Origin of the sequence: Plantactinospora sp. KLBMP9567 (assembly GCF_033446045.1) — a bacterium.
Taxonomy (GTDB): Bacteria; Actinomycetota; Actinomycetes; order Mycobacteriales; family Micromonosporaceae; genus Plantactinospora.
Genome location: NZ_JAWQRR010000062.1, coordinates 1 through 57,671, shown reverse-complemented (window position 1 = coordinate 57,671; position 57,671 = coordinate 1). Strand labels below are relative to the sequence as shown.

The 57,671-nt window shown below is 72.0% G+C and carries 46 protein-coding genes, 1 tRNA gene and 4 pseudogenes; 36 read left to right on the top strand and 15 right to left on the bottom strand.

All coding sequences use genetic code 11. The features are described from left to right. Position 1: 1 nt before the first annotated feature. The 15 genes and pseudogenes from murJ (at position 2) to R6Y94_RS42520 (ending at position 17,728) form a co-directional block, all read left to right on the top strand. On the top strand, positions 2 to 1,741 hold the full coding sequence (gene murJ / locus R6Y94_RS42590; RefSeq protein WP_318402869.1) for a murein biosynthesis integral membrane protein MurJ: 1,740 nt from the start codon (positions 2 to 4) through the stop codon (positions 1,739 to 1,741). Between the two features lie 44 nt (positions 1,742 to 1,785). After that, a pseudogene (locus R6Y94_RS42585) lies at positions 1,786 to 2,952 on the top strand (glycosyltransferase family 4 protein); the annotation flags it as partial. A 98-nt stretch (positions 2,953 to 3,050) separates the two neighbouring features. Beyond that, positions 3,051 to 5,333: a hypothetical protein gene (locus R6Y94_RS42580; protein WP_318402867.1), complete on the top strand. Its 2,283-nt coding sequence runs from the start codon at positions 3,051 to 3,053 to the stop codon at positions 5,331 to 5,333. A 146-nt stretch (positions 5,334 to 5,479) separates the two neighbouring features. After that, positions 5,480 to 7,216, top strand: a pseudogene (locus R6Y94_RS42575) (CTP synthase); the annotation flags it as partial. A gap of 252 nt (positions 7,217 to 7,468) precedes the next feature. Next, the gene (locus R6Y94_RS42570) at positions 7,469 to 8,077 is read left to right on the top strand and encodes an NUDIX hydrolase (RefSeq protein WP_318402865.1); all 609 of its coding nucleotides are present in this window, start codon (positions 7,469 to 7,471) and stop codon (positions 8,075 to 8,077) included. Between the two features lie 219 nt (positions 8,078 to 8,296). Then, entirely contained in the window at positions 8,297 to 9,412 is a 1,116-nt protein-coding gene (gene ald, locus R6Y94_RS42565) for an alanine dehydrogenase (RefSeq protein ID WP_318402863.1), read from the top strand. Beyond that, complete coding sequence (locus R6Y94_RS42560) at positions 9,409 to 9,546, top strand: hypothetical protein (RefSeq protein ID WP_318402861.1); 138 nt, start codon at positions 9,409 to 9,411, stop codon at positions 9,544 to 9,546. Before ald ends, R6Y94_RS42560 begins: the two co-directional genes overlap by 4 nt. Further along, positions 9,543 to 10,535: a site-specific tyrosine recombinase XerD gene (locus R6Y94_RS42555; RefSeq protein WP_318402894.1), complete on the top strand. Its 993-nt coding sequence runs from the start codon at positions 9,543 to 9,545 to the stop codon at positions 10,533 to 10,535. The genes R6Y94_RS42560 and R6Y94_RS42555 overlap by 4 nt, the downstream gene beginning before the upstream one ends. 246 nt (positions 10,536 to 10,781) lie before the next feature. Then, positions 10,782 to 11,711 carry a ParA family protein gene (locus R6Y94_RS42550; RefSeq protein ID WP_278062609.1) on the top strand — a complete coding sequence of 310 codons (930 nt, stop codon included), beginning with the start codon at positions 10,782 to 10,784 and terminating at the stop codon, positions 11,709 to 11,711. A 92-nt stretch (positions 11,712 to 11,803) separates the two neighbouring features. Next, the gene (locus tag R6Y94_RS42545; RefSeq protein WP_318402859.1) at positions 11,804 to 13,102 is read left to right on the top strand and encodes a ScpA family protein; all 1,299 of its coding nucleotides are present in this window, start codon (positions 11,804 to 11,806) and stop codon (positions 13,100 to 13,102) included. Positions 13,103 to 13,350: 248 nt separating this feature from the next. Then, positions 13,351 to 14,214 (top strand): SMC-Scp complex subunit ScpB, encoded by an 864-nt coding sequence (gene scpB, locus R6Y94_RS42540; protein WP_412103006.1) that lies wholly within the window; start codon positions 13,351 to 13,353, stop codon positions 14,212 to 14,214. After that, the gene (locus R6Y94_RS42535; RefSeq protein WP_318402855.1) at positions 14,201 to 14,950 is read left to right on the top strand and encodes a pseudouridine synthase; all 750 of its coding nucleotides are present in this window, start codon (positions 14,201 to 14,203) and stop codon (positions 14,948 to 14,950) included. The genes scpB and R6Y94_RS42535 overlap by 14 nt, the downstream gene beginning before the upstream one ends. A 271-nt stretch (positions 14,951 to 15,221) precedes the next feature. After that, positions 15,222 to 15,905, top strand: a complete 684-nt coding sequence (gene cmk / locus R6Y94_RS42530; RefSeq protein WP_318402853.1) for a (d)CMP kinase — start codon at positions 15,222 to 15,224, stop codon at positions 15,903 to 15,905. A 103-nt stretch (positions 15,906 to 16,008) separates the two neighbouring features. After that, complete coding sequence (gene der / locus R6Y94_RS42525) at positions 16,009 to 17,415, top strand: ribosome biogenesis GTPase Der (protein ID WP_412103004.1); 1,407 nt, start codon at positions 16,009 to 16,011, stop codon at positions 17,413 to 17,415. A gap of 239 nt (positions 17,416 to 17,654) precedes the next feature. After that, a tRNA-Pro gene (locus R6Y94_RS42520) sits at positions 17,655 to 17,728 on the top strand. Between the two features lie 838 nt (positions 17,729 to 18,566). On the opposite strand, the gene R6Y94_RS42515 is transcribed toward R6Y94_RS42520, so the two are convergent. Further along, positions 18,567 to 19,307, bottom strand: coding sequence for a tyrosine-type recombinase/integrase (locus R6Y94_RS42515; RefSeq protein WP_318402851.1), 741 nt, complete (start codon positions 19,305 to 19,307; stop codon positions 18,567 to 18,569). Between the two features lie 167 nt (positions 19,308 to 19,474). Between R6Y94_RS42515 and R6Y94_RS42510 the strand changes: the two genes are divergently transcribed. Next, positions 19,475 to 19,876, top strand: a complete 402-nt coding sequence (locus R6Y94_RS42510) for a hypothetical protein (protein ID WP_318402849.1) — start codon at positions 19,475 to 19,477, stop codon at positions 19,874 to 19,876. Between the two features lie 127 nt (positions 19,877 to 20,003). Here the strand turns inward: R6Y94_RS42510 and R6Y94_RS42505 are convergent. Next, positions 20,004 to 20,721 (bottom strand): annotated as a pseudogene (locus tag R6Y94_RS42505) (IS6 family transposase). A gap of 392 nt (positions 20,722 to 21,113) precedes the next feature. On the opposite strand from R6Y94_RS42505, the gene R6Y94_RS42500 reads away from it, so the two are divergent. After that, positions 21,114 to 23,510 carry a phosphoketolase gene (locus tag R6Y94_RS42500; RefSeq protein ID WP_412103003.1) on the top strand — a complete coding sequence of 799 codons (2,397 nt, stop codon included), beginning with the start codon at positions 21,114 to 21,116 and terminating at the stop codon, positions 23,508 to 23,510. A gap of 113 nt (positions 23,511 to 23,623) precedes the next feature. On the opposite strand, the gene R6Y94_RS42495 is transcribed toward R6Y94_RS42500, so the two are convergent. Beyond that, positions 23,624 to 24,310 (bottom strand): CBS domain-containing protein, encoded by a 687-nt coding sequence (locus R6Y94_RS42495; RefSeq protein ID WP_318402847.1) that lies wholly within the window; start codon positions 24,308 to 24,310, stop codon positions 23,624 to 23,626. Positions 24,311 to 24,501: 191 nt separating this feature from the next. On the opposite strand from R6Y94_RS42495, the gene R6Y94_RS42490 reads away from it, so the two are divergent. The 7 genes from R6Y94_RS42490 to R6Y94_RS42460 all read left to right on the top strand — a co-directional run bounded on the left by R6Y94_RS42490 (position 24,502) and on the right by R6Y94_RS42460 (position 34,140). Then, positions 24,502 to 24,816: a hypothetical protein gene (locus R6Y94_RS42490; protein ID WP_318402845.1), complete on the top strand. Its 315-nt coding sequence runs from the start codon at positions 24,502 to 24,504 to the stop codon at positions 24,814 to 24,816. Between the two features lie 288 nt (positions 24,817 to 25,104). Beyond that, positions 25,105 to 27,339 carry a formate C-acetyltransferase gene (gene pflB, locus R6Y94_RS42485; RefSeq protein ID WP_318402844.1) on the top strand — a complete coding sequence of 745 codons (2,235 nt, stop codon included), beginning with the start codon at positions 25,105 to 25,107 and terminating at the stop codon, positions 27,337 to 27,339. Continuing rightward, positions 27,336 to 28,082, top strand: a complete 747-nt coding sequence (gene pflA / locus R6Y94_RS42480; protein ID WP_318402842.1) for a pyruvate formate-lyase-activating protein — start codon at positions 27,336 to 27,338, stop codon at positions 28,080 to 28,082. The genes pflB and pflA overlap by 4 nt, the downstream gene beginning before the upstream one ends. Positions 28,083 to 28,360: 278 nt before the next feature. After that, positions 28,361 to 29,368, top strand: a complete 1,008-nt coding sequence (locus R6Y94_RS42475) for an Acg family FMN-binding oxidoreductase (protein ID WP_412103005.1) — start codon at positions 28,361 to 28,363, stop codon at positions 29,366 to 29,368. A 4-nt stretch (positions 29,369 to 29,372) separates the two neighbouring features. Beyond that, positions 29,373 to 31,928, top strand: a complete 2,556-nt coding sequence (locus tag R6Y94_RS42470) for a cation-translocating P-type ATPase (protein ID WP_318402838.1) — start codon at positions 29,373 to 29,375, stop codon at positions 31,926 to 31,928. Beyond that, on the top strand, positions 31,910 to 33,097 hold the full coding sequence (locus R6Y94_RS42465; protein ID WP_318402836.1) for a sn-glycerol-3-phosphate ABC transporter ATP-binding protein UgpC: 1,188 nt from the start codon (positions 31,910 to 31,912) through the stop codon (positions 33,095 to 33,097). The genes R6Y94_RS42470 and R6Y94_RS42465 overlap by 19 nt, the downstream gene beginning before the upstream one ends. A 59-nt stretch (positions 33,098 to 33,156) precedes the next feature. Next, positions 33,157 to 34,140, top strand: a complete 984-nt coding sequence (locus tag R6Y94_RS42460; RefSeq protein ID WP_318402834.1) for an Acg family FMN-binding oxidoreductase — start codon at positions 33,157 to 33,159, stop codon at positions 34,138 to 34,140. A 44-nt stretch (positions 34,141 to 34,184) separates the two neighbouring features. On the opposite strand, the gene R6Y94_RS42455 is transcribed toward R6Y94_RS42460, so the two are convergent. The 4 genes from R6Y94_RS42455 to R6Y94_RS42440 all read right to left on the bottom strand — a co-directional run bounded on the left by R6Y94_RS42455 (position 34,185) and on the right by R6Y94_RS42440 (position 36,232). Continuing rightward, positions 34,185 to 34,658 (bottom strand): Crp/Fnr family transcriptional regulator, encoded by a 474-nt coding sequence (locus tag R6Y94_RS42455; RefSeq protein ID WP_318402832.1) that lies wholly within the window; start codon positions 34,656 to 34,658, stop codon positions 34,185 to 34,187. 91 nt (positions 34,659 to 34,749) lie between these two features. Continuing rightward, a complete protein-coding gene (locus R6Y94_RS42450; RefSeq protein WP_318402831.1) occupies positions 34,750 to 34,926 on the bottom strand; it encodes a hypothetical protein in 177 nt (58 codons plus the stop codon). Further along, positions 34,926 to 35,942, bottom strand: coding sequence for a type I glyceraldehyde-3-phosphate dehydrogenase (gene gap / locus R6Y94_RS42445; protein WP_318402829.1), 1,017 nt, complete (start codon positions 35,940 to 35,942; stop codon positions 34,926 to 34,928). The genes R6Y94_RS42450 and gap overlap by 1 nt, the downstream gene beginning before the upstream one ends. Beyond that, complete coding sequence (locus R6Y94_RS42440) at positions 35,939 to 36,232, bottom strand: DUF1876 domain-containing protein (RefSeq protein ID WP_318402890.1); 294 nt, start codon at positions 36,230 to 36,232, stop codon at positions 35,939 to 35,941. The genes gap and R6Y94_RS42440 overlap by 4 nt, the downstream gene beginning before the upstream one ends. A 121-nt stretch (positions 36,233 to 36,353) precedes the next feature. On the opposite strand from R6Y94_RS42440, the gene R6Y94_RS42435 reads away from it, so the two are divergent. Next, entirely contained in the window at positions 36,354 to 36,605 is a 252-nt protein-coding gene (locus tag R6Y94_RS42435; protein ID WP_318402828.1) for a three-helix bundle dimerization domain-containing protein, read from the top strand. On the opposite strand, the gene R6Y94_RS42430 is transcribed toward R6Y94_RS42435, so the two are convergent. Then, the gene (locus R6Y94_RS42430) at positions 36,602 to 37,315 is read right to left on the bottom strand and encodes a CBS domain-containing protein (RefSeq protein WP_318402827.1); all 714 of its coding nucleotides are present in this window, start codon (positions 37,313 to 37,315) and stop codon (positions 36,602 to 36,604) included. The two genes, R6Y94_RS42435 and R6Y94_RS42430, sit on opposite strands and share 4 nt — an antisense overlap. Before the next feature lie 374 nt (positions 37,316 to 37,689). Here R6Y94_RS42430 and R6Y94_RS42425 point away from each other — a divergent pair, with 374 nt between their 5' ends. The 3 genes from R6Y94_RS42425 to R6Y94_RS42415 all read left to right on the top strand — a co-directional run bounded on the left by R6Y94_RS42425 (position 37,690) and on the right by R6Y94_RS42415 (position 39,994). Beyond that, positions 37,690 to 38,565 carry a universal stress protein gene (locus R6Y94_RS42425; RefSeq protein ID WP_318402826.1) on the top strand — a complete coding sequence of 292 codons (876 nt, stop codon included), beginning with the start codon at positions 37,690 to 37,692 and terminating at the stop codon, positions 38,563 to 38,565. A 167-nt stretch (positions 38,566 to 38,732) separates the two neighbouring features. Next, positions 38,733 to 39,002, top strand: a complete 270-nt coding sequence (locus R6Y94_RS42420) for a DUF1876 domain-containing protein (protein ID WP_318402824.1) — start codon at positions 38,733 to 38,735, stop codon at positions 39,000 to 39,002. Between the two features lie 2 nt (positions 39,003 to 39,004). After that, a complete protein-coding gene (locus R6Y94_RS42415; protein WP_318402823.1) occupies positions 39,005 to 39,994 on the top strand; it encodes an Acg family FMN-binding oxidoreductase in 990 nt (329 codons plus the stop codon). Positions 39,995 to 40,032: 38 nt separating this feature from the next. Here the strand turns inward: R6Y94_RS42415 and R6Y94_RS42410 are convergent, their stop codons facing one another. From R6Y94_RS42410 to R6Y94_RS42395, 4 genes are all read right to left on the bottom strand, one after another. Further along, positions 40,033 to 40,287 carry an SHOCT domain-containing protein gene (locus R6Y94_RS42410; RefSeq protein WP_318402821.1) on the bottom strand — a complete coding sequence of 85 codons (255 nt, stop codon included), beginning with the start codon at positions 40,285 to 40,287 and terminating at the stop codon, positions 40,033 to 40,035. A gap of 593 nt (positions 40,288 to 40,880) precedes the next feature. Then, positions 40,881 to 41,921, bottom strand: coding sequence for a zinc-dependent alcohol dehydrogenase family protein (locus R6Y94_RS42405; RefSeq protein ID WP_318402820.1), 1,041 nt, complete (start codon positions 41,919 to 41,921; stop codon positions 40,881 to 40,883). Between the two features lie 715 nt (positions 41,922 to 42,636). Continuing rightward, positions 42,637 to 44,361, bottom strand: a complete 1,725-nt coding sequence (locus R6Y94_RS42400) for an FAD-dependent oxidoreductase (protein ID WP_318402818.1) — start codon at positions 44,359 to 44,361, stop codon at positions 42,637 to 42,639. Positions 44,362 to 44,669: 308 nt separating this feature from the next. Continuing rightward, positions 44,670 to 44,939, bottom strand: coding sequence for a metal-sensitive transcriptional regulator (locus R6Y94_RS42395; RefSeq protein WP_318402817.1), 270 nt, complete (start codon positions 44,937 to 44,939; stop codon positions 44,670 to 44,672). A 334-nt stretch (positions 44,940 to 45,273) separates the two neighbouring features. Between R6Y94_RS42395 and R6Y94_RS42390 the strand changes: the two genes are divergently transcribed. The 5 genes and pseudogenes from R6Y94_RS42390 (at position 45,274) to R6Y94_RS42370 (ending at position 49,723) form a co-directional block, all read left to right on the top strand. Further along, the gene (locus tag R6Y94_RS42390; RefSeq protein ID WP_318402815.1) at positions 45,274 to 45,591 is read left to right on the top strand and encodes a rhodanese-like domain-containing protein; all 318 of its coding nucleotides are present in this window, start codon (positions 45,274 to 45,276) and stop codon (positions 45,589 to 45,591) included. A 28-nt stretch (positions 45,592 to 45,619) separates the two neighbouring features. Continuing rightward, complete coding sequence (locus tag R6Y94_RS42385; RefSeq protein WP_318402813.1) at positions 45,620 to 46,999, top strand: rhodanese-like domain-containing protein; 1,380 nt, start codon at positions 45,620 to 45,622, stop codon at positions 46,997 to 46,999. After that, positions 46,996 to 47,817, top strand: a pseudogene (locus tag R6Y94_RS42380) (sulfite exporter TauE/SafE family protein); the annotation flags it as partial. The gene R6Y94_RS42385 and the pseudogene R6Y94_RS42380, both read left to right, overlap by 4 nt. 63 nt (positions 47,818 to 47,880) lie before the next feature. After that, positions 47,881 to 49,089 carry an FAD/NAD(P)-binding oxidoreductase gene (locus R6Y94_RS42375; protein WP_318402889.1) on the top strand — a complete coding sequence of 403 codons (1,209 nt, stop codon included), beginning with the start codon at positions 47,881 to 47,883 and terminating at the stop codon, positions 49,087 to 49,089. Positions 49,090 to 49,144: 55 nt separating this feature from the next. Further along, positions 49,145 to 49,723 carry a rhodanese-like domain-containing protein gene (locus R6Y94_RS42370; RefSeq protein WP_412103002.1) on the top strand — a complete coding sequence of 193 codons (579 nt, stop codon included), beginning with the start codon at positions 49,145 to 49,147 and terminating at the stop codon, positions 49,721 to 49,723. Between the two features lie 311 nt (positions 49,724 to 50,034). Here R6Y94_RS42370 and R6Y94_RS42365 read toward each other — a convergent pair whose 3' ends face one another. Together R6Y94_RS42365 and R6Y94_RS42360 are read right to left on the bottom strand one after the other, a co-directional pair. Further along, positions 50,035 to 50,952 (bottom strand): magnesium and cobalt transport protein CorA, encoded by a 918-nt coding sequence (locus R6Y94_RS42365; protein ID WP_318402812.1) that lies wholly within the window; start codon positions 50,950 to 50,952, stop codon positions 50,035 to 50,037. A gap of 581 nt (positions 50,953 to 51,533) precedes the next feature. Further along, on the bottom strand, positions 51,534 to 52,187 hold the full coding sequence (locus R6Y94_RS42360; protein ID WP_318402811.1) for a CBS domain-containing protein: 654 nt from the start codon (positions 52,185 to 52,187) through the stop codon (positions 51,534 to 51,536). A 213-nt stretch (positions 52,188 to 52,400) separates the two neighbouring features. Here R6Y94_RS42360 and R6Y94_RS42355 point away from each other — a divergent pair, with 213 nt between their 5' ends. The 3 genes from R6Y94_RS42355 to R6Y94_RS42350 are packed head-to-tail and all read left to right on the top strand — an operon-like array spanning position 52,401 to position 57,429. After that, entirely contained in the window at positions 52,401 to 55,094 is a 2,694-nt protein-coding gene (locus tag R6Y94_RS42355) for a GNAT family N-acetyltransferase (protein WP_318402809.1), read from the top strand. Positions 55,095 to 55,124: 30 nt separating this feature from the next. Further along, entirely contained in the window at positions 55,125 to 55,790 is a 666-nt protein-coding gene (locus R6Y94_RS45510; protein ID WP_412103001.1) for a universal stress protein, read from the top strand. Positions 55,791 to 55,803: 13 nt separating this feature from the next. Continuing rightward, a complete protein-coding gene (locus R6Y94_RS42350) occupies positions 55,804 to 57,429 on the top strand; it encodes a GAF domain-containing protein (RefSeq protein WP_318402885.1) in 1,626 nt (541 codons plus the stop codon). A gap of 34 nt (positions 57,430 to 57,463) precedes the next feature. Here the strand turns inward: R6Y94_RS42350 and R6Y94_RS42345 are convergent. Continuing rightward, positions 57,464 to 57,671: response regulator transcription factor (locus tag R6Y94_RS42345; RefSeq protein ID WP_318402807.1), on the bottom strand; the 208-nt coding region annotated here is incomplete at its 5' end.

The following is a 57,671-nucleotide window of genomic DNA, read 5'->3' as shown; positions in this document are numbered from 1 at the left end:
GGTGGGCAGGCCGGCACCCCTGGTCGGCGCCGGGCGGGTGGCCGGCGCCGCCGCGCTGATCGCCGTACTCACCGTGGCCAGTCGACTGGCCGGGTTCGGGCGTACCGGGGTCTTCACCTGGATGATGGGCGACCGCAGCGACCTCGGCGGCATGTACGTGGTGGCGAACAGCGTCCCGAACATCGTCTTCGAGATCATCGCCGGTGGGGCACTGGCGAGTCTCGTCGTACCGCTGCTGGCCGGTGCGGTCGCCGCCGGTGACCGGGCGGCGGTGTCGGCGACCACCGGAGCGCTGCTCACCTGGACGGTGAGCCTGCTGGTGCCGCTGGCGGTCGCGGTGGCGCTGCTCGCCGAACCGATCGTCGGGCTGATCTCGGACCACCGCAGCACCGCCGAGATCGAGGCCGGTGCGCGGATGCTCCGGGTCTTCGCCCCGCAACTGCCGCTGTACGGGATCGGCATCGTGCTGACCGGGGTGCTCCAGTCGTACCGGCGGTTCGCCTGGCCGGTGATCGCGCCGCTGCTCTCCAGCGTGACCGTGATCGGGGTCTACCTGGCGTTCGCGGCGGTCGAGGGAGTCCGGCCCACCATCGCCGGAGTCGGGCGGGACGGCGAGCTGATCCTCTCCGCCGGCACCACCCTCGGGGTGGTGGTGCTCTCGCTGTCGCTGCTCGTCCCGGTGCGCCGGCTGCACCTGCGACCCCGACTCGGGTACGGGTTCTCCGCCGACGCCCGGGCCCGGCTCGGCGGGCTCGCGCTGGCCGGGGCGGTGACGGTGATCGGCCAGCAGGTGGCCCTGGTGGTCAGCCTGCGCCAGCTCAGCGGCGGACCGACCGGTGCGGAGGTCGTGTTCAACCTCGCCCAGACGGTGTACCTGCTGCCCTGGGCGGTGCTCGCCGTCCCGCTCGCGGTCGCGGCGTACCCGAACCTGGCCGCCGCGCACGCCGCCGGGGACGAGCCGGGATACCGCGCCACGCTGGCCCCGACCGCCCGCCGGGTGCTGCTGTTCAGCTGCCTCGGCACGGCGGCGCTGATCGGCACCGCCGAACCGGTGGCCCGGTTCTTCTGGCCGGGCAGCGGGCCGACCCAGGTGGCCGCCGTCGCCGGGTTCGCACCGGGCCTGCTCGGCTACGGGCTCTTCGCGGTGCTCACCCGGGCCCTGTACGCGCGCGGCGCCGCCCGGCCGGCGGCCACCGCCACCCTGGCCGGCTGGCTCGTCGTGCCGTTCGCCGCCGTGGGGCTCTCCGCCGCCTTCCCGGCTGACTATCGGGTGTTCGCGGTCGCGGTGGCGAACTCGGTCGGCATGCTGGTGCTGGGGGTGCTGCTGGTGGTTGCGGTCCGGCGCAGCGCCGGTCCGGCCGCGTTGACCGGATTCACCAGGTCAGCGCTGGTCGGGCTGCTCGCCGGAGCGGTCGCGGCGGTGGTCGGCGCGGTGTGTGCGCACCGGTTGCCCGGCTTCGGGGGTGGTACCCCGGCGCGAGTCGACGCACTCGTGCAGGGCATGCTGTCCGGAGTCGCCGTGGGCGCGGCATTCGTCGCGGTCGCCTATCCGCTGGACCGGCACGACGTCCGGCCGCTGCTGGCGACCCTGCGCAGACGGCTGCGCGGCGTGCTGGCGCTGGCCCACCGGGGCGGGCCGGCAGCGTCGCGCCGGCGGGACGGGGCGGAGACGGATCGCGGGGACCGGCCGGACGTGGCCGACCCGGGCGAGGACGACGGGAAGGAGCGGGTGTCGCGGTGAGCGAGCTTGGGCCGGCTCGACCGGGGGACCGCGCCGAACCGGACGTGCCGGGACCGACGGCCACCGTCGGGCGTGCCGGCGCGGTGGCCCTGGTGCTCGCCTCCAGCACCGGCGGCGTCGGTCAACACGTCGCCTCGCTCGCCCGAGGGCTGGTCGGGGCCGGAATGGCGGTCACCGTCTGTGGTCCGGCCGCGACCCAGGAACAGTTCGACTTCACCGCCGCCGGCGCTCGGTTCGTACCGGTGGAGATCCCGGCCAGCCCCACCCCGGCCGACGCGCGGGCGGTCACGGCGCTGCGCCGGGCGCTGGCCGGACCGGTCGACGTGGTGCACGCGCACGGTCTGCGCGCCGGACTGGTGGCGGTGCTCGCCCGCCCGGCCGCCCCGGTCGTGGTGACCTGGCACAACGCGGTACTCGCCAGCGGGCTGCGCGGGCGGCTCTCCCGGCTGGCCGAGCAGATCGTCGCCCGGCGGGCCCGGGTCAGCCTCGGCGCCTCCGCCGACCTGGTCGAGCGGGCCGCCGCGCTCGGCGCCCGGGACGCCCGGCTCGCTCCGGTCGCCGCCCCCGCCCTGCCGGCGCCCCGCCGCAGCCGCTCGGCGGTCCGGGCCGAGTTCGGCGTCGCCCCGGAGCAGACGCTGATCCTCTCGGTCGGCCGGCTGCACCCGCAGAAGCGCTACGACGTGCTGGTCGACGCCGCCGCCCGGTGGCGTGACCTGGATCCGCCGCCGGTGGTGGTGATCGCCGGCAGCGGCCCGAGCTATCTGCCGCTGGCCGCGCGGATCTCGGCCGCCCGGGCCCCGGTGACGCTGCTCGGGCACCGGACCGACGTGGCCGACCTGCTGGCCGGAGCCGACCTGGCCGTGGTCACCAGCGACTGGGAGGCGCGGCAGCTCTTCGCGCAGGAGGCGTTGCGGGCCGGCGTACCGCTGGTGGCGACCGCCGTCGGCGGCGTGCCCGAACTGGTCGGCGAGGCGGCCGTACTGATCCCGCCCGGTGACGTGGACGCGGTGGACGAGGCGGTCCGGGCGCTGCTCGGCGATCCCGCCCGCCGGGCCGCACTGGGCGACCTGACCACCGTACGGGCGGCCCAGTGGCCGACCGAGGCGGATACCGTCGCCGCCGTCGCCGCGCTCTACGCCGAACTCGGCGCGTTCCGACCCACCCCCGCCGGGCCGGAGAGCCCGGCGGCGGATCCCGCGGATCAGGGGCCGCCCGGGCCCGGCGCGGCACCGGAGGCCCCCGACCGGACCGGTGGCGGCCGGCCACCCTCCGCCGGGCGGGAGACCGGCTCGTCGGCGGGGCGCGGCTGATGCTGCGCCGGCTGGTGCCCGTGCTGTTGACCGCGGCGGTGGTGGCTCTCGGGGTCGCCGCGCTCGTCGTCCGGCCGGCCACCCGGACACCGGAACAGACCGTCGACTACGTGCTGCTGGCCGGAGTACCGGGGCTGCGCTGGGACGACGTCGATCCGCAGCACACCCCGACGTTGTGGCGGATGGCCGAGCACGGTGCCATCGGCTCGCTGTCGGTGCGGTCGGCCCGGCAGCCGACCTGCCCGGTCGACGGCTGGCAGACCCTCGGCGCGGGTAACTTCGCCGCCTGGGACGGTACGGTCGTCGCCGAGCAGTGCCCGGAGCTGGATCCCACCGTCGAGCGGCCGGACGCGATCAGCGCCAACCTCCCCGACCAGCGGGCGACGGTCACCTACAACCAGGACAGGCTGCGCTGGGGCACCATGCCCGGGGCGCTGGCCGAATCGGTCCGCTGCACCGTCGCGGTCGGCCCGGGCGCCGCGGTCGCCGCGGCCCGGCCGTTCGGGCGGGTCGACCGGTACGCGGCGGAACTGCCGCCCGATCCGGCGGAACTGCTCTCCCGCTGCGTACTCAGCATCGTCGACCTCGGCACCGTCAGCGGTGACGACCCCGCCGTGCGGGCCGCCGCCGCCCGCCGCGCCGACGCCATCCTGGCCCGGGTGCTGGCGGCCCGGCCCGAACGGTCCCTGGTGATGGTTGCCGGGGTCGCCGACACCGACCGGTCGTCCCGGCTGCACGTCGCGGTGGCGGACGGCCCGGGCTGGGGACGCGGCTGGCTGACCTCGCGCAGCACCGGCCGGGACGGCTACCTGCAACTGGTCGATCTGGCGCCCACGGCGCTGGCGGCGCTGGGCCGCCCCGCGCCCGAGCGGCTCTTCATCGGCCAGCCGGCGGTGGTGGTCGACGGCCGTCCGGCCGACCTGCCCACGGCGATCGCGGCGCCCGCTGACGCCGACCGGGAGGCCCGGGCCCAGCAGCAGGTGGCCGAGTGGTTCTTCCTGCTACTGGCCGGGCTCCAGTGCCTGCTGGCGGTCGCCGTACTGCCGCTGTTGCGCCGGGCGCGGCGCGACGCCGGCCCGTCCGGACCCGCCCCGGCGCCCCGGCAGGTGGTCGCGACGATCGAGGTACTGCTCATCGCCGCCGCCCTGGCGATCCCGGCTGCGCTCGTCGCGGACGCCGTTCCCTGGTGGCGGGGCGAGCACGCCGGCGTCTACTTCGGGCTGGTCACCGCGGTGGTGCTCGGCCTGGCCACCGCCGCGGTGCGGCTCGCCCGGGCGTACCAACGCACCCTCTGGCCGCTGGGCAGCGTGGCGGCGCTGGCCGCGCTGGTCGTCGGTGCGGACGTGGTCACCGGGGCGCGACTGCAGCTCAACGGGGTGACCGGATACTCGGCCCTGGAGGGCGGTCGGTACGCCGGCCTCGGCGTCGTCGGGCTCGGGGTCTTCATCGCGGGCAGCCTGCTCTCGGCGGCCTGGCTGGCCCAGCGGGTCCGCCGTAGCTGGCGGCCGGCCGTGATGGTGCTGGTCGGCGTGCTCGGGGTGATCGTGGTGGGTAGCCCCTACCTCGGCGCAGACGCGGTGGGCGCGGTCGCGCTGACCGCCGGGGTGAGCATCGCCGCCGCGATCAGTACCGGCGGTTGGCTCACCCTGGGCCGACTCGCCTGGGCCGCCATCGCCGGTCTGGCCGTGACCATCGGGTTCGTCGTGATGGACCTGCGGCAGCCGCTCGACCAGCGGGGCAGCCTCGGCCGCTTCCTCACCGCCGTCGGCGACGGCACCAGCGGGCTGACCGTGCACCGCTCCGGCGCGGCGAACCTGGCAGCCCTGGCCGGAAGCCCGCTCACCGTCCTTGCGCTGGTCGGTGCGGTGCTGGTGTGGTTCGCCCTGCTCCGTCCGTGGGGCGGGCTCAAGCGGCTGTTCGGGATCTATCCCGCGATGCGGGGCGGAATGGCCGGTATTCCGGTGGCGACGGTGATCGCCGGCCTGCTCGGCGGGTCCGCCCTCAACGTCGCGGGCGCGGCGGCGGCGCTGACGGTGCCGATGGCCGCCCTGGCCGCGTTGCGGGTGCTCGACCACGCCACCGACCGGACCATGCCGGCCACCGGCCCCTGCCCGGACGACACGCCCGGCTCGACCCCGCCGACCGGTGGCACGGATCCGGCACCCGACCGCGAGGTCGGAGCCCGGCAGGTGTCCGTCACGGTGATCAGCGCCGCCGAACGGCCGGAGAGTACGACCGAAACCGGGCCGGCGCAGCCGTCGGCCGAGGTGCCGGCCGGCTGACCGGCACCGGGCCTGCGGCGGAACCGGGTGCCCCCGGCGGACCGGGCGAGGTTGGTGTTACCGTGGAATCCCGTGGATCGCGTGGATCACTTCGTTGATCCGACACCGGTTCGCACGACCGCGACAGACGACCACGGGAGCAGGCCTTGGCCCCTTCAGTACGGACGACCAGGCATATTTTCGTCACCGGTGGGGTTGCCTCCTCACTCGGTAAGGGCCTGACCGCCTCCAGCCTCGGAAACCTCCTCACGGCGCGGGGCCTTCGGGTCGTGATGCAGAAGCTCGACCCCTACCTGAACGTCGACCCCGGCACCATGAACCCGTTCCAGCACGGTGAGGTCTTCGTCACCGACGACGGCGCCGAGACCGACCTCGACGTCGGGCACTACGAGCGGTTCCTCGACCGGGCGCTTTCCGGCAAGGCGAACGTCACCACCGGGCAGATCTACTCCGAGGTGATCGCGAAGGAGCGCCGGGGCGAGTACCTCGGGGACACCGTGCAGGTGATCCCGCACATCACCAACGAGATCAAGGCCCGGATTCTGGCCATGGCCGATCCGGACGAGGACGGCCGTACCCCGGACGTGGTGATCACCGAGGTCGGCGGCACGGTCGGCGACATCGAGTCGCTGCCGTTCCTGGAGGCGATCCGGCAGGTCCGGCACGACCTGGGCCGGGACAACTGCTTCTACCTGCACGTGTCGCTGGTGCCGTACCTGGCGCCGTCGGGGGAGCTGAAAACCAAGCCCACCCAGCACTCGGTCGCCCAACTGCGCAACATCGGTATCCAGCCGGACGCCATCGTCTGCCGCTCGGACCGGGAGATCCCGGACAAGCTCAAGCACAAGCTGTCGCTCTACTGCGACGTCGACCGGGAGGCGGTGATCGCCGCCCCGGACGCGCCGAGCATCTACGACATCCCGAAGGTGCTGCACCGGGAGGGCCTGGACGCGTACGTGGTGCGCCGGCTCGGGCTGTCGTTCCGGGACGTCGACTGGCAGAGCTGGGACGACCTGCTGGAGCGGGTGCACCACCCGCACCACACCGTCCGGGTCGCGCTGGTCGGCAAGTACGTCGACCTGCCCGACGCGTACCTGTCGGTGAGCGAGGCGATCCGGGCCGCCGGGTTCGGCCACCGGGCCCGGGTGGAGTTGCACTGGGTGCCGAGCGACGACTGTGTCACCACCTCCGGCGCGGCGGCCGCGCTGGCCGGTGTCGACGGCATCGTCATCCCCGGCGGGTTCGGGGTACGCGGCATCGAGGGCAAGATCGGCGCCGCCCGGTACGCCCGGGAGAACGCCATCCCCATCCTCGGCCTCTGCCTCGGCCTCCAGTGCATGACCATCGAGGCGGCCCGGCACCTGGCCGGACTGGACGGCGCCAACTCGCTGGAGTTCGACGAGAAGGCCAAACACCCGGTGATCGCCACCATGGCCGACCAGGAGGACATCGTCGCCGGCCGGGGTGACCTGGGCGGCACCATGCGGCTGGGCGCGTACCCAGCGCGGCTGACCGAGGGCTCGGTGGTCGCGCAGGCGTACGGGGACACCGAGGTCAGCGAGCGGCACCGGCACCGGTACGAGGTGAACAACGCCTACCGGGACGCGCTGACCAAGGCGGGTCTGCACATCTCCGGTACCTCCCCGGACGGCCGGCTGGTCGAGTTCGTCGAACTGGACCGGTCGCTGCACCCGTTCTTCGTGGCGACCCAGGCGCATCCGGAGCTGAAGAGCCGGCCGACCCGGCCGCACCCGCTGTTCGCCGCGTTCGTCGGCGCGGTCGTCGCGTACTCGTCGGCGGACCAGCTCCCGGTGGAGCTGGCACCGGCGGCCGGCGCCGGGTCGACCGGCACCGGGGTTTCCGGAGCGGGGGCCGCCGCTACCAGGCTGGCGGGGGAGCGGTCCGAGCTGGCGGACCTCGCCGAGCCGGAGGGGGCCGCCGGACAGAACGGGCAGGTCCGGTCGGCGAAGGCGGGTTCGTCGTCGTGACCGGCGCTCCGGCCGGCGCGGCGGTGCCGGCGTGAACCCGTCGGGCTGTGGCGGTGCCGGCGTGGACCCGTCGGGCTGTGGCGGTGCCGGGGTGGATCCGGCGCGGTGTGGTGCTGGCGTGCGGGGTCGAGGGGTGGCGGTGCGGGCGTGAACGGTCGGGCCGACGGGCACGGCTACGAGGTGCGCGAGCGACGGGAACAGTTCCGGGGCAAGGTCTTCTCGGTGGTCACCGACCAGGTGGCGATGCCGGGCGGCCGGGTGGTGCCCCGGGACTACGTACGGCACGTCGGGGCGGTCGGGGTGCTCGCCCTGGACGAGCGGGGGCGGGCGGTACTGATCCGGCAGTACCGCCACCCGCTGCGCCGGGTGATCTGGGAGCTGCCCGCCGGGCTGACCGACGTCGCGGGTGAGGCACTGTCGGCGGGCGCGCTGCGGGAGCTGGCCGAGGAGGCGGATCTCGTCGCCGGCCGGCTGGACCTGCTGGTGGACGTGCACACCTCACCGGGGTACTCGGACGAGCTGATCCGGATCTTCCTGGCCCGGGAACTCTCCGAGGTGCCGCCCGAGCAGCGGCACGAGCGGCGCGACGAGGAGGCCGGGCTGGAGGTGATCCGGGTCGACCTGGACGAGGCGGTCTCGATGGTCCTGGCGGGCGAGATCACCAACGTGGCCTGTGTCGCCGGGGTGCTGGCGGCGGCCCGCTCCCGGGACCGGGGCTGGGCCGGACTCCGCCCCGCCGACTCGCCGCTGCCCTGACCACCGTCACCGCCATCGCCCGACGGTCCCGGCCGGTTCGCCGGATCGCCGTGGCTGACATACCGTCAAGGTTGCCGGTTACCCGCTGTCACAATGCTGGCTGCCGGAACACCGCCCCGGTCCTAGACTTCCGCGGGCGGGACGGTGGACGCGGTGGCAACGGAGCCGCCGCGCGTCGCGCGGCCGGGGCCGGTAGCCCCGGAGAGAGGTGTCGGAATCGTGAAGGTCGGAATTCCGCGCGAGGTCAAGAACCGCGAGTACCGGGTGGCCATCACCCCGGCCGGGGTGCACGAGTTCGTCCGTGCCGGCCACCAGGTGTACGTGGAGAGCGGCGCCGGAGCCGGGTCGTCCATCACCGACGCCGAGTTCGCGGCCGCCGGGGCCACGATCCTGGGCGACGCCGACGAGGTGTGGGGCGTCGCCGAACTGGTGCTGAAGGTCAAGGAGCCGGTCGCCGAGGAGTACCACCGGATGCGCGAGGGGCAGGTGCTCTTCACCTACCTGCACCTGGCCGCCTCGAAGGCGTGCACCGACGCGCTGCTGGACCGGAGGGTGACCGGGATCGCGTACGAGACCGTCGAGCTGCCCGACCGGTCGCTGCCGCTGCTCGCCCCGATGTCCGAGGTCGCCGGCCGGCTCGCCCCGCAGGTGGGGGCGTACCACCTGATGCGCTCCGGCGGCGGGCGCGGCGTGCTGATGGGCGGCGTCTCCGGGGTGTACGCCGCGAAGACCGTGGTGATCGGCGCCGGGGTGTCCGGCCGGAACGCCGCCGCGATCGCGCTCGGCCTGCAGGCCGAGGTGCTGCTGCTGGACCGGGCGGTCAACCAGCTCCGCCAGGCCGACGCCATCTACCGGGGCCACCTGCAGACGGTGGCGTCGAACACCTACGAGATCGAGCGGGCCGTCCTCGACGCCGACCTGGTGATCGGCGCGGTGCTGGTGCCGGGTGCCAAGGCGCCGACGCTGATCAGCAACGAGCTGGTCTCCCGGATGAAGTCCGGCAGCGTACTGGTGGACATCTCGATCGACCAGGGCGGCTGCTTCGAGGACTCCCGGCCGACCACCCACGACGACCCGGTCTACCCGGTGCACCAGTCGCTGTTCTACTGCGTGGCGAACATGCCCGGTGCCGTCCCGCACACCAGCACGTACGCGCTGACCAACGTCACCCTGCCGTACGCCCTCGAACTGGCCAACCACGGCTGGCGGGAGGCGCTGCGCCGCGACCCGGCGCTCGCGCTCGGGCTGAACACCCACGCCGGGCAGGTCACCTACGGCCCGGTCGCCGAGGCGCACGGGATGGCCACCCTGCCGCTGGCGGACGTCCTCGGATGAGCCGCCCGGGACCGGCGCTGGGGCTCGGTGGTGCTGCGGCGCTGGGGCTCGGTGGTGCTGCGGCGCTGGGGCTCGGTGGTGCCGCGGCACCGGGGGTGGGTGCCGCCGCGCGGGACGGCCGGGGGCCGGCCTGACCGCGCCGCCGCAGCCGGCCGGTGACGGGCCCGAACCGTCGCCGGCACTGCGCCGTGCCGTGCGCGGCTACCTCGACCACCTCACCGTCGAGCGCGGGCTGTCGGCGAACACGCTCAGCTCGTACCGCCGGGATCTGGAACGGTATCTGGCGACACTGGCCGCCGGCGGCGTCGAGGAGCTGGCGGCGGTCGGGCCGGCCGAGATCGCCGCGCACGTGGCCCGGCTGCGGGCCGGGGCGGACGGCCACCCGCCGCTGGCGGCGGCGTCCGCGGCCCGGGCCGCCAGCGCGGTCCGTGGCCTGCACCGGTTCGCGGTCCGGGAGGGCCTGGTCGGCCAGGACGCGAGTCGGGACGTACGCCCGCCGGTCCCGCCCCGGCGGCTGCCCCGGGCGCTGGACGTCACCGAGGTGGTCACGTTGCTGGAGACCGCCGGAGCGGTCGACGCGACCGGGCCCCGCGCCGCGCTGTCGCTGCGGGACCGGGCCCTGTTGGAATTCCTGTACGGCACCGGCGCGCGGATCTCCGAGGCGGTCGGCGCGGCGATCGACGACCTCGACCTGACCGACGGCTCGGTGCTGTTGCACGGCAAGGGCGGCCGGAGCCGGCTGGTACCGGTCGGCGGATACGCCGCCGAGGCGGTGCGGGCCTATCTGGTCCGGGCCCGGCCGACGCTGGCCGCCGCCGGACGGGGTGTGCCGACGGTCTTCCTCAACGCCCGGGGTGGCCCGCTGTCGCGGCAGAGCGCCTGGACCATTCTGCGCCGCGCCGCCGTCCGGGCCGGACTGCCGGTGGACGGGCCGCGCGCGGTCTCCCCGCACACGCTGCGGCACTCGTACGCCACCCACCTGCTCGACGGCGGCGCCGACGTCCGGGTGGTGCAGGAACTGCTCGGGCACGCCTCGGTGACCACCACCCAGGTGTACACGTTGGTCACCGTGGACCGGCTCCGTGAGGTGTACGCCACCGCGCATCCCCGGGCACGCGGCTGACCCGGGCGATCCCGGCCGCCCCGCCGGCGGGGTACTGTCGGGCGGCGGGTGCGATCCCGGTCGGGTCGTGGCAGTCGGCGGCCGGTTCGACACGCCGAGACGGTGCCCACTACGGTGCTGCGACGTGGCGTAGAGTCGGGATCTGGCGCGGCCTCGTGAGGCGGCAATCGAGGTTCGCGGCGGCGCCGCACAGGACACCGTTCGGCTCCGACGCCGGGCAGTCGTCGGGAGGGGGCGTACGAGGACATGGCTGGAAACGCTGACCGTGCCGAGGCGTGGACCTCAAGCCTGCGCGAGCAGCAGTCCGCCCTGGATCTCGGTGCCGAGTTGGGTCCGGCCGACCCGGCCGCGTACACGATCCGCAAGCCGATCCCCGAGCCGATGCCGACCGACCAGCACGGGCCGGCCCGGATCATCGCGATGGCCAACCAGAAGGGCGGGGTGGGCAAGACCACCACGACCATCAACCTCGGCGCCGCACTGGCCGAATACGGCCGCCGCGTGCTGCTGGTCGACTTCGACCCGCAGGGGGCGCTCTCGGTCGGCCTGGGCGTCAACCCGCACAACCTAGACCTGTCGGTCTACAACCTGCTCATGCAGGACGACGTCACCGCCGAGGACGTGCTGATCAAGACGGACGTCGCCGGGCTGCACCTGTTGCCGGCCAACATCGACCTCTCGGCCGCCGAGATCCAGCTCGTCAACGAGGTCGCCCGGGAGATGGCACTGGCCCGGGTGCTGAAGTCGATCCGCAAGGAATACGACTACGTCCTGATCGACTGCCAGCCGTCGCTGGGCCTGCTCGCCATCAACGCCCTCACCGTGGCCGACGGCGTGCTCATCCCGCTGGAGTGCGAGTTCTTCAGCCTCCGTGGCGTGGCCCTGCTGCTGGACACCATCGACAAGGTCCGCGAACGGCTCAACTTCGACCTGGAGCTGGAGGGCATCCTCGCCACCATGTACGACAGCCGCACCACGCACTGTCGTCAGGTGCTCCAGCGGGTGGTGGAGGCGTTCGGTGACAAGGTCTACCAGACCGTGATCACCAAGACGGTCAAGTTCCCCGAGTCCACGGTCGCGGGTGCGCCGATCACCACGCTGGATCCGGCCTCCTCCGGAGCCCGCAACTACCGCCAGCTCGCCCGAGAGGTGATCGCCGCGCAGGCCGAGCGGTAGTCAGGCGGGCGGTTCCGGCCGACGTCGGCCGGCGGTCTCGCGTTTCGTCTGTCCGGGCCCGGGTCGGTGCCCGCCGTGTCGAGGATCATCGGGTGAGTGACGGTACCGGAGCGACGCTGATGGCTGACGGTCCGGAACCGGTGGACTACGGTCGTCGGGTGAGTTCCCCGCCCACCTCCCCGGCCGCGCCGGACCCGCGGCCGCCCGCGTCGGATCCACCGTTGCCCTCGCCCGACTCGCTGCCGGCCGGGACGGTCGATGCCGACGAGCCGCCGGTCGCCGCCGACCGGGACGCGCTCACGGCCACCGGTCAGGACGCGGTCCCGGTGGACCCGACCGCCGATCCGGCGCACGCCGAGGCCGAGGCGGCGGGGGGCTTCACCGTACGGCTGGCGAACTTCACCGGTCCCTTCGACCTGCTGCTCCAGCTCATCGGCAAGCACAAGCTCGATGTGACCGAGGTCGCGCTGCACCGGGTCACCGACGAGTTCATCGCGTACATCCGGGCGATGGGGGACGACTGGGACCTGGACGAGGCGAGCGAGTTCCTCGTCGTCGCCGCGACCCTGCTCGACCTCAAGGCCGCCCGGCTGCTGCCGGCCGCCCAGGTGGAGGACGAGGAGGACCTGGCCCTGCTGGAGGCCCGGGACCTGCTCTTCGCCCGGCTGTTGCAGTACAAGGCGTTCAAGGAGGCATCCGGGCACATCGCCGAGCTGGAGGCGGTCGGCTCCCGGCGCTACCCCCGCGCCGTCGCCCTGGAACCGCGGTACGCCGAGGCGCTGCCGGACCTGGTGCTCGGGATCGGGGCGGACCGGCTCGCCGCGCTTGCGGTCAAGGCGATGACTCCGAAGAAGGCGCCGGTGGTCTCCATCGACCACGTGCACATGGTCCGGGTGAGTGTCCGGGAACACGCCGCGCTGTTGCGCGACCGGCTCCGCCGGGCCGGCATAGCCACTTTCCGGGTACTCTGCGCGGATTGCGAATCCACCCTTGAGGTGGTCGCCCGGTTCCTGGCCCTGCTGGAACTCTACCGGGAGGGGCTGGTCGGGTTCGCCCAGGTGGAGGCGCTCGGTGAGCTGACCGTACGGTGGACCGGTCCCGAGGACGGCGGCGCCGAACTCGACATCGACGAGTACGCGGGTGCGCCGGCACCACCGGAGCCATCGGCCGGCGGTGCCGAACCGGCGGTACCGGCGGAGAGTGGCACCGGACCGGTCGGGACCGAGCCGGACGGGGCGGCGACCGGACCGGACCTGACGGCCACCGGTCCGGATCTGACTGAGTCGGCCGGGACTGAGTCGGCCGGGACTGAGTCGGCCGGGACTGAGTCGGCCGGGACCGAGTCGGACGGGACGGCGACCGGGGACGAGACGCAGGAGGAAACACGGTGACCAGCGAAAGACGGCCCGACTCGCTGGCCGAGCAGGCGGCGGCCTGGGTGCCACCGTGGGAACGGCCGGCCGGGAGCGCGTCGCCGCAGCCCCCCGCCGAGACCTCCGACTCTCCGGTTGAGGGCGAGGCTGAAAATTCCTCCGGCGAATCGCGGGACCGCTCGGTCGAGGCCATCGGCTCCCGGATCGAGGCCATCGGCTCCGCTGTCGAAGGCCCGGGCGCGCGCGGCGAGGCGCCGGGTGCGCCGGTGGCAGAGCAGGATGTGCCGGTCGAGGGCTCGGACTCGGTTGCGGAGCGTCAGCAGTTCCCAGCCCGGGAGGTTGTCGACGAGCCGACCGGCGTGGCGGGTCTTGCCGATGGGCCGACCGGCGTGGCGCACCCTGCCGACGAGGACGTAGCGGTAGTGGAGCAGGCCGGGCAGAGGCCCGGCGGCGAGAAACGCGGTGCCGAGCCGGACGAGGCGGTGGGCGTACCCGAGGATGCCGGTCCGGACGCGGCCGGCGAGCCGGCGGCGGCGCCGGTGCCGGGCGGAGCCGGCCGGCGGGCCACGGCGCTGGCGCTGATCGACGACGACGAGCTGCGCGGCGCCTTGGAGGCCATCCTGCTGGTGGTGGACGAGCCGGTCACGGAGATCCTGCTGGCGCAGGTGCTGGAGCAGCCGACCGAGCGGATCTCGGCCATGCTGCAGCGGTTGTCCGCCGGTTACACGGCGGCTGGGCACGGCTTCGAGCTGCGCCGGGCCGCGGGTGGCTGGCGGCTCTACACCCGGCCGGAATACGCGACCTACGTCGAGCGGTTCGTGCTGGACGGGCAGTCCGTCCGGTTGACCCAGGCGGCCCTGGAGACCCTCGCCGTGGTCGCCTACAAGCAGCCGGTGACCCGGTCGCGGATCTCGGCCATCCGGGGTGTCAACTGTGACGGGGTGATCCGTACCCTGGTCACTCGCGGTCTGGTGGAGGAGTGCGGCACCGAGCCGGAGAGCGGAGCGTTCCTGTACCGGACCACGACGCTGTTCCTGGAGAAACTCGGGCTGGACACCGTCGCCCAGTTGCCCCCGCTGGCCCCGTTCCTGCCCGACGACGTGGAAGAGATAGCCGATGCCCCGCGATGACAATTCCGATGCCCCCGGTGTGGAGCGCCTGCAGAAGGTGCTTGCCGCGGCCGGCGTCGGCTCCCGGCGTGCCTGCGAGGACCTGATCTTCCGGCGCCGGGTCACCGTCGACGGGCGGGTCGCGCAGCTCGGCGACAAGGTCGACCCCGCCACCGCCGTCATCTACGTCGACGGTGAGCGGCTCGTCACCGACACCCGGCTGGTCTATCTGGCCATGAACAAGCCGCGCGGCGTGGTGTCGACGATGGCGGACGAGAAGGGTCGCACCGCGCTGGCGGACTTCCTCGGCCGGGTGGAGGAACGGGTCTACCACGTCGGTCGACTCGACGCCGACAGCGAGGGACTGCTGCTGCTGACCAACGACGGCACGCTGGCGCACCGGCTGATGCACCCGTCGTACGGGGTGCAGAAGACCTATCTGTGCGAGGTGGCGGGGCCGCTGTCCCGCAGTGCCGGCCGGCGGTTGAAGGCCGGCGTCGAGCTGTCCGACGGGGTGGCCCGGGTGGACGAGTTCCGCCTGGTGGACACGTTGGGACGTACCGCCCAGGTGGAGCTGACCCTGCACGAAGGCCGCAAGCACATCGTCCGGCGGCTGCTCGAGGAGGTCGGGCACCCGGTGTCCCGGCTGGTGCGTACCGCCATCGGTCCGATCCGGCTCGGGGACCTGCGGCCCGGGCGTACCCGCCGGTTGACCAATGCCGAGGTCGCCGCGCTCTTCAAAGCGGTCGGTGACTGACACCGGCCGGTCGGTGACTGACACCGGCCGGGCCTGACCTCGGCCGGACGCGGTTGCCCGGCGGCCGGCGGCGACGGGTGTTTGGGGCGGCCGCCGGCCGGACCCGCCGGAGGTGACCGTGTGCTGGGCCGCTGCCTCCGGTGTCGGGCGCGGGCCCGTCCGGCGGACGGGGCATGATGGACAGCGAACGCGGCGGCGCCGCCACGGCCGGCTGCCCGCGGAACTCGGCAGTGCCGGGCGTATCGCCCAGGGGATCGGTGGAGGAGGAACGGTGGCGGAAAAGGTACGGACCGGGCGATGTGTGGTTGCCGTGGACGGCCCGTCCGGTTCGGGGAAGTCCACCGTCTCCCGCCGGCTGGCCGGCGCGCTCGGCGCCCGTTACCTCGACACCGGGGCGATGTACCGGGCCGTCACCTGGGCGGTGTTGCGCTCCGGGGTCGACCCGCAGGACGCCGAGGCGGTGGCCAAGGTGGCGGGGGAGACCGACCTGAAGATCGGGGTGGACCCGGAGGCGCCGAGCGTGACCGCCGACGGCATCGCCGTCGACCGGGAGATCCGGGGCCCGGAGGTGACGACCGCGGTCTCTGCGGTGTCGGCCGTGCCCGCGGTACGGGAACTGCTCGTGAGGCAGCAGCGTGAAATGATCGACGCGGCCGGCCGGATCGTGGTCGAGGGTCGGGACATCGGCTCGGTGGTGGCGCCCGGCGCCGACCTCAAGGTCTACCTCACCGCCTCGGCCGAGGCACGGGCGCTGCGGCGCAGCGCGGAGAACGCCGCCGACCCGACCGCCACTGCCGCTGACCTGGCCCGGCGGGACCGGCTCGACTCCACCCGGGCCGCGGACCCACTGCGGCAGGCCCCGGACGCGGTGGTGCTGGACACCACCGCACTGGGCGTCGACGAGGTGGTCGCCCGGCTGCGTGACCTGCTCACCGAGCGGCGGCCAGGCCAGTGAGGCAGTGGATCGGCAGGATCGGTGCGGTAGTGGACGACCGGGGTAGCACCCGGTGCGGCGATGCCGTCGGGGTCTTCCCCGGCGGTGCAGTTGAGGAGGCGGCGTGAACGCGGGGGACGGTTGGGTCGAGCTGCGGGAGCCGGATGTCGTCGACGAGGCCGAGCCGACCGGTCCGGTGCCGGTGGTGGCGGTGGTCGGGCGACCCAACGTCGGCAAGTCGACGCTGGTGAACCGAATTATCGGCCGCCGGCAGGCGGTGGTGGAGGACACCCCGGGGGTGACCCGGGACCGGGTCCCGTACGACGCGCAGTGGTCGGGGCGGCAGTTCACGGTGGTCGACACCGGCGGCTGGGAGCCGGACGCGAGGGACCGGGCCGCCGCCATCGCCGGGCAGGCTGAGAACGCCGTCGCCACCGCCGACGTGGTGCTGTTCGTGGTCGACGCCACGGTCGGAGCCACCGATGTCGACGAGGCCGCCGTACGCATGCTCCGGCGCAGCGCCAAGCCCGTGCTGCTGGTCGCCAACAAGGCCGACAACACGGCCGTGGAGATCGAGGCGACCTCGCTGTGGTCGCTCGGGCTGGGCGAGCCACGGCCGGTCTCCGCGCTGCACGGTCGGGGCTCCGGCGATCTGCTCGACGCGATCCTCGAGGCGCTGCCCGACGCGCCGCCGGTCACCGAGGCGGGCCCGCGCGGGCCGCGCCGGGTGGCCCTGGTCGGCCGACCCAACGTCGGCAAGTCCAGCCTGCTCAACCGGCTCGCCAAGGAGGAGCGGGCGGTGGTCGACTCGGTCGCCGGCACCACCGTCGACCCGGTCGACAGCCTGGTCGAGATCGGCGGGGAGGTCTGGCAGCTGGTGGACACCGCCGGGCTGCGTAAGCGGGTCGGCAAGGCCAGCGGCACGGAGTACTACGCGAGCCTGCGTACCGCGGCGGCGATCGAGGCGGCCGAGGTGGCGGTGGTGCTGCTCGACGCCAGCGAGCCGATCAGCGAGCAGGACCAGCGGATCCTCACCACGGTCACCGAGACCGGCCGGGCCCTGGTGATTGCCTTCAACAAGTGGGACCTGGTCGACGCGGACCGCCGCTACTACCTGGACAAGGAGATCGAGCGCGAGCTGCGTCGAATTCCCTGGGCGATCCGGATCAACGTCTCGGCGAAGACCGGACGGGCGGTGGACAAGCTCGCCCCGGCGCTGCGTACCGCGCTGGCCAGTTGGGAGACCCGGGTCCCGACCGGGCAGCTCAACCAGTGGCTGACCGCGCTGGTGCAGGCGACGCCGCACCCGGTGCGGGGCGGCCGGGCGCCGCGGGTGCTCTTTGCCACCCAGGCCGGTACCTGCCCTCCCCGGTTCGTGCTCTTCACCACCGGCCCGCTGGACGCCGGCTACCAGCGGTTCGTCGAACGCAAGCTCCGCGAGGAGTTCGGCTTCGAGGGCAGCCCGGTGGAGGTGTCGGTACGCCCCCGCAAGAAGATCGGTGCCGGTGGGCGGGGCAAGCCGCACGGCTGAGCCTCGCCGCAGGTCCGTCGTCTCGCGAGGTCCATCCCGTCGCGCCGCTCCGCCAGCGGACCGCCCGCGACGATCACACTCTGTGGCTCCTGGTAATGACCTATCTTCCTAGGACGCGGTAGGGGTTGTGGTGGGGAGTGAAGGGACGACCTCGGCGACGGAGGGCGGCAGGCCGTTGCGCGTACGAAACGGTGCTGCGCTACGCTGTACCGGCTGTCGCACGGTGCGCCGGGCGGGAGCGGGACGTGGCGCAGTTTGGTAGCGCACTTGACTGGGGGTCAAGGGGTCGTCGGTTCGAATCCGGCCGTCCCGACAGCGAGAGGGTTTCCGCAGGTCAGGGACTTGAGGGAGCCCTCTTCTCATTGCTCGGCATGAATGCCCGGGACGGCCTCGCGGCGCAACACGGCGACTTCATGCCGTAGCACCAGCAACTCCGCTTGACGGCATCGCTTCGCACGAGGGCGCGGGAGCCAGCCGAACATCCGAACCACGATCAGGTACGGCAACGGACGTCACGAACCGGTCGTGCCGCAGTCAGACGAAACCTGAGCTCATAGCCCATGCGTCTAGTTTCGGCCGTGTACACGACCTCGGCGCAATCAAGGGTCCTGGGATCGGGCTCGGTGGCGGCGTGCCGCCGCCGAGCGTTCAGCCAGTTGCAGCATGTACGCGGTGCGTGCGTGTTTGGCCATGGCGGCGCGGACTTCGTCGGGCAGCGCGCCGTCGGGGTCGACCTGGCGCTCGAACCGCTTGAGGAATGCTCTGGTGCCGGGGGAGGTGCGGGCCGTGCGGTCGCTGGTGTTGGCCCAGGAGGCATGTGCGGCGATGCGGCCCGGCGGCGGCGCTGCAGCGGGGTGATGCCCGTCTCTGCTCCACGCCCGCCTGTCTGCGGCTTCCCTTCGTGGTCAGACACGTTCACCGATTCGCATCCGGGCTTGTATCTGCTGGGCCCGCTCGGCGGCAGCGCTGGCGCCGTAGTGGCGTGGCATGTCCTCGGACGTCCAGCCGAGCACCAGCATCAAATCACCGGTGTCTCCCCCCGGCCAGCTTCCATTCGTGTGCGTAGGTGTGCCGCCAGCGGTGGGCGTGCACGCCATCGACCCCGGCGCGCAGACCCCGCCGTTTGAGCATGAGCTTGATGCCGTTGGCGGTCAGCGGCTGCGTGCCGCGTACCGCCAGCCACAGGTCGGATAGCCCGAAGCCCTTGTGGCCGCCGCGGGCGCGCAGGTAGGGGCTGACCGCCCGAGCGGTCTTGGGCGCGAGCCGAACCCGGCGGTCCTTGTGGCACCCTTGCCGTGGTAGCGCACCGTATCCAGTGACAGGTCGACATCGTCGATGTGCACGTTCGCCACCTCGGACAACCGGGCTCCGGTGTTGGCCAGCAGCCGGATGATCGCCTCGTCGCGGACGTGGACGAAGTCCTTGCCTTTGCACGTGTCGAGCAGCTTCTTGGTGTCCTCGTCCCGAATGATCGGGATGAGGCGCTTCGGCGTCTTGGGTTGCCGCACCCGCAGCATTGGCGACTGGTCGATCTCCTCCTCGTCGACCGTGAGCCACTTGAAGAACTGCTGCAGGGCCTTGTGTTTGTTCAGCGCCGTGGCCGGCGACCGGGTTGTGATCATCCACGCTTGAAAGGCCTCGACGTGCCGTCGAGTCACGGCTGTCGGCGTGCCTGCCGCCTCCCGTTGACCGTCGTCGACGAGGTACCGGCCCAGTTGCGCAACGGCGAGGAGGTAGTTGTAGCGCGTCGTCCCGTGACCAGGCATGTCGTACACCACTCCCATGGACGCAACCGGACCGGCGGCGGGCGGGCGGCCCGAAGCGCCCCGCACGCGCCGAGCCGGGCAGAGTCCGACCCGATCAGCGCCGAACGCGGCACCCTCGCCCGTCATACCCGGTCAAGGTGTGCCGTGGCAGAAGCTGGCTCGAAACAATCCTTGTCGGACGCATCAGCGGGTCGTCGTCGAGCATCTTGTAGGGAAAGCGGCCCGATTCCTCGGTTCGCGAATCTTTCTGACCTACTCGCTGTACCGGTCGACAAAGAGCCAGGGAGGCACTTATGACCAAGCGATCACTCCTCCGGAACCGAGCTACGATCTGCGGGGTCGTCACCGCACTCGCCACGTCGCTCGTACTGCTCGGCGCCACTTCGGCACGAGCCGACGGCGGTGCCGGTGAGAGCCGACGAGCGCCGGCTCCGGCGGCGGCCGATGCCTGCACAGTCACGAACATCTCCACCAACATCCTTTACGTCCACAACCAGCCAAGCACCAGCAGCGCGGCGTGGGGCTACCTCTGGCCCGGACCGGGTAGCGGTTCGTCGGCGCCCTGCTACGGCGGCTTCTTCCAGGGCGCCGTAGGCACCCCGCACACCCTCTGCGGTGGTGGCGACTTCTACGCCGCGATCTACTTCTTCGGCGTACTGGGCTGGGTCCCGTACAGCTGCGTCAGCGTCAGCTGACCGATGCTCTCGCACGCCCGGTGTGCCCGCCGCTGGTGGGCACACCGGCACGTTCCAGGAAGGCAGAAAGACGGGGCTGTTGCGTTCGCGGTTTGACGGGCGAGGTCAGCCGCGTTGGCAGCTCAGGTCAGATCGCCTGGGCCAGCTCGGTGAATGCTGAGGCGACCCGGCCTGAGGGTGGGGTGTCGGTGGCGAACTCGTAGTGTCCTCGGCGGAGGTTCTGGACGAAGGCATGTCCGGCCATGATCACTTGGGCTGTCCGGTCGGTGCGGAGTCCGCGCATCGGTTTCAGTCGGTGCTTGAGGCGGCTGTGGTCGGCTTCGATCGGGTTGTTGGCGTACCGCTCGACGTGATGCCACGCCGACGGCACCAGTTCATCAAGTACCCGGGGTAGACGGGGCGGCGTCGGTGACCACCTCGGTCGGTGTGACCTTCAGCGTGGCCAGCGCCCTGCGGAAGAACCGTCGGGCCGTGGCGGCGTCCCGACGCTGCGATACGAGCACGTCGATGACCTGCCCGTGCTGATCGACGGCCCGGTAGACGTAGCGCCAGATCCCGTTGACTTTGACGTAGGTCTCGTCGACGAACCACCGGTCGCCCGGTGCGTGACGACAGAACAGGGCGGCGTCGGCCAGTAGCGGGGTGAACCTTTGCACCCATCGGTAGACGGTGACGTGATCAACCTCGACCCCGCGTTCGGCCAGGAGTTCCTCGACGTCACGGTACGAGAGGTTGAACCGGAGGTACCAGCGGATCGCGAGAACGATCACTTCGGGCGGTAACCGGAACCCGGCGAACGCTGAGGACGGCGGAGACCGGGACCGGGAAGGGGCAGCCGACCTCATCAGCGCAGCTGATCACATCAGTAGCCGACCTGCCTCTCGCCCAACGCAACAGACCCTGCGCCGCTATCTCCAGCTGGCCCCCGGCGCCCGCCCGCACATTCCGGTCGAGCGGGAGGCACCGCTGGGAGAGTTCGAGCGGGTGGTGGCAGGTTTCCCGGTCTTCCGCATCACGCCCGACCCGACCGGCCGGTAGCCGACCCGGCCGCACGTCGGACACCACCGGGCCGGGTCCGATAGGAATCGGCCCGGATGGTTGGCGAGGGCGAACACGCCGCCGCGCGGGCCTCGGTTCGTCCGGCCCGGACCAACGGGACCATAGCCCCTGTCTGGCAGCCGAGGCCCCGACCAGGCTGGGAGGCACGTTCCCTCCCTACCTGCGAGAGGCCGCACTCATGGAGACGACCCTGGAGACGACGACGGCGCCGCTGAGCGAGGCGGAGCTGGCGCGACTGGACGCGTACTGGCGGGCGGCGAACTACCTCACCGTCGGCCAGATTTACCTGCTGGACAACCCGCTGCTGCGCGAACCCCTGCGGCGCGAGCACATCAAGCCGCGCCTGCTCGGGCACTGGGGCACCAGTCCCGGCCTCAGCCTGCTCTACGCCCACCTGAACCGGGTGATCGTGGCCCGTGACCTGGACGCCATCTACATCACCGGTCCCGGACACGGCGGCCCCGCGATCGTGGCGAACACCTGGCTGGAGGGCACCTACAGCGAGCTGTACCCGTCGGTGTCCCGCGACGAGGCCGGGATGGCCCAGCTGTTCCGTCAGTTCTCCTTCCCCGGCGGCATCCCCAGCCACGTCGCCCCGGAGGTGCCCGGCTCGATCCACGAGGGCGGCGAACTCGGGTACTCGCTCATGCACGCCTACGGCGCCGCGTTCGACAATCCCGACCTCCTCGTCGCCTGCGTGATCGGCGACGGTGAGGCCGAGACCGGCCCCCTGGCCGCGAGCTGGCTGTCGAACGTCTTCCTCAACCCCGCCAGGGACGGCGCGGTCCTACCGATCCTGCACCTGAACGGCTACAAGATCGCCAACCCGACCGTGCTCGACCGGATCCCCCGGGACGACCTGGAAGCGCTGATGCGCGGCTACGGCTACCAGCCCCACGTGGTGGAGGGCGACGACCCGACCACGGTCCACCAGCTCCTGGCCGCGACGCTGGACCGGGCACTGGACGACATCTCGGCGATCCAGCGGCACGCCCGCACCACCGGCGAGGTGACCCGACCGCGCTGGCCGATGGTCGTCCTGCGTACCCCGAAGGGCTGGACCGGGCCCGCGACCGTCGACGGGCAGCAGGTCGAGGGGACCTTCCGGGCCCACCAGGTGCCGATCTCGCAGGTCCGGGACAACCCGGAGCACCTGCGGCAACTGGAGGAGTGGCTGCGCTCGTACCGGCCGGAGGAGCTCTTCGACGCCACCGGCACCCCGGTCCCGGACCTGGTCGCCCTGCCGCCGACCGGCGAGCGGCGGATGGGCGCCAACCCGCACGCCAACGGCGGCGTTCTCCTGCGTGACCTGGTGCTGCCGGACTTCCGTAGCTACGCGGTACCCGTCGACCGGCCGGGCGGGTCGACGGCGGAGGCCGCCCGGGTGCTCGGCGGCTGGATCCGCGACGTGATCCGGGCGAACCCGGACCGGTTCCGGCTGTTCGGCCCGGACGAGGTTGCCTCCAACCGGCTGGGTGCCGCGTTCGAGGTCACCGACCGGGCGTTCCTCGGCGCACCGCGTGACGGCGACGACCACCTCGCCCCGGACGGACGGGTGCTGGAGGTTCTGTCGGAGCACCTGTGCCAGGGGTGGTTGGAGGGCTACCTGCTCACCGGCCGGCACGGCCTGTTCACCAGCTACGAGGCGTTCATCCACGTCGTGGACGCGATGGTCAACCAGCACGCGAAGTGGCTCAAGGTGACCCGTCACATCCCGTGGCGGCGGCCGGTCGCCTCGCTGAACTACCTGCTCTCCTCGCACGTGTGGCGGCAGGACCACAACGGCTTCTCCCACCAGGATCCCGGGTTCATCGACCACATCGTCAACAAGAAGGCCGAGGTCGTCCGGGTCTACCTGCCACCGGACGCGAACACCCTGCTCTCCACGATGAACCACTGCCTGCGCAGCCGGCACTACATCAACGTGGTCGTGGCGGGCAAGCAGGCGGCGCCGAACTGGCTCTCGATGGACGAGGCGGCGCTGCACTGCCGGCGGGGCCTCGGCATCTGGGACTGGGCCAGCAACGACGGCGGGCAGCAGCCCGACGTCGTACTGGCCTGCGCCGGCGACGTACCGACGCTGGAGACTCTCGCCGCCGCCGACCTGCTCCACAGGCACCTGCCCGATCTCAAGGTGCGGGTGGTCAACGTCGTCGACCTGATGCGGCTACAGCCGGAGAGCGAGCACCCGCACGGCATGTCGGACCACCAGTTCGACACCGTCTTCACCACCGACCGGCCGGTCATCTTCGCCTACCACGGGTACCCGTGGCTGATCCACCGGTTGACGTACCGGCGGACAAACCATTGCAACCTGCACGTACGCGGATACAAGGAGGAGGGCACCACGACCACGCCGTTCGACATGGTGATGCTCAACGACCTCGACCGCTACCACCTGGTCATCGACGTGATCGACCGCGTTCCGGGCCTGGGTGCCCGGGCCGCCCACCTGCGCCAAGCGATGGTCGACGCCCGGCAGCGCTGCCGTGACCACACCCGCCGGCACGGCGAGGACGCCCCGGAGATCACCGAGTGGCGCTGGACCGATCCCGGTACGGTCTCGACTCCCTGACCTTGGAGGGGGGTGTGTCACCCGGCCCGGACGATCGTGCGATCGTCCGGGCCGGCGCGGTTCGGTTGGCGGCATCGAGGGCCGGCGGCGGCAGCCGGGGCGGCGCCGGCCGGTCAAGCGCCGCCGGGTGCGGCATGCGTCAGGACCGTGTCGTCGGCGTCGAACGTCAGGTGGTCCTCGACGGCGACCACCCCTGCCACGGCCAGGCTCAGTCGCGCGGCGGAGACCGCGGTGCTGCGCCGGTCCAGCGTGCCGGTGAGGGTGACGACGCCGTCGCGCACCTCGACTCGGACGGTGCCGTCCCGGATCGCCAAAATCCGGTGCAGCACGCCGTTGGTCACATCGCGGCCGATGTCCGCGTCCGGGCGTAGATGTACCTTGAGCAGGTCGCCGCGGGTGACGACGCCGACCGCCCGGCCGAGGTCGTTGACGACGACCAGCCGCTTGACGTGCCTGGCGTTCATCCGCCGGGCGGCAGTCAGGATCAGGGCGCTCGGCCTGATGGTGATCGCCGGCACGGTCATCAGGTCCTTCGCCTCCACCGCCGTGGCCTTCGTCCACGCGGCACGCCGCCGCCGGCTCCCAAAGATCTGCCGAGTCCCGGGATGCCCCTCGGTCTCGATCTTGTACAGCAGGTCCGTTTCGGAGACCACGCCGAGCACCAGTCCGGCGGCGTCGACCACGGGCACCGCGCTGATCCGCAGTTCGCTCAGAATGTCGACAATCTGCCGGTACGACGTCTCTGCGCTCACCGTGGCGACGTCCCTGGTCATGACGTCGGCCACTGTCCACAGCCTCATCGTCGCCTCGCCTTCGATGGCCTCTCTGTTGCCTTGACGATATGGCGGGCGCCACCTGGGCGTTCAGGGTCGTTCTGCCGGGCCGGCCGGGACCAACTGCCCTCCCGGTCAGGTCTGGCAGCCCTGGGCCGCCCCGGCCGGTCCGGCGAGGGTAGCGGTACAGATGATCTTCCATTCGAGGAGGACTTGCGATGACCCGACCGATCGCCCCACCGCAACCACAGGTGTACGTGCACGGCGCGATCCGACCCGGCCAGGTCGCGTACGCCCGCCGGAAGGTCACCGCGGCGTTGCGGCACGCGCCGCGGCCGGTGCTCTTCGTCCGGATGAGCCTGAACCGATCCGCCGCCCGTGGCGTCGACCGGCCGTACGGCGTCGCCATCCACGCCAGCCTGTCGGGCGTGGACCTGCACGCGGCCGCCGACGCGGCCACCCTCACCGAAGCGGTCGAACTGGCGCGACGGCGACTGGAGACCCAACTCCAACGGGCGAACCGGTGGGGTTGATTCCGGACCGAGCCGGGAGGCAACGTGCGCCTGCCGGGCACCACCCGGTCGTGCCGGCACCGGAGACCGAAGCATCCAGGGCGGCCGATCGGGTCACCGGTCCTGCCCCGACGGGACCTGTGGCCCTGCTCGGCCAGCCGGCGAAGACGGAGGCTGGAACTGGTCGGAACGACGAAGGACGGCGATGGCACAGCAGTGCAACAGACACCGTCGCCGCAGTGCAACAGACACCGTCGCCGCGCCGGCCCGCGCGGCCTGACGCCGCAGCCGAAGCGCTTGGAGGAACTGATGACCACGCTCGACGCCTGGCGCGGATTCGTAGGCGATGACTGGCGGCACCGGATCGACGTGGCCGCCTTCATCCGGCAGAACTACACCCCGTACGAGGGCGACGACGCCTTCCTGGTCGGCCCCACGCCACGGACCACCGCGCTGTGGGACGGGCTCGGGCCGCTCTTCGCCGAAGAGCGCCGCCGCGGCGTGTACGACGTCGACGCCCGCACCCCGTCCGCCATCACCTCGCACGGCCCGGGCTACCTCGACCGGGAGCGGGAACTGATCGTCGGGTTGCAGACCGACGCGCCGCTACGCCGGGCGATCATGCCGGCCGGCGGGACCCGGATGGTCCAGACCGCGCTGGAGGCGTACGGCTACACCCTCGACCCGCAGGTCCGGGAGACGTTCACCCGGCACCGCAAAACACACAACGACGGCGTTTTCGACGCGTACCCGGACGCCGTCCGCAGGGCCCGCCGCTCGCACGTCATCACCGGGCTGCCCGACTCGTACGGCCGGGGCCGGATCATCGGCGACTACCGGCGGATTCCGCTCTACGGCGTCGACCAGCTCATCGCCAGCCGGCTCGCCGACCGGGTCCGCCTGGATGCGTTCCGCTCCTCGGCTGAGGTCATCCGGGACCGCGAGGAACTGGCCGAGCAGGTCCGGGCGCTGGACGAGCTGAAGCAGATGGCGGCCGGTTACGGGTACGACATCTCCGGCCCGGCCAGCACGGGCCGGGAGGCGATCCAGTGGCTGTACTTCGGCTACCTGGCCGCGACCAAGGAGCAGAACGGCGCGGCGATGTCACTCGGCCGCACCGCCACGTTCCTCGACGTCTACCTCCAGCGGGACATCGCCGAAGGACGGCTCACCGAACAGCAGGCGCAGGAACTCGCCGACGACCTGGTGATCAAACTACGGCTCATCCGCTTCCTCCGCACACCCGAATACGACCAGCTCTTCTCCGGCGACCCCACCTGGGTCACCGAGGCGCTCGGCGGAATGGGCCGGGACGGGCGGACCCTGGTCACCCGGACCGCGTTCCGGTTTCTCCAGACCCTCTACAACCTCGGCCCGGCACCGGAACCCAACCTCACCGTGCTGTGGTCACCGGCGCTGCCCGACGGGTTCAAGCGGTTCTGCGCCCAGGTCTCGCTGGACACCAGCGCGGTGCAGTACGAGAACGACGAACTGCTTCGTTCCGGGTTCGGCGACGACACCGCGATCGCCTGCTGCGTCTCCGCCATGCGGGTCGGCAAGGACATGCAGTACTTCGGCGCCCGCGCCAACCTGGCCAAGGCGCTGCTGTACGCCATCAACGGCGGCCGGGACGAGATCAGCGGAGCGCAGGTGGCCCCGCCGACGGCGCCGGTCGGCGGCGAGATCCTCGACTACGACGAGGTGGTGGCGGCGTTCGAGAAGATCCTGGACTGGCTCGTCGCCACCTACGTCGACGCGCTCAACGTCATCCACTACATGCACGACAGGTACGCCTACGAGCGACTGGAGATGGCGCTGCACGACTATCCGGTGCACCGGTTCCTCGCCACCGGCATCGCCGGGCTCTCCGTCGCGGTCGACAGCCTCTCGGCGATCAAGTACGCCCGGGTGAAGGTGCTGCGCGACGAGACCGGACTGGCCGTCGACTACGCCGTCGACGGAGACTTCCCGTGCTACGGCAACCACGACGACCGGGTCGACGCCATCGCCGTCTGGCTGGTCGAGGCGTTCATGGAGCGGTTGCGTCGGCAGCCGACGTACCGCAACGCCGAGGCGACCCTGTCGGTGCTGACCATCACCTCCAACGTGGTCTACGGCAAGCACACCGGCAACACCCCGGACGGGCGGCGTGCGGGTGAGCCGTTCGCGCCCGGCGCCAATCCCGGCAACGGGCGGGACCGGCACGGCCTGGTCGCCTCCGCGCTGTCGGTGGCGAAGCTGCCGTACGCCAGCGCCCGGGACGGGATCTCGCTGACCAGCACCATCACCCCGGGCGGGCTTGGCCGCACCCGGGAGGAGCAGGTCACGAACCTGATCGGGGTGCTGGACGGGTACGCCGACGCCGGCGGCTACCACATGAACGTCAACGTGCTCGACCGGGCCACGCTCGAAGACGCCATGGCCCACCCCGAGCGCTACCCGCAGTTGACCATCCGGGTCTCCGGCTACGCGGTCAACTTCGTCCGGCTCACCCCGGAACAGCAGCGTGACGTCATCTCCCGCACCTTCCACGGATCGCTGTGAACACCACCGCCCGCGCGATCGCCGGGGCCGTCCACTCCTGGGATGTCTCGACCGGAGTCGACGGCCCCGGCACCAGGTTCGTGGTGTTCCTGGCCGGCTGCCCACTGCGCTGCCTCTACTGCCAGAACCCGGACACCTGGCGGATCCGGCCGGGGCAGCGCATCGGCCTCGACGAACTCTGGACTTTGGTGTCGCGCTTCACGCGGTTCATCCGGGTCGCCGGCGGTGGCCTCACCGTCAGCGGCGGCGAGCCGCTGCTCCAGCCGGCCTTCACCGAGGCGCTGCTGATCCGGGCCCGGCAGGCGGGCCTGCACACCGCGCTGGACACCTCCGGCGTGCTCGGCGACCGGGCCACCGACGCGCTGCTGGACGCGACCAGCCTGGTGCTGCTGGACATCAAGTCCGGCGAGCCGCAGACGTACCGCAGGGTGACCGGCGGCGAGTTGGACCGGACCCTGCGGTTCGCCCGCCGGCTCGCCATCCGTGGCAATCGGATGTGGATCCGTTTCGTGCTGGTGCCCGGCCTCACCGACGCGCCGGCCAACGTCGACGCGGTGGCTCGGCACGCCGCCACACTCTCCACGGTGGAGCGGGTCGAGGTACTGCCGTTCCACCGCCTCGGCGCGGCCAAGTACGCGGCCCTGGGGCTGCGGTTCCCGCTCGCGCAGACTCCTCCGCCGTCGCCGGAGCTGCTGGCGCGGGTACGCGACCAGTTCCGCGCACACGGCCTGACCACCCTCTGACCACACGTCTCCGAGCCCGCGACCGGCTGGGCACAACCGGCGGGCAGACGGTCCGAAGGTCCCGGGCCGGATGGCAGTCAGGCCCTGGACCGACCATCGGCACGGCGGCACGGTCGAGACACGGGGCTCACACCGAAGCCTCGGTGTCACGGGATGGTGCCGAGGTCGGTGGGAGCGGAGCGCGACGGGAGGGCACCATGCACGTAGTCGGCCGGAAAAGGCGGCGCCCGACGAACGACGACTGGGCTGCGGATCCGCAGGGGACGCCGCACGGACCGCTGCGCGCGTGCCTGACAGCCGCCGTCGCGGCGCCGTCGGTGCACAACACCCAGCCATGGCGGTTCCGGATCCGCGGCAACACCGTCGATGTCCTCGCGGATCGGCGGCGACGATTGCCGGTGCTCGACCCGCGGAACCGGGAGCTGCTGATCAGCCTCGGCGCCGCGGTGTTCAACCTACGGGTGGCGATGCTCGCCCGGGGTCGCGTGCCGGTGCTGCGCCTGCTGCCCGACGCCGGCGAACCGGATCTCGCCGCCCAGGTCACGGTCGGGCCGTCGACCCGCCCACCGGAGACGGCGCTGATGCTGGCCGAGGCGATCCCCCGCCGGCACAGCAACCGGCAGCCGATGCGCGACCTGCGCGTCCCCGCTGAAGCGCTCACCGACCTGTCTGCCGCCGCCGAGGCCGAGGGGGCACGGGTGGTCGTCACCGACCCACTCGCCCGCGACGCTGTCCTCGACCTGGTCCGCATCGCTGAGCAGCGACGCCGGCACGACCCGGCGTACCGGCGGGAGTTGGGCGAGTGGACCGGGCCCCGCCCGAGGCGCCGCGACGGTGTACCTCCGGAGGCGTTCGGGCCGCGCGACGCGCTGGAGGCGATGCCGATCCGCGACTTCAGCGTCGTACGACCCGCGCGGCGGTGCGGCCCCGCCCCGTTCGAGCGGGCGCCGACGATCGCCGTCCTCTACACCCGGAGTGACACTCCCTACGAGTGGCTGCGCTGCGGACAGGCGCTGGAGCGGGCCCTGCTGACGAGCACCGTACGCGGCCTGGCGTCGACGATCATGACGCAGCCGGTGGAGGTACCCGACCTGCGGGCGCTGCTGGAGGATCCCGCCGACGGGTACCACGCCCAGGCCGTCCTGCGGTTCGGCTACGGGCCGCCCGGCGCGGCATCCGCCCGGCGGCCCCTGACGGACGTACTCGTCCGCACCGGGACGGGTCCAAGGTCCCGGACCGACCGGGAGGCCGGCCCTGCCGCGCCTGCGGACCGGCCGGCACGCTGAGGACATGGCTTCCAGCACGGCACCCGCGGTGGCGCGGGGACTGACGACGCAGGCCGCGGCGGCCCGGCTTCGCGCCGAGGGGCCCAACACGGTGGCGGCACCGGCCCGCCGGCACCTGGCGACCCGGATCGCGCACCAACTCGGTGACCCGCTCGTCGCGCTGCTGATCGCGGCCGCCGTGGTGACCACGGCCCTGGGAGACCATCCGGACACCGTCGTCATCGCCCTGGTCGTCGTCGTCAACACGGCGATCGGGGTGTTCCAGGAGGTCAGGGCGGACCGGGCGATCGCCGCCCTGGACCGGATGGCCGCGCCGACCGCACGGGTGGAACGGGACGGCCGGCACCTGGTGATCCCCGCTGCCGAGCTGGTCCGGGACGACCTGGTGCACCTGGAGCCGGGCGACGTCGTCCCGGCCGATCTCCGGCTACGGGAGGCGTACCGCCTGCAACTCGAAGAGGCCGCGCTGACCGGCGAGTCCGTACCGGTCACCCGGCAAGCCGACGCGGAGGCGTACGCCGGCACCGTCGTGGTCACCGGGCGCGCCACCGGCACAGTCGTGCGTACCGGTCCGGCCAGCGCGCTCGGCCGGATCGCCGCCCTCGTCGCGACGACCCGGCCCGCGCCCACGCCGCTGCAACGTCGGCTCGCCCGGCTCGGCCGCGTCCTGGGGCTGGCCGCGGTGGTGCTGTCGGCCGCGGTCTTCGCCGTCGGCGTGGCCGGCGGGCGGTCCGTGGTGGAGATGGCCGTCACCGCGGTCAGCCTGGTCGTCGCCGCGGTGCCCGAGTCGCTGCCCGCCGTGGTCACCCTCGCGCTGGCGCTCGGCGCGCGCCGGATGGCCGCCATCCGGGCGATCCCGCGCCGGCTGCACGCGGTGGAAACACTCGGCTCGGTCACCGTCGTCGCCTCGGACAAGACCGGGACCCTCACCGAGGGACGGATGACCGTGCAGCGGGCGCTGACCGCCGACGGCACCGGATACCGGGTACGCGGTACCGGGTACGACCCGGGCGGCGAGCTGCGCGACGACGTGGGCGAACCGGCGAAGCCCGGTCCGGCCCTGCGCGACCTGGCCCGGGCAGTCCTGCTGTGCAACGACGCCGCGCTCGCGGCGCCGACCGAAGACCACCCGAGGTGGACGCCGATCGGGGATCCGCTGGAGGCCGCGCTGGTCGCCTTCGCGCAGCGGTGCGGCCTGGAGCCGGCGGCCGAGCGCGCGGCCTGGCCGCGCCTCGCGGAGCTGCCGTTCGAGCAGGAAACCCGGCGGATGGTGACCGTGCACCGCCGGCCCGGCGGCGGGTTCCTGGTGGTGTGCAAGGGGGCACCGGAGTCAGTACTGGCCGCACCGCTGGTCGACGGCGTCACGTCGGAGATGCTGGCCGGTGCGCACCGGGTCGCGGCCGACGGGCTGCGCGTGCTCGCGGTCGCGACCGGGATCCTCGACACGGCACCGGACCCGGCGCGGGTGACGGGCCTGCGGCCGGTCGGCCTGGTCGCCGTCGGCGACCCGGTCCGGTCGTCGGCGCCGGAGATCGCCGCCGCCTTCGCCCAGGCGGGTATCCGGCTCGTGCTGATCACCGGCGACCACCCGGCCACGGCCGCCGCGATCGGCGGCCAGCTCGGCATCTGGCGTGGCGGTGACGGCGTCGTGCGGGGCGACGACGGCGGGCTCACCCGGCACGGCGTCGACGGCCAACGGATCTTCGCCCGGATCCAGCCGGAGCAGAAGCTGGACATCATCGCGGCCCTGCAGGCCGGCGGGCACGTGGTGGCGATGACCGGTGACGGGGTCAACGACGCACCGGCGCTGCGCCGGGCCGACATCGGGGTGGCGATGGGCGGCGGCACCGAGGTCGCCCGGCAGGCCGCCGACCTGGTACTCGTCGACGACAACCTCGGCACGGTCGGCGCGGCGGTCGCCGAGGGCCGCCGCGTCTACGACAACATCCGCCGCTTCCTGCGGTACGCGCTCGCCGGCGGCGTCGCCGAGATCCTCGTGATGCTGACCGGACCGTTCCTGGGGCTCGCCGTACCGCTGCTGCCGGCCCAGATCCTCTGGATCAACCTGCTCACCCACGGCGTACCCGGGGTGGCGCTCGGCGCCGAACCGGCCGAGCCGGGCATCATGCGCCGCCCGCCCCGGTCGCCGCAGGAGTCGGTACTCGGTGCCGGGCTGCTGCGCGGGGTGCTGCTGGCCGGCGCGCTGCTGGCCGCCGTCGTGCTCGGCGCCGGCGTGGCCGCGCACGCGCTGGACCGGCCGTGGCAGTCGATCGTCTTCGTCGTGCTGGGCCTGGGCCAGCTCGGGATCGCACTGGCGGTGCGGGCACCACGCCGGCCCGGCGGTCCGGGCAACCGAGCCCTCGTCGCGGCGGTGGCACTGTCGGCGCTGTTGCAGCTCGCCGGGGTGCTGCTGCCGCCGCTGCGCGAGTTGCTCGGCACCGGGGCGCTGTCCGCTACCGACCTGGTGGCCTGCGCCGTGGTGGCGACCGTGCCGGGTCTGGCGATCCGGCTCACCGCCACCGGAGGAAAGGGGAAGGACAGATGGCTGAAGTGGCGATGAGCGACGTGACGAAGGTCTTTCCCGGCGGCACCGTCGTCGTCGACCAGGTGAGCCTGACCGTCGGCGACGGCGAGTTCATCGTCCTGGTCGGGCCGTCCGGCTGCGGCAAGTCCACACTGCTGCGGATGATCGCCGGCCTGGAGGACGCCACCTCCGGCACGATCGAGATCGGCGGCCGGGTGGTCAACGACGTGCCGCCGAAGAACCGTGACATCGCGATGGTGTTCCAGAACTACGCGCTCTACCCGCACATGACCGTGGCCCAGAACCTCGGCTTCAGCCTGCGACTGCGGGGCGTCCACAAGCCCGACATCGCGGACCAGATGGGCGAGACGGCCCGGGTGCTCGGGCTCACCACCCTGCTGGACCGCAAGCCCGCCGCGCTCTCCGGCGGCCAGCGGCAGCGGGTCGCGATGGGCCGCGCGATCATCCGCCACCCACAGGTGTTCCTGATGGACGAGCCGCTGTCCAATCTGGACGCGAAGCTGCGGGTCGCGATGCGCGGTGAGCTGAACCGGCTGCACCAGCGGTACGGCACCACCACGATCTACGTCACGCACGACCAGGTCGAGGCGATGACCCTGGGCAACCGGATCGCCGTGCTGGATCGTGGCCGACTCCAGCAGGTGGGCGCACCGGACGAGCTGTACGCGGCGCCGCGCAACGTCTTCGTGGCCGGCTTCATCGGATCGCCCGCGATGAACCTGGCGACCTGCCGGGTCGAGGCGACCGCCGAAGGGTTGGCGCTGGTGTTCGGCGAGCAGCGCTGGCCGGTACCCGACAGCCAGCTCGCGCGGCGCCCCGCACTGCGCTCGTACGCCGGCCGCGAGATCGTCCTCGGGCTGCGACCGGGCGACATCGGGCTGGCCCGGGGCCAGGGTGACGCTCCCCGGCTGCGCGTCTCGGCGGTGACCGTCGAGTCGCTCGGCGGCGAGAAGAACCTGCTCTTCGTCCCGCCGTCCGGCGAGCGCCGGGCGGAGTCCCCGACAGGCGAGGACGACGGTGTGCCCGCGCTGTGGACCGCCCGGCTGCCCGCCCTCGCCTCGGTACGCGCCGGCGACGAGGCCGACCTGGCGGTCGACCTCACCCAGGCGCACTTCTTCGACCCGGCCAGCACCGAGGCGCTCGCCGTCACCGGCCAGGAGTCCCTTCTGATCACCGCGACGTGAGCGGTCCCCGGGCAGCGGTGTCCGCGGCGGTGGAGGATGGGGGCAGGAGGGAGAAACAAATGACCGATGCTGAACGTCCGGCCGGGGCGGTCCTCGCCGAGGCTGCGGACGCGGCCGGGTACGCGCCGTCCGTGCACAACACCCAGCCCTGGCGCTGGCGGGTCACCGCCGACGCGCTGGACCTGTACGCGGTGCGGGACCGTCAACTCCGCGCCGCCGACGCGGAGGGGCGGCTGCTGACCGTGAGCTGCGGCGCCGCCCTGCACCATGCCGTGGTCGCGGTGGCCGCGCAGGGACGGTCAGCCGTGGTGACTCCGCTGCCCGACCCGGCCGATCCGGACCACCTGGCCCGGATCGGGCTGGCCGGTCACACCGGCGTGACCCCGGAGGCGATGCGCCGGTTCCAGGCGGTACGGCTGCGGCACACCGACCGCCGGCCGGTCAGCGACACCCCGGCCAGCCCGGAGGCGATCGCCGCCATCGGCCAGGCGGTGGCGGCCGAGGGCATCCAACTGCACATCCTCACCCCCGACCAGGTCCTCGAACTGGCCGCCGCCGCGTCGCACGCCGACCAGGTAGAGGCCGAGGACGAGGAACAGCGCGCCGAGCTGGCGTACTGGCGCGGCGGCGACCGGCCGGCGGGGACCGGCATCCCGGACGAGGTGGTCCCCGGCCAGGCACCGCAGACCACCGTTCCGGGCCGGGACTTCGTACGGGCCGGGACGCTCACCGTCGGCCCGGGACACGACCGTGCCGCCAGCTACGCGATCCTGTACGGCCCGGGCGACGAGCCGGCCGACTGGCTCCGTGCCGGCGCGGCACTGTCGGCCGGTTGGCTGACCGCGACCGAACTCGGTGTCACGGTGTTGCCGTTCAGTTCCGTCATCGAGCTGCCCAGTACCCGGCAGGCGCTGCGGAGCGTGATCAGTAACCTCGGTTACCCGTACCTGGTGGTGCGGCTGGGCACCGCCGACCCGGAGACCGCCGGCCCGCCGCACACCCCCCGGCTGCCCGCCGCGCAGACGATCGAGGTCGCCGGCTGACGGCCGGCACCGGCAGGGCCGGGCGGGTCCGGGGTGCGGACGACCTACGAGGCGCGGTGCTCCGGGTAGCCGTACAGGTCGAGCAGGCGGGTGCGGGTGGCTTGGAGCCGGTCCAGCATGACGGCCATGAACCGGCGGTTCAGCTCGTACCCGAGTGCGGTGTCGTCCGCCATCAGGTACCGCACGCCGGAGGCGTCGAACTCGACGGCCCGAACCGGCTCGACCGCCACCGCCCCGAACTGCCACCGGTGTGGCGGGAACAGCCAGGACCAGCCCAGCACCTCACCAGCGCCGACAGTGTCGATGACCACGTCGCCCCGGCCCGGCGTCGGCAGGTCCAGCGCCACCCGCCCGGAACGCAGCAGCCAGAAGCGCATCGCCGGCCGCCCCGCCGCGAACAGCCGGCAACCGCGGTTGCGGTAGACCGGGTGCGCATAGGCGGTCAGCCGGTCGAGCCATTCCGGGGACAGACCGTCGACGAACGGCTGCCCGACCAGCAGATCACGGGTGCTTGGCATGACTTTCCCCAATCGCCGTACGACGCCGTCGGGCTCGGTACGCCGACCGAGCCCGACTGTTCCTGGCAAGCCCGCCCCGAGCGGCCGGCCTCTACTTCTTGTCCGGCCCGACCGTGATCGGGATGGTCCTGCCGGCGGTCTCGGGCACGCTGACGAGCACCTTGATCGTCAGGATCCCGTCGGTGTACTCGGCGGTGATGGTGTCCTCTCCATCACACCGCTGGGCCGGGCCGCCCGACAGGGACCAACGGCCCGGCCCGGGCGCCATCAGGCCCGCCGGGCGATCAGCGCGGTGAGGTCGATGAGCCGGTTGAGGTAGCCCCACTCGTTGTCGTACCAGCCGAAGACCTTGACCAGCGTCCCGCCGGCCTGGGTGAGCGCGGCGTCGAAGACGCAGGAGGCCGGGTCGCCGACGATGTCGCGGGACACCAGCGGCCGGTCCGCGTAGCGCAGCACTCCGTGCAGCGGGCCGGCGGCGGCCGCGGCGAACGCGTCGTTGATCTCCGCCACCGAGGCGGGGGTGGCGAGTTCGCAGGTCAGGTCGCAGATCGAGCCGTCCTCCACCGGCACCCGCAGCGCGACGCCGTCCAGCCGCCCGGCGACGCCCGGCAGCACCAGGCCGATCGCCTTCGCAGCCCCGGTGCTGGTGGGGATGATGTTGACGGCGGCCGACCGGGCCCGCCGCAGGTCCTTGTGCGGGGTGTCCAGCACCGCCTGGTCGTTCGTGTACGCGTGCACGGTCGTCAGGTAGCCGCGGGACAGCCCGAAGGTGTCGTGCAGGATCTTGACCATCGGCGCCGCGCAGTTGGTGGTGCAGGACGCGGCGGAGATGACCTGCTGCGCCGGGTGGTAGGTCGACTCGTTGACGCCGACCACGATCGTCGCGTCCACCCCCTTGCCCGGTGCGGAGATCAGCACCCGCCGCGCGCCGGCCTTGAGGTGGTTCGCCGCCGCGTCCCGGGTACGCAGCCTGCCGGTCGCCTCGATGACGAGGTCGACGCCGAGCCGGGCCCAGGGCAGCCGCTCCGGCTCCCGTTCCTGGAACGTCGCGATCCGCCGGCCGTCGACGACGATATCCGTACCGTTGACGTTGACGTTGACGTCGGCGTCGAGCGGGCCGAACGTCGAGTCGTACGCCAGCAGGTGGGCCAGGGCCGCCGGCTCCCACAGGTCGTTGATGCCGACCACCTCGAAGCCGTCGTCGAAGAGGCGCCGGTCCAGCAGTCCGCGCAGGTAGTTGCGGCCGATCCGGCCGAACCCGTTGATCGCGATCCGGTAGTTCATCTCGTGCCTCCCGCATCTCCGTAGGGCCGCTGTGTGCCCTTCCGCGTGATCCGCTCGATGTCGCCGGCCGCCTCCAGCAGGCCGTGGGCGAGGTCGGCGAGCGCCCGCGAGACGGCGAGTTCGTCGCCGATCTGCGGCACCCGCGGGTCCGCCGGGTTGCGCCGCGCCGCGCCACAGCCGACCAGCCCGATCCGGTCCGGCATCTGGAGCCGGGCCTCCGCGCGAGTGCACCGCTCGTCGTTACGCTCGTCGATAACGATGTCGACAGTCCACTGCTTCGCCCGAGCCATCGTGATCACCTCCGCACCTCCAGCCTGGTCGGACCCGCGCACGCCTCCCAGGGGCGAAGGTCCTGCGGAGGCGTTGCACTCGGCCCTGTCCGGCCCTCCTTTGGCAAAGCAGCCTGAGGGTGTGACGCCCGCCGGAGGGGTGGCACGGCGCCACCGGCACCGGGGGCACCGGGTGGTCTCCGTACCACCGCACCACGCTGGCACGTACGGCCCGGAGCGGGTTGCCGAGGCCGTCGCCGCGGCGTACGCGCGGTTCGCCGACGCGAGAGTGCGCAGCTACCTACCGCTGCTGGTGGAACGCATCGTCCATGAGGAACTCGGCCCGTCCCGTGCCGCCCGGGCCGTATCGACGGGCGGCACGGAAGGTTCCTAGGCCGAAGGTCCGGTGGCGCTGAACGGGTGCGACCGGTCCCACCGGGACCGGGCCAGCTCGGCGTCGTCCAGGTCGTACGTGAGGTGGTCCTGCACCGCGACCACGCCCGGCACGGACCCGACCAGTCGCACCGTCAGCTCCGCCAGGGAACGCCGATCGAGGTGTCCGCTCAGCGCGACGAGGCCGCCTTCGACCTCGACGTGCACCTCGGACGGATCCAGCCACAGCGTCCGCCGCAGCACCTCGTCGACGATGTCGCGCCGCACCTCCTCGTCGGGGCGCAGATGCACCTTCAGCACGTCGGCGCGGGAGACGATCCCGACCAGGCTGCCGTCGTCCGCCACGACCGGAAGCCGCTTGACACCCTTCTCTGCCATCAACCGCGCGGCCGCGTGCAGCCCGGTGCCCGGCCCGGTGGTCATCACCGGCGCGCTCATCAACTCCCGCGCCGTCCTGCCCTCGCTCTTCTCCCGCGGCGACCGCCGCCGGTGGGGGAAGAAGCGACGCTGGCCGGCGGTACCGGCGAATTCCACCTTGAAGAGCAGGTCGGCCTCGGAAACCACGCCCACGACCTTCCCCGTCGTGTCGACCACAGGAACCGCACTGATCCCGCGTTCGGCGAGGACGTCGACGATGGTGCGGTAGCTGGCGTCCTCGGGCACCGCCACGACGTCGTCGGTCATGACGTCCCGAACCGTCCATCTCCTCATGGCTTTCTCCTTCCAGAGCACGCCCACCGGAAGTCTCCGGGGTCGCCCACCGTGGCGGATTCTTCCCTTCCATGGCACGCCGTCCGGCCGTAGGTCGGACAGGGCCGAACGGCCCGGCCGATGGTGGCGGCCGGCCCTGTAACTCCCCGCCGCGCCGGAATTGCCGGCCCGCCGAGCCGCTTGAAGGAAGGCGACAAGGCCCTGTCCCCGGCGTCGCGGCGTGCGCTTGGCTGCCGGTCCGGCCCCGTACCCGTGCTCGCCGTCCGGTCCGCCGCTGCGGGTAGAAGGTCACCTGCCGCGCTGACCATCGGCCCTACGCCGGATACCCCGTACGCCGTTACGTTGCGTTATAGGGAGTCCGGTTGGAGGAAGTCATGAACGCACACCCCATCGTCATCGGATACGACGCATCCGATGGCGCGAAAGCCGCCCTCCGGTGGGCGCTGGACGAGGCAGCCCGCGCCGGCACACAGATCACGCTCCTCTTCGCGTTCGAATGGCCGGCCGTGCCCAGCACGGTCGCCCCGGTCGCGACGAGCCGGCCGGATCAGGGCGCCCGGGAGGACGCGCAGAAGATGCTCGACGCCGCGATCCTCGAAGCCTTCCAGACCCACCCGCGGGTGCTGGTCACCGGCACCGTCGCAGACGGCTCGGCGGCGATCCTGCTGCGGGAGCGCTCACGCGAGGCACGCCTGCTGGTGCTGGGCAGCCGTGGCCACGGCGGCTTCACCGGCCTGCTCGTCGGCTCCACCACCGTCGCCGTCTCGGCGCACGCGCACTGCCCGGTGGTCGTCGTACGGGGCGAGCAGGAGCGGCCGGAAGGCCCCGTCGTCGTCGGTGTGGACGGCTCCGCGTGTGCGCTGCTCGCCGTCGAGTACGCCTTCGCGCAGGCGTCGGCCCGCGGCACCGTCCTTCGGGTGGTTCGGGCCTGGACGCCGATCGCTTCGCGTCGGCAGCTGCCGGGTTACAGCCCGGAGGAGCAGGCCGGCGCCGAGCGGGTCGAGGTCGACGAGTTGCTGGCCGACGGGCGGAGCCGATATCCACAGGTCGAGGTGGGCATCGACATTGTCGCCGGCCCGCCCGGCCGCGTGATGGTCGACGCGAGCCGGGAGGCCCAACTGGTGGTCGTGGGCTCCCGTGGTCATGGCGGCTTCGGTGGGCTGCTGCTCGGCTCGGTCAGCCAGCAACTGCTGCACCACGCGCACTGCCCGGTCGCCGTGGTCCGGGAACTTCCGTCGGCCGCCGACTGATCACACCCGGCGCGGCCGACATCCGAGCGGCACATCACGGCGCTGCCGTGCCGACCTCGACAGGTGCCGCCGGCATCCGGTGCCGACCGGATCCCGGCGGCGACGGCCGAGACGACGACGGCACGGACACGGCCGGACAATCCTGCGAGCAGGTCAAGGAGCCGAACATGACCGCCATGAAGCGTTGGAATGTGGAGATCCTCATCGGTGAGGTCGACGACCGGACGTACGCGGAGGCGCAGCTCTACGACGAGATCCGGGACGACCTGGTCGGCACCGGCCAGGCGCGGCCGCGCCCCGACGAGCCGCACAGTCGCGAGATCGGGGACGAGATCGCGGTGGCTCGCGCGCTGTCGGACCTGGGACACCGACTGCTGGTCACCGCCTCCGGTGACCTGGAGGAGGCCATCCACCGGCCCGTCAGTCTGGACCACTGATCATGGCCGCCCAGGCCCGGTCGATTCCCCGGCTGTCGCCGCACACGGTGGCGAACTGTCTGCACGCCGCCGTCGCCGCGCCGTCCGTGCACAACACCCAACCCTGGCTCTTCCGGGTCCGCGGACGGCAGGTCGAGGTGTGGGTGGACCGGGATCGCCAGCTCCCCGCTCTGGACCCGTCCGGCCGACAAATGTTCATCAGCGTCGGCGCCGCGATCTTCAATCTCCGGATCGCGATGTGCGTCAACGGCCGGATCCCGGTCCTGCGCCTGCTGCCGGACGCGACGCGCCCGGAACTCGCCGCCCTGGTCCAGGCCGGCCCTCTCACGGCACCGGGTCCGGCGGCCACCGTGCTGGCGGCGGCGATCGCCCGCCGGCACACCAACCGGCGCCCGTACCGCGCCGAGGCGGTCCCGTGGCCGGTGCTGGACGAACTCTCCGGCGCCGCGGCTGCGGAAGGCGCCCGGCTGACCGTTGCCGAACCCATCCCGCGGGACGCGATCCTCGCCCTCACCCGGACCGCTGACGAGATCCTCCGACAGGACGCCGGGTACCTCACCGAACTCGCGGCCTGGACCGGAGGCGACCCCGGGCGCCAGGACGGAATCCCGGCGTACGCGTATCCCCCGGACGATGCCGCCGGGCGCCTGCCGCTGCGCCGTTTCGGCCCGGCCCGGGAGGCCGCCAGGTTCGAGCGTCGCCCCACGATCGTCCGGCTGACGACCCGGGGCGACGCCCCGTACGACTGGCTGCGGGCCGGGCAGGCGCTGCAGCGGGTACTGCTCACCGCGACCGTGCGGCAGTTGGCCGCTTCCCCGGTCAACCAGGCGCTGGAGGTGCCCGAGCTGCGCGCACTCGTCGGTGGTGGTCACGGGCACGCCCAGATGATCCTGCGCATCGGATACGGCGACCCGGTTCCGGCGACGCCCCGCCGCACGGTGTCCGAGATCCTCCACCCGGACACCGCATCGGCTGAGTCTGGAGCCGCGTAAGTGTGAGCCGGGGCGGCCGGCACTGTCGGCGGCAGGGGTCAGTGGCCGCCGAGCGTTCCGAGCCGCCGCTGGTACTCCTCGTCGTCGATCTCACCCCGTGCGTAACGCTCGGCGAGCAGCCGCCGGGCCGTGAAGGTCGCCAGATGGGGCCGGCTCCCACCTGCCGGCTCGGCGCGGTACAGCCACCGGTACAGCAGGACGCCGGCACCGGCCAGCACTACCCAGAAGAGCAGCATGTTGAGCACCATGGCGGCGTATCCCCAGCCGCCCGTCCCGTGCCCGTACCAGTACATTGTCGATCACTTCCCTCGCAAGGTTTTCGGCGATGCCGCCCGCCCAGGCGTCAACCGCCGCCCAGTCCCGAAAGTCACCGCGTGGGGCCCGCACCACGGCGGCGACGGCCCGCTCGGCGAAGCCGAGCCGGTGTCGGTCCAGCCTCCCCGCGAACACGACGTGCTCGCGGGCGCCGGTCGCGGTGACGAGCACGGCCGCGTCGCCCGGGTCCTCGTACGGCTTGGCCCGCTCGGGGCCGCCTCCACGCCAGGTAACGGCCGGGGCGGCGTGAGGCCTGCCGTGGAGGCGTTCGGGGCGCCCGGCGACGGGCCGCGATCTCCCGGCGGAGGCGCGTGACGAGCGGAGGTTTCCGGGTCAGGGGCCGCCATCGGACGAAGTTCCGGGCTGGTCTGCGGGACGGTCATCTGGGCCTCCGGAGTTGTCGGCCTGTCATCCACCAGCCTGCGCCACACCGGATCGCGTCCCCAGAGCCGCCCGGCCTACCACGGCAGGTCCAACGACGTCCGTCGGGCGGGCCGTTGGACATGCCCGGGGGTACACGCCATCAGCCGGCCGCCAGCGGCCGGCTGATGGTGAACGGGTCAGCGCGGGATCAGGCGTGGGACAGGACGACCTTCAGCGCGCCGGTCTCGGCCGGTCTGGTGAAGGCGTCGTACGCGGCCATGAAGTCGTCGAGCGCGAACCGGTGCGTGATCATGTGCCCCACGTCGAGCTGGCCCGCGCTCAGCATCGTGAGCAGGTCCGGCGTCGAGTAGGTGTCCACCAGCCCCGTCGTGATCGTGACGTTCCTGCTCCACAACTCCTCCAGGTGCAACACGGCCGACTTGCCGTGCACGCCGATGTTCGCCACCCGGCCGCCGGGGCGTACCAGCGTGGTGCACGTCTCGAACGCCTGCGGCGTGCCGACCGCCTCCATCACCACGTCGGCGCCGAGCCCGCCGGTGAGTGCGTGGACGGTCTCCCGTGGGTCCTCACCGGCGTTGACGGTGACGTCGGCGCCGAACTGCTTGGCCGCCTGCAACCGGCTCTCGGCCTTGTCGACCGCGACGATGTGCGCCGGGGAGTACAGCCGGGCGGTCAGGATCGCGGCGAGTCCGATCGGTCCGGCCCCGACCACCACGACGGTGTCGCCCGGCCGGACCTGACCGTTGAGCACACCCACCTCGTACGACGTCGGCAGGATGTCGGCCAGCATGACCGCGGCCTCGTCGCCGACCTCCGCCGGCAGCCGGTACGTGGACAGGTCGGCGAAGGGCAGCCGGGCGTACTGCGCCTGCACGCCATCGACGTGGTGGCCGAGGATCCACCCGCCGCCGCCCAGGCACTGCCCGTACCGTCCTGAGCGGCAGTAGCGGCACACACCGCAGGCCGAGATGCAGGACGCCAGGACGCGGTCACCCCGGCTCAGGCCCGTGACGCCGGCGCCTATGTCGACGACGGTGCCGACGGCCTCGTGCCCGAGGATCCGTCCGGGCTGGACCTCGGGCACGTCGCCGGCCAGGATGTGCAGATCTGTGCCGCAGATCGTCACGGTGTCCACCTCGATGATCGCGTCCCGTGGGTCCGCGATGGTGGGGTCGGGGACATCCTTCCAGGACTTGCGGCCCGGCCCGTCGTACACCAGTGCTCTCATCGGTGCCTCCATTTCTCCTGCCCTCAACCTGCTCCCTGGCCGGGCTTACCCGGCAGGGCCGGCCGCCTCTGGAGGTGGGACTAACGTCCTGCCCTATTCGAGTGGAGGTTGGGGACTGTTGCCTGCCACAGCCCGTCGCGGCGCTCATCGATGGAGGTGGAGGGCGCTGCACAGCCGCGATATCGGGTAGCCGGGTGATCCAACCGGGTTCGGGGATGTTCGGATGTTCGGCTGTCGGGCGGATCTCAGGCGCGGTCCGGGTCAGCGGCGGGCGGGGGAGCGGGGCCGCCAACCTGCCGGAGACGTCGCCTCGGAGAGGCGTGGGGGACGTTGGGTCACGTCTGTCGACACCGCTCCGGGTGGTAATGGTCCTGCAAGGTATGGCCAGGCACGCTAATGCAGCGCTGGCCTGGCAGGGATGCGCATACCGGGCAAACATGGAATTCCGGTCCCTCGGGGCACGGATGTCCCAGTTCGCAGACCGCCTGGCTGATCTCGTGGGCGGCTAGGTGCAGGCTGTCATCGGCGTGTACGGCTGCGCGCTCATGAATCCGCACGAGCGCGCTCCGCAAGCGCTGGAGTCCGTCCTGCTCGGCCACGGCTCCATTCTCCTGGACCTTCCGCCCACTGGTCCCGATTCCAACGAACTGACTGCCTGCGCTGCTCGCCACGGTGGCTCTGTCGCCTACGGTAGCAACGTGAGCGGCGCCCGGCGTCATTCCGACACTGCCGGTGCCATTCGCGTCGATTGTGCGGTCGACGCCGCGTTGCCGCGCCTCGACCTCGTTGGCCGCGATGCTGATGATGGTGCGCGGGTGCAGCTTGCTGAGCCGGCTAGCCAAGTGAGGTAACCACCGTCGAGGTTGGCTATCCGGTTCGGGTCGCCGATGAGGGCGGCTGCGGTGTGGGCGCGCTGGCCTACCTGGCAGTACACCACCAGGTCGCCGGCGGGCAGTTCGTCGAGACGGTTACGCAACTCGTCGAGCGGGACGTTGATCGAACCGGGGATGTGACCGGCATGGTGTTCGGCGGGAGTGCGTACATCGATCAGTGTGGTGCCGGCGTGGAGCAGGTTGTCCAGTTGATGCCACTGCACGCTGCGTTCGCTGCCGTTGCGTCGGTTGTCGGCGATGTAGCCGAGCATGTTGACGGGATCCTTGGCCGCGCCGTAGGGCGGAGCGTAGGCCAGTTCCAGGTCGGCAAGGTCGTCGGCGGTCAGGCCGGCGTGGGCGGCGGTGGCGATCACGTCGATGCGTTTGTCGACCCCGGAGCCGCCGACGGCCTGGGCTCCCAGGATCGCCCCGTTCCCCGGGTCGTACAGCAGTTTGAGTGCCATGGGTTCGGCCTCGGGGTAGTAGCCGGCGTGCGAGGTGGGGTGGGTGTGGATCGCGCGGTAGTCCCGGCCGGCGACGGTCAGCCGTTTCTCGTTCCAGCCCGTGACTGCGACGGTGAGGTCGAAGATCCGTACGATCGCGGTGCCGAGCCGCCCGTCGAGGCGGACTCGGCGGCCGACGATCGCATCGGCGACCAGCCGCCCCTGCCGATTGGCGGTGTTGGCCAGCGGGATCAGCGCGGACCCGTCGTCGACGCGGTCCGGTTTCTCCGTCACGTCGCCGACGGCATAGATAGCCGGGGCGCTGGTACGCATCGAGGCGTCCACCACGATCCCCCCACGTGAGCCGATGGCCAGCCCGGCGGCACGGGCCAGGCCGACCTCGGGGCGTACGCCAATGGCCAACAGGACCAGTTCGGCGTCGATCAGCCGCCCGTCGGTCAGTTCGACCGCGTCGGACAGCACCCTGGCCAGCCCGGTCCCCAGGCACAGGGTCACCCCGTGCGCACGCAGCTGTGCGTGGACGCCTGCGGCCATCTCCGGATCGAGTGAGGCGAGAACCTGCCGGTCGAGTTCGATGACGGTGACCGCCAAACCTCGGCGGGTCAGGTTCTCGGCGACTTCCAGCCCGATGAACCCGCCACCGATCACCGCTGCGGTACGTGGGCGCCGCCCACGCATTGCCGCGATGACGCGGTCGGCGTCGGTGACGGTGCGCAGCGGCATGGCCCGTTCGATGCCGGGCAGGTCTGGGACGATCGGTGCCGCACCGGGGCTGAGCACGAGGGTGTCCCAGGATTCGTCGTACTCGGTGGCCCTGTCGAGATCTCGGACCCGCACGGTGCGCCGCTCCCGGTCTATCGACAGCACCTCGGTGCGTATCCGCACGTCAAGGCCGAACCGCTGGCGTAGCCCCTCGGGGGTCTGCAGCAGCAGGTCCTTCCGATCGGTGATGACACCGCCGAGGTGGTACGGCAGGCCGCAGTTGGCGTAGGAGACGTGCTCGCCCCGCTCGAACACAACGACATCGGCGTCCGTGTCCAGCCGCCGCAGCCTGGTCGCCGCCGACATCCCGCCCGCAACACCGCCCACGATGATGGTCTTCATCGGTCCCGACCTCCCCTCGTCCGGTCATATCACCAGTAACGAAGGTACCCCCTGGGGTATGTGCCCAACCGGGCCGTTGGTCACCCTGAGAACGGCCCGCGGCCCGTCACCGATCGCGTCGGATGTGGCTCGGACGCCGTGGATCGTCGGCGACACGACCGGTCACGACTGATCCCGCAGTGGCGCGGCGGCGGTGACCGAGCACGACGGTCGACGGCCGACTCTGGATAGATTCGGCCGCCCTGGTGGCGGTGTCACAACCGCACAGTCGGGAGGAGGTCCGCTTTCGGTCGGACGGACCGGCGGGCTCACGCCAGGGACAGGAACAGCTTCTCAAGCTTGGCGACATCGACGGTCTGCTGGTCGCCCTCGTTCTGGGCGGTCACGCACTGGCGCAGCCCGGTGGCGATGATCTTGAACCCGGCGCGGTCCAACGCGCGGGACACCGCCGCGAGTTGGGTGACGACCTCGGTGCAGTCGCGACCCGACTCGAGCATCGCGATCACGCCGCGGATCTGCCCCTCGGCTCGGCGCAGCCGCTTGATCACGTCACCGAGCGCGTCACTGTCGATCTGCATGTGTCTCTCCCACTATTTCCGCACTGACCTCAGCATACCCCGGCGGGTATCTGTACCGAACGAATCGGCAGCTCGGTTTCCGGAGGAGACGGTGATCCAGGGTCTCCGGCCGAGGCAGTTACGACGGGACGAACGCCAGCGGGGCATGGAGCGTTCGCTCTGGAGTAATGCCGCTCCGAGTACTGATACTCCCATACGCCCGGGGGTATGCATCCGAGTCTGGCCATCCGTGGCCCATGTCACCGCATCGGGGCTTGACGGCGTCGCCACTCTTGGCGCTACCGTCGATCCCACATACCCCGGGGGGTATGTGGGCAGTGGGAAGGGGACGTTCATGCGCGAGGTCGACCTGGCCACCTTCGCCGTCGGTCACAGTGACGGCGCCATGGTCATCGACGTCCGGGAGCCCTTCGAGTACCTGGGCGGCCACGTGTCCGATGCCGAACTGATCCCGATGGGTCAGCTGGCCGCGCGGGTCGCTGACCTGCCACGCGGCGTCCCGGTGTACCTGATCTGCGCCAGCGGCAACCGGAGCCTCGCCGCCGGCTACCTCACCGGGGCGGGTGTGGACGCCTGGTCCGTGGCCGGTGGCACCGACGCCTGGCGGCGCGCCGGGCACCCCACGGTCCGTGGCACCCACGCCATCGCCTGAACCCGACCCTCGACCGCAAGGAGTTCTCGTGTTCCGCATCCTGCCGATCGACACCCCGACCCTCGGAGACCGCAGCTACCTCGTCCACGACGGCACCGTCGCACTCGTCGTGGACCCACAGCGCGACATTGACCGGGTCCTCGACCTGGCCGCCACCGAAGGTGTGCGCATCACTCACGTCTTCGAGACCCACATCCACAACGACTATGTGACCGGCGGCTACGCACTGGCCCAGACCACCGGCGCGGCCTACCACGTCAACGCCGACGATCCGGTGACCTTCGACCGGGTGGCGGTCCACGACGGCGACGTCATCGCCGTCGGCGACGCCATGCGGGTACGGGTGCTCGCCACTCCCGGGCACACTTTCACCCACCTGGCCTACGCCCTCGATGTCGACGGGAGGCAGGTCGCCGCGTTCACCGGCGGGTCCCTGCTGTACGGCTCCGTCGGCCGGCCGGATCTGCTCGGCCCGGCACACACCGACGCACTGGTGCACCACCAGTACCAGTCGGCCCACCGCCTAGCCGGCGAACTCCCGGACGACGCCGGAATCTACCCCACGCACGGGTTCGGCAGCTTCTGCTCGGCCACCCAGTCCGAGGCCGTCGCCTCCACCATCGCCGCCGAGAAGCGCAGCAACCCCGCTCTGACCAAGCCGGAGCAAACCTTCGTCGATGACCTGCTGGCCGGCCTGGACGCCTGGCCGGCCTACTACGCGCACATGGCGCCGGCCAACAGTGCCGGACCCGGCGCGCCGGACCTGAGCGTGCCGCAGCGAGCCGACGCCGAGCAGTTGCGCAAGCGCCTCGCCAACGGCGAATGGGTGGTCGACCTGCGCAACAGGGTAGCGTTCGCCGCCGGTCACGTCGCCGGAACGCTGAACGTCGGCCTGGACGGCAGCTTCGCCACCTACCTCGGCTGGCTGATTCCCCAGGGCACCGCGCTGACGCTGCTCGGCGAGACCGTCGAGCAGGTCGCCGAGGCGCAGCGGGAGCTGGTGCGAATCGGTATCGACCGGCCAGCCGCGCACGCCACCGGCAGCCCGGCGGACTGGGCCGGCAGCGCCGCCCTGGAAGTTTTCCCCCGGGCCACCTTCGCCGACCTCGCCCAGGTACGCCACCACCGGGCGGTCGTCGTGCTGGACACCCGTCGCGACCTCGAGGCTGCCGCGGCCCGCATCGACGGTGCCGTGCACATTCCTTTGCACGAGTTACCGCGCCGCGTCGACGAGGTGCCCGACGGCGAGGTGTGGGTGCACTGCGCCGGCGGCTACCGCGCCTCGATCGCCGCCTCGATCCTGGCCGCCGCAGGCCGCCGGGTGGTCGCTGTCGACGACGAGTTCGGCAAGGCCCGCGAGTCGGGGCTGTCGGTGTACATCGACAGGTCCCCGCAGGCGGGCTCATGACCGCCGTTCTGGTCCTGACCGTGCTCCTTGCGGTCGGCATTGGCGCCAGCCTCGGTCTGCTCGGCGGCGGCGGCTCCATTCTGGCCGTGCCGTTGCTGGTCTATGTCGCCGGCCTGCCGGCCAAGGAGGCGATCGCGACGTCGTTGCTCGTCGTCGGTGTCACCAGCGCGGTCGGTGTCCTGCCACATGCACGGGGCGGCAGGATACGCTGGCGCACCGGCCTGCTCTTCGGGCTGGCCGGTATGACCGGCGCCTACGCCGGTGGCCGGCTTGGGGAGTTCATCCCCGGCGGCGTCCTACTCACCAGCTTCGCGTTGATGATGCTGGCCACCGCAGCCGCGATGATCAAGGGCCGGCAGGGTCTCGCCGGCCGACCTGCTCCGCACGAGCTGCCCGTGCCGCGCGTCATCGCCGACGGGGTGGTCGTCGGCCTGGTCACCGGCCTGGTCGGCGCCGGCGGCGGCTTTCTCGTCGTGCCGGCCCTCGCCCTGCTCGGCGGCCTGCCGATGCCGGTCGCGGTCGGTACCTCGCTGCTGGTCATCGCGATGAAGTCCTTCGCCGGCCTGGCCGGCTACCTGTCCACCGTGCACGTTCACTGGGGACTCGCCATCACGGTCACCGCGGCCGCTGTGGCCGGCAGCCTGATCGGCGGCCGGCTCGCCGGTCGGGTCCGCGAGGACGTGCTGCGCAAGTCTTTCGGCTGGTTCGTGGTTGTCATGGGCGTCTTCGTCCTCGCCCAGCAACTGCCCACCCGATGGTGGAGCAGCCCCCTGCTGTGGATCGCCACCGCGGCGCTGGTCCTCGCCGCCGCCGCGCTCTGGTCCCGGTCGACCGCGGACGACAGAGTTGCCCAGCGCTCGACCACTGCCGCACCCGCGCCGATGCCGGCCCCGCTCCGGTCACATCACGAGGTGGTCATCGTCGGAGGCGGTACCGCCGGCATCAGCGTCGCCGCGCGTCTGCGCCGCGCGGGCGTGTCCGACGTGGCGGTGGTGGAGCCGTCGCAGAGGCATTTTTATCAACCGCTGTGGACACTCGTCGGTGGCGGCCGCGCCGACGCCGCACAAACGGTGCGCCCGCAGGCCAGGGTCATGCCCAAGGGTGTCACCTGGGTAGCCGAGCGGGTCACCGCCGTCGACCCGGACGCCCGCACCGTCGTCCTCGGCAACGGCCGGACCCTCACCTACGACTTCCTGGTCATGGCCCCCGGCCTGCAACTGAACCCGGACGCGATCCCGGGGCTGGCCGAGACGCTTGGCCGCGACGAGGCCTCCACCAACTACCACTTCGACCTGGCCCCCAGGACCTGGCATAACATCCGGCAGACCCGGGGCGGGACGGCTCTGTTCACCATGCCGCCAGGCCCGATCAAGTGTGCCGGTGCTCCGCAGAAGATCGCCTACCTAGCCGCCGACTGGTGGCGCCGCCAGGACGTCCTGCACGACATACGGGTGATCCTGGTACTGCCCACCGCGGCCTTTTTCAGCCAGCCGCAGTGGGGTGAGGTGCTGCGGGGCATCGCCGCCGGGTACGGCATCGAGGTCCGCCACAACACCCACCTGGTCGATGTCGACGGCCCCGCGCACCGGGCGACACTGCTCGACACCAAGAGCGGTGCCAAGGAAGAGATCCACTATGCGATGCTGCACGCCGTACCGCCGCAGAGCGCTCCCGACTGGGTCGCCGCATCACCCCTGGCCGACCCGGACAGCCCCTTCGGCTACCTGCAAGTCGACCAGTACACCCTGCGAAACCCGCGCTGGCCCAACATCTTCGCCCTCGGCGACGTGGCCAACCTGCCCACCTCCAAGACCGCCGCCGCGATCCGAAGGCAGGCACCGATCGTCGCCGCGAACCTGCTCGCCGCCCGCCGCGGCGAACCTCCGCCAGCCCGCTACGACGGCTACACCTCCTGTCCGCTGACCACCGCCCGCAACCGGATGCTGCTGGCCGAGTTCGACTACGACCTCACGCCACAGCCCAGCTTCCCGCTCATCGACACCATGCGACCCCGATACGACATGTGGCTACTCAAGCGCTACGGCCTGCCAGCGCTGTACTGGCACGCAATGCTGCACGGCCGCGCCTGATCTCCACAGCCCGTCCACCGCACATCCCACCTCTTGCGAAGGAGCACGACTTCCCGTGACCGACGCCGCCGCACACCCGACCCGACTCGACCCTGCCGTCCTGCGCGACTGGCTCGCCACCGACGACACCGTCCGCGTCCTCGACGTACGCAGCCCCGCCGAGTTCGAGGCGGTCCACATCCCCGGCGCCTACAACGTTCCACTGCACCTGATGCGCGAACACCGCCAGGAGCTCCACGCCCACCTCGAGCAGGTCGTCCTCGTCTGCCGCTCGGGCATGCGCGCCGCCCAGGCGGAGCAACTACTCGCCGAAGTCGGCATACCGAACGTGCACATCCTCGACGGCGGCATCCTCGCCTGGCAGGCCGCCGGCGCACCGGTCAGGCGCGGCCGGGCCCGCTGGGACATCGAACGGCAGGTCCGGCTGGTCGCCGGCACGCTCGTGCTGCTCGGCGTCCTCACCAGCCTGATCCTGCCTGGCGCGCAATGGTTGGCCGCCGCCATCGGCGCCGGCCTCATCGTCGCGGCCCTGACCAACACCTGCGCCATGGGCGCCGTACTGACGAAGTTGCCCTTCAACCGAAGCGCCAACTGTGACATCGACAAGGTCATCGGCCAACTCGCCGCCCGCTAGGTCCTGTCTCGCCGGTGATGGCCGTCCGGGACGGCGCGTAGCCAGTCGACGGCCTCGACCAGGTCAAGTGTCGAGGCTGTTGCGCGGACGCGGTGATCAGCATTGGTGTACGACGTGCCGGGCCAGAGGCCCTGGGAGGATGTCTCCGACCTCACGATCGCGGACCCGCGAGACGCGCTTCCATCGGTGCCTCCTTCTCTCCTGCCCCAACCCGCACCCTGGCCGGGCATACCCGGCAGGGCCGGCCCCGCAACCGGAAGTGGGACCAACGTCCCGCCCTGGCCGGGCGGAGGGCCCGGGGCCGATGCCCGCTACAGCCAGCCGCGACGTTTGAAGGTGAGGTGGAGAACGCCGGACAACAGCACCATCAGCAGCAGCGACATCGGGTAGCCGGTGATCCACTCCAGTTCGGGCATGTGTCGGAAGTTCATTCCGTAGACGGTGCCGACGAGCGTCGGTGCGAAGAGAATGGCCGCCCACGAGGAGATCCGCTTGATCTGCTCGTTCTGGGCGTAGCTGGCCTCGGTGAGCCGTTCCATCTTCTCGTTCTGCTCCTGGGAAACCAGGCTGGCGTTCACGGCCAGGATCCCGGCGAGCAGCTCGCGGAACCCGTCCACCCGCTCGGCCACCACGGTGACATGGTCCGCCACGTCCCGCAGATACCGCTGCAGTTCCTCGCCGACGCCGTACTTGTCGAACCCGGCCATCAGCGCCCCGACCATGTCCAACAGCGGGTGGGCGGCGCGCTGGAACTCGATGACCTCGCGAGACAGCTCGTAGATCCGCCGGGACACGTACGGGTCACCGAGGAACACCTGGGTCTCTATCTCATCGATGTCGTTCTGAAGGCCGGCGACCACGGGCGCGTAACCGTCCACAACGCTGTCCAGGACCGCGTACAACACGGCCTCGGGGCCGTGCGCGAGCAGCCGGGGATCCGCCTCCAGCCGCTGGCGCACCGCCGCCAGCTCCGGAGCCCGACCGTGCCGTACGGTAAGGAAGAAGCCGGGCCCGGCGAACATGTGGATCTCCCCGAACTCCACGCGCTCCGGCTCGTCGACGTAGCGCGCCGCCCGGAGCACGGCGAACAGCGCGTCGCCGTAGCGCTCCAGCTTCGGTCGCTGGTGGGCCACGACGGCGTCCTCGACGGCCAGTTCGTGCAGCCCGAACTCCTCGGCAGCCGCGAGCAACTCGGCCTCCTCCGGCCGGTACAGCTCGATCCAGGCCATCGTTCCGGGCCGCTCACGCCACAACCGTACGTCCCCGGCAGGTCCGGCGCACTGGCCACTCGTCGCCCATCGCGGTAGATCGCGGCATGGACAAAGGACGAAGCTGCTGGCCTCTCCACCACGCTGGGATCGGCCGACGGCTCGCGCATCGGCCTGGCCAGGTCTGGTCCGTCCGCTGCGGCGGGAACCCGCCGACGTAGGTCGTTGTCCAGCATCGCGGGCCTCCACCGTCCGGCGTGAGAGTGGTTCCAGGCGCCTCCAATGCAAGCTGGTCGAGGCGCTTCGGCCCAGGGTCTTTGCGCCTGACGGTGGGGGGACCCTCGGCCGCCCAGCCGATGCCGCCACCGCCCAGCCGGCCCTGGTGGAACGGCAATGAGCGATGAACACGCCTGTCCGCTCGCCCAACTGCGTTGCGAAACAGGGGCCGGGTCAGGACGGCGGCGAGGATCTTGAGTAGTTGGTGCCACGCGGCTGGGGTACGGCCCGGCACGACGTGCCGCCTTGCGGACAGCACGTGGATTCGTGTCAGAGTGTTGCGGCCGGACCCGGGGATAGTCGCGTCCGGCCGCATCACGCCGAGATCATGCGATCATGCTCGTAGCGATGGGTTGGGTGTCGTCGAAGGTGTACACCAGCCGGTCCGTGACCTGTACGACGCCCGGCACGCCGTAGGCGAGGCGCACTGCGATCTGGGCGGTGCTGCGGCGATCCACTCCGCCGTCGAGCGTGACCACGCCGTCGCGCACCACAACCTGGATCAGCCCCTCTTCGATGGTCAACACCCGACGGAGTACCTCCTCGACGACGTCCGCCCGGATGTCGGCGTCGGGACGTAGGTACATCTTCAGAAGGTCGCGGCGGGAGACGATGCCCTTCAGGCGGCCGAGTTCGTCGACCACCGGCAGCCGCTTGACGTGCTCCTCGTCCAGAAGTTTGGCGGCGGTGGCCAGCGGGGTGGTGCAGGTCACGGTGATCGCCGGCGTGGACATCAGCTGTTCCGCCACCGACGCGGCGGCGTGCGACCTGGCCACCCGGTGCCGGCGGCTGACGAAGAACTTCGGCTCTGGTTGACCGGTCAGCTCGACCTTGGCCAGTAGGTCGGACTCGGAGACCACGCCCTGCACCCGGTCGAAGTCGTCGATGACCGGCACGGCGCTGATACCGCGCTCCGTGAGTAGGTCGACGATCACCCGGTAGGGCGTTTCCGATCGAACGGTGACGACCTCCGTGGTCATGACATCGCCCACCTGCCACTGCTTCATCACATCTACCTCCTCGGCGGAAATCCGGACGTCTGCGGTAGACGTTTCGGGTTCACCTCACGCTAGGACCGCCGCGGCGTGCTGGGGCAGGGCCGACCGGCCTGCCCGGTCGGGCGTACCGGCCCTGTCCGGGCGAGCCGCGGTCGGCTGTGCTGGACGCAGACACGCAGAAGGGAGGTGTCCGACGTGTTCGTCCAGACCACGCCCGACGCCGACGCGCTCACCACCGACGGCGGAATCGTGCACATCCGCGCCGTCACGCCCCAGGACCGGGGCCAGTTGATGGAGCTCTACCGGCACGCTTCGCCGGAAAGCCTGCGCATGCGGTTCTTCGTCGCCCCGGGCGATCACACGATCGCCGCGGAGGTCGACCGGCTCTGTCGACCCCCTGTACCGGCCGAGTACGGCGCCGTACTGGGGGAGATCGCCGGGCAGGTGGTCGGGGTCGCCTCCTACGAGCGCGCCGAGACGCGGTCCGGCGCCGAGTTCGCCGTGTTCGTCGCGGACGACCACCGGCACCGTGGCGTCGGCACGCTGCTGCTGGAGCACCTGAGCGCCGCCGCTCGTGCCGCGGGCCTGACCGAGCTGACCGGCGACGTCCTGCCGGCGAACGCCACCATGCTGCGCGTCGCGGCAGACCTGACCGGACACACACGATCCCGGTTCGCCGACGGTGTACTGGCCGTCGGACTGCCCACCGGGATCACCGACGACGCGCTCGGCGCCGCCGACACCCGCGACCGGGCGGCGCAGCGGGCGGCGCTGCGCCCGCTGCTCGCCCCCCGCTCGGTGGCGGTGGTCGGGGCCGGTCGTACACCGGGCGGGATCGGCCACGAGACACTGCGCAGCCTGCTGAGGTACGGCTTCACCGGAGCGGTCTATGCCGTCAACCCGCACGCCACCCGGGTGTACGGCGTGCCCGCCTACCCGACACTGTCGGCCCTGCCCGAACCGGTGGACCTGGCCGTCTTCGCGGTCCCTGCGCCAGCGGTGGTCGACGCGATGCGCGACGCCGCCACCGCCGGGGTGCGCGCGGTCGTGATCCTGACATCCGGCCTCGGCGAGGGCGGTGCCGCCGGCCGCGACGCGCAACGCGAACTGGTGGACATCGCCCGTACCCACGGGATCCGCGTGGTTGGCCCGAACTGCATCGGCCTGCTGAACACCGATCCGGCGGTCCGGATCGCTGCCACCTTCGCGCCGGTTCTGGCCCCGCACGGCGGTCTGGCCGTCGCCTCGCAGTCCGGCGCGGTCGGCATCGCGATGCTGGAACACGCGACACGCTCCGGGTGCGGTGTCTCCACCTTCGTCTCGCTCGGCAACAAGGCCGACGTCAGCGGCAACGACCTGATCGCGTACTGGCACGACGATCCGGCGACCCGAGCCGTCGCGCTCTATCTGGAATCGTTCGGCAACCCCCGACGGTTCGCCCGACTGGTCCGTCGGCTGGCCCGGAGCAAACCGGTGCTCGCGGTCAAAGCCGGCAGGTCCAGCGCCGGAGCGCGGGCCGGCGCGTCACACACCGCCGCAGCTGCGGCACCTGACACCGCGGTTGACACGCTGTTCGCCCAGGCCGGCGTGATCCGAGTGGAGACCCTCGGCGAGCTGATCGATACCGCCCGGCTGGTCACCGACCAGCCACTGCCCGAAGGCAACCGGTTGGGCATAGTGGGCAACGCCGGTGGAGTCAACGTGCTGGCCGCCGATGCCGCCGACGCCGCCGGGCTCCGGGTCGCCTCGCTCAGCGAAGCGGTGCGGACCCGTCTGAACATGGTGCTGCCGCCGATGGCCGGAGACGACAACCCGCTCGACCTCGGCGCGGGCGCCAGCCCGACGGCGTTCGCCGACGCGGTGCGTACCGTTGCCGACAGCGGCGAGGTCGACGCCCTGGTCCTGGTGGTGGCGGCGACCCGGGCCAACAACGTGCCGGCGGTGCTGAACGCGGTCGCCCCGGTGCTGGAGGCTCACCCCCGGATCACCGTCGCCGCCGTCGTGCTCGGCATGCCGCACCCACCGGCCACCATGGGAAACCAGCATGTTCCGGTCTACGACCTGCCCGAACGTGCCGTCCGGGCAATCGGCCATGCCGCCTGGTACGCCAACTGGCTGAGGGAGCCGGCCGGCACCGCGCTGTCTTGCCCCGTGGACGCGACGGTGGGCCGGCTCGCGGTGGACACGGCGCTCGCCACCGCCCCCGGCTGGCAGCCGTACGAACCGACCGCAAAGATCCTGCGTAGCTACGGCATCCCTCTGGTGCCCACTGTCACCGCGAGTACCGGACCGGAGGCCGTCGCCGCGGCCAACGAGATCGGCTACCCGGTCGTGCTCAAGGCCGGCGATCCCCACCTCGTGCACAAGAGCGACGTGGGCGGCGTCCAGTTGAATCTGACCACCGCGGGTCAGGTGCGTGCGGCCTACCGGAAAGTGGCGCGAGGCACCGGTACGGCCCGGCCGACCGTGTTGGTCCAGCCGATGGCGCGCGGCCAGGTGGAGTTGGTGGCCGGCGTCGTCCACGACCGGCTGTTCGGCTCGCTGGTCATGGTCGGCCTCGGCGGTGTACACACCGACCTGCTCGCCGACCGGGCACTGCGGCTTACCCCGATGACCGACCTGGACGCCGGACGGATGTGGCGCTCGCTACGTGCCGCACCCCTGCTGACCGGCTACCGCGGGGCGCCGCCGGTTGACACCGCCGCCGTCGAGGACCTGCTCTCCCGGCTGGGTCGTCTCGCCGAGGACCTCCCTGAGGTAGCCGAACTCGACCTCAATCCGGTCCTGGCCGGCCCGGACGGACTCGTCGTGGTCGACGCCAAGCTCCGCCTTGCCCCGGTCGGCGCGGAACCCGATGGCACCCTGCGGCAACTTCGCGCCCCCGGCTGACCACACCGGCTACCCGCGCGAGCGGTGCCGATGACGGATTGGAGACCACGGATGCCGACACACCGAATCGCCGTCGGTCTGAACGGCTCGGGCGGCGCGCGAGACGCCCTGACCTGGGCCCTCCGGCTGGCGGCGCGGCGGTCAGCGGCGGTGCTGGTCGTGACCGCGTGGCCGGATTCGGCACGCGCCGTCAGCCGGGCCCGGGACACCCTCCGACCGGACCGACTCGCTCTGATCCGGATGCAACAGAGCCAGATCGCCGAGGCGGCGGCCGGTATGCGGCACCTGCCGACAACACTGTTCGAGCTGGTGCTCTCCGATCCGGTCACCGCGCTGTGTCACGCGGCAGCGAGCGCCGACCTGGTGGTCGTCGGTGCCACCCGCCCTGGCCGGCGGGAACGGGACAGCATCGTCGCGGAGCTCGAGACCCGGCTGGCCGCTGCTGGAACACACGGAAGGCGAGTCCCACCCGTGGTCGTAGTCAACCCCGAGGGCGGTCCTCGGGCCGTCAGGCACGCCCGGGCCAGCGCCACAACAGCGCGTTCGAAGCAAGCCCGGTCAAACCCTCTGTTACGGCGGCCACGATCGGCGGTAGCATCGCCGCGTGACCGAGCCGTCGCAGCTGCCCTCCGGCGAGCCCGGCTTCGCGACCCCGTCGCTGGGACTCACACCGCTGTCCCGGGTTCGGCTCGATGAGTTGCTCCAGGAGATGCTGGACCGGGTCGGCGAGGTGGTGACCAGCCGCGAGCGGCTGCGCGCGCTGCTGGACGCGGTGGTCGGAATCAGCACCGACCTCGACCTGCACAGCACGTTGGAGCGGATCGTCGCCGCGGCGTGCCGGCTCGCCGGTGCCCGGTACGGGGCGCTCGGCGTCATCGGAGCCGACCGGCAGTTGACCGACTTCATCACGCACGGCATCGACGCCCGGACCCGGGCCCGGATCGGCGACCTGCCGCACGGGCGGGGGGTACTGGGACTGCTGATCGCGGAACCACGCCCGGTACGGATGCCGGACATCACCCAACATCCCCAGTCGTACGGCTTCCCACCGAATCATCCGCCGATGCACAGCTTCCTCGGTGTGCCGGTACGCATCCGCGACCAGGTGTTCGGCAACCTCTACCTGGCCGAGAAGCAGGGTGCGACGGAGTTCACCGACGACGACGAGGAAATCGTGGTCGCGCTCGCCGCCGCCGCCGGGGTGATCATCGACAACGCCCGGCTGTTCGCGGTGGCCCAGCGCCGTGAGCGGTGGCTGGCGGCGGCTGCCGAGATCACCAGCGTGCTGCTGGGTGAGGTCCGGCGCACCGACGCGCTGCGGCTGATCGCCCGGCGGGCCCGCGAGGTCGCCGACGCCGACACCGCCCTGGTACTGCTCTACGACGACGCCGCCGGACAGTTCACGGTCGAGGCCGCCGACGGCGGGCCCGACGTTGACCACCTGGCCGGTGCTGTGCTGGACGCCGCCGACACCGACTTCGTCGACCCGGTGATCCGGGGCCGGCAGGCCGTGGTGGAGAGCCTGGCCAAGGCCGCGTCCTGGCCGGTACCGGTCGGCACCGGTCCGGCGTTGATCTCACCGCTGACCGCCGGTGACGCCCTGCACGGAGTCCTCGTCGTCGCCTACCGACCCGGGCAGCAGGCGGGCACGGATGTCGAGGGAACCTTGCTGGCGACGTTCGCCGGGCAGGCGGCGTTGGCGCTGGAGCGGGCCCGGGCGCAGGAGGAGCGGGAACTGCTGGTGGTCCTGGAGGATCGGGAGCGGATCGCCAGGGACCTGCACGACGTGGTGATCCAGCGGCTGTTCGCGACGGGGTTGCAGTTGCAGACGGTGGCGCCGCTGGCAGGCCGGCCGGAGGTGCGGCAGCGGCTCAACGCCGCCGTCGATGATCTGGACTCCACCATCCGGGACATCCGGCGGGCGATCTTCGAGCTGCGTACCCCGATGACGGCCGCCCTGCGGACCGAGATCCGGGACGTGGTCGCCAGTGCCGCCGAGGCGTTGGGGTTCCGGCCGGGGCTGGAGATGTCCGGTCCGGTCGACAGCGCGGTACCCGACGGGTTACGTCCCGATCTGCTCGCGGTGCTCGGCGAGGCGCTGTCGAATGCTGTACGGCACGCCCGGGCGAGCCGGGTGACGGTCAGCGTCGAGGTCCGCGACGCGGAACTGGTCGTTCGGGTGACCGACGACGGGGTGGGCACCGATCCGGCGCAGGCCCGCGGCGGCCTGGTCAACCTGCGGGAACGCGCGGAACGACACGGCGGCACCTTCGACATCGGCCGAGGCGACCCTACCGGCACCAGTATCGTGTGGCGGATACCGCTGCGCGACTGACCGCCCCAGCACCACGCGGGGAAGCGGGGACCGGTCAGTGTCGTTCGCCGAGCAGCCGGGTGGCCAGCACCGCAGCCTGGGTGCGCCGCTCCAGGCCGAGCTTGGCGAGCAGGCTGGAGACGTAGTTCTTCACGGTCTTCTCGGCCAGGAACATCCTGCCGGCGATCTCCCGGTTGGTGAGCCCCTCCGCCACGTACTCCAGGATCCGGCGCTCCTGCTCGGTCAACGACTGGAACTCCCGC

Bases quoted from the DNA above. Each gene is read 5' to 3' on its own strand.
- R6Y94_RS42580 (WP_318402867.1), top strand. From the start codon at position 3,051: ATGCTGCGCCGGCTGGTGCCCGTGCTGTTGACCGCGGCGGTGGTGGCT.
- R6Y94_RS42560 (WP_318402861.1), top strand. From the start codon at position 9,409: ATGAGCCGCCCGGGACCGGCGCTGGGGCTCGGTGGTGCTGCGGCGCTG.
- R6Y94_RS42550 (WP_278062609.1), top strand. From the start codon at position 10,782: ATGGCTGGAAACGCTGACCGTGCCGAGGCGTGGACCTCAAGCCTGCGC.
- R6Y94_RS42535 (WP_318402855.1), top strand. From the start codon at position 14,201: ATGCCCCGCGATGACAATTCCGATGCCCCCGGTGTGGAGCGCCTGCAG.
- R6Y94_RS42515 (WP_318402851.1), bottom strand. From the start codon at position 19,307: ATGACGGGCGAGGGTGCCGCGTTCGGCGCTGATCGGGTCGGACTCTGC.
- R6Y94_RS42510 (WP_318402849.1), top strand. From the start codon at position 19,475: ATGACCAAGCGATCACTCCTCCGGAACCGAGCTACGATCTGCGGGGTC.
- R6Y94_RS42500 (WP_412103003.1), top strand. From the start codon at position 21,114: ATGGAGACGACCCTGGAGACGACGACGGCGCCGCTGAGCGAGGCGGAG.
- R6Y94_RS42495 (WP_318402847.1), bottom strand. From the start codon at position 24,310: ATGAGGCTGTGGACAGTGGCCGACGTCATGACCAGGGACGTCGCCACG.
- R6Y94_RS42490 (WP_318402845.1), top strand. From the start codon at position 24,502: ATGACCCGACCGATCGCCCCACCGCAACCACAGGTGTACGTGCACGGC.
- pflB (WP_318402844.1), top strand. From the start codon at position 25,105: ATGACCACGCTCGACGCCTGGCGCGGATTCGTAGGCGATGACTGGCGG.
- R6Y94_RS42470 (WP_318402838.1), top strand. From the start codon at position 29,373: ATGGCTTCCAGCACGGCACCCGCGGTGGCGCGGGGACTGACGACGCAG.
- R6Y94_RS42465 (WP_318402836.1), top strand. From the start codon at position 31,910: ATGGCTGAAGTGGCGATGAGCGACGTGACGAAGGTCTTTCCCGGCGGC.
- R6Y94_RS42460 (WP_318402834.1), top strand. From the start codon at position 33,157: ATGACCGATGCTGAACGTCCGGCCGGGGCGGTCCTCGCCGAGGCTGCG.
- R6Y94_RS42455 (WP_318402832.1), bottom strand. From the start codon at position 34,658: ATGCCAAGCACCCGTGATCTGCTGGTCGGGCAGCCGTTCGTCGACGGT.
- R6Y94_RS42450 (WP_318402831.1), bottom strand. From the start codon at position 34,926: ATGGCGCCCGGGCCGGGCCGTTGGTCCCTGTCGGGCGGCCCGGCCCAG.
- gap (WP_318402829.1), bottom strand. From the start codon at position 35,942: ATGAACTACCGGATCGCGATCAACGGGTTCGGCCGGATCGGCCGCAAC.
- R6Y94_RS42440 (WP_318402890.1), bottom strand. From the start codon at position 36,232: ATGGCTCGGGCGAAGCAGTGGACTGTCGACATCGTTATCGACGAGCGT.
- R6Y94_RS42430 (WP_318402827.1), bottom strand. From the start codon at position 37,315: ATGAGGAGATGGACGGTTCGGGACGTCATGACCGACGACGTCGTGGCG.
- R6Y94_RS42425 (WP_318402826.1), top strand. From the start codon at position 37,690: ATGAACGCACACCCCATCGTCATCGGATACGACGCATCCGATGGCGCG.
- R6Y94_RS42420 (WP_318402824.1), top strand. From the start codon at position 38,733: ATGACCGCCATGAAGCGTTGGAATGTGGAGATCCTCATCGGTGAGGTC.
- R6Y94_RS42415 (WP_318402823.1), top strand. From the start codon at position 39,005: ATGGCCGCCCAGGCCCGGTCGATTCCCCGGCTGTCGCCGCACACGGTG.
- R6Y94_RS42410 (WP_318402821.1), bottom strand. From the start codon at position 40,287: ATGTACTGGTACGGGCACGGGACGGGCGGCTGGGGATACGCCGCCATG.
- R6Y94_RS42405 (WP_318402820.1), bottom strand. From the start codon at position 41,921: ATGAGAGCACTGGTGTACGACGGGCCGGGCCGCAAGTCCTGGAAGGAT.
- R6Y94_RS42400 (WP_318402818.1), bottom strand. From the start codon at position 44,361: ATGAAGACCATCATCGTGGGCGGTGTTGCGGGCGGGATGTCGGCGGCG.
- R6Y94_RS42395 (WP_318402817.1), bottom strand. From the start codon at position 44,939: ATGCAGATCGACAGTGACGCGCTCGGTGACGTGATCAAGCGGCTGCGC.
- R6Y94_RS42390 (WP_318402815.1), top strand. From the start codon at position 45,274: ATGCGCGAGGTCGACCTGGCCACCTTCGCCGTCGGTCACAGTGACGGC.
- R6Y94_RS42375 (WP_318402889.1), top strand. From the start codon at position 47,881: ATGCCGGCCCCGCTCCGGTCACATCACGAGGTGGTCATCGTCGGAGGC.
- R6Y94_RS42365 (WP_318402812.1), bottom strand. From the start codon at position 50,952: ATGGCCTGGATCGAGCTGTACCGGCCGGAGGAGGCCGAGTTGCTCGCG.
- R6Y94_RS42360 (WP_318402811.1), bottom strand. From the start codon at position 52,187: ATGACCACGGAGGTCGTCACCGTTCGATCGGAAACGCCCTACCGGGTG.
- R6Y94_RS45510 (WP_412103001.1), top strand. From the start codon at position 55,125: ATGACGGATTGGAGACCACGGATGCCGACACACCGAATCGCCGTCGGT.
- R6Y94_RS42350 (WP_318402885.1), top strand. From the start codon at position 55,804: ATGCTGGACCGGGTCGGCGAGGTGGTGACCAGCCGCGAGCGGCTGCGC.